Source organism: Enterobacter chuandaensis (assembly GCF_039718975.1).
Lineage (GTDB): Bacteria > Pseudomonadota > Gammaproteobacteria > Enterobacterales > Enterobacteriaceae > Enterobacter > Enterobacter chuandaensis.
Map to the genome: position 1 here is coordinate 2,614,882 of NZ_CP097173.1, position 57,671 is coordinate 2,672,552.

The 57,671-nt window shown below is 55.8% G+C and carries 50 protein-coding genes, 2 tRNA genes and 1 pseudogene (2 of these 53 only partly in view); 18 read left to right on the top strand and 35 right to left on the bottom strand.

Going from position 1 to position 57,671, the window contains the following annotated elements; all coding sequences use genetic code 11:
• On the top strand, positions 1-315 hold the 3' portion of the coding sequence (locus MX657_RS12785) for a septation protein A (RefSeq protein WP_061097985.1). 225 nt of this gene lie to the left of the window's left edge; 315 of the gene's 540 nt are visible here — the last part of the coding sequence; its start codon lies beyond the left edge, outside the window; the stop codon is at positions 313-315.
• Positions 316-419: 104 nt separating this feature from the next.
• The gene (gene yciA, locus MX657_RS12790) at positions 420-815 is read left to right on the top strand and encodes an acyl-CoA thioester hydrolase YciA (RefSeq protein ID WP_080329327.1); all 396 of its coding nucleotides are present in this window, start codon (positions 420-422) and stop codon (positions 813-815) included.
• 37 nt (positions 816-852) lie between these two features.
• On the opposite strand, the gene tonB is transcribed toward yciA, so the two are convergent.
• The gene (gene tonB / locus MX657_RS12795) at positions 853-1,575 is read right to left on the bottom strand and encodes a TonB system transport protein TonB (RefSeq protein ID WP_080329328.1); all 723 of its coding nucleotides are present in this window, start codon (positions 1,573-1,575) and stop codon (positions 853-855) included.
• A 221-nt stretch (positions 1,576-1,796) separates the two neighbouring features.
• Here tonB and MX657_RS12800 point away from each other — a divergent pair, with 221 nt between their 5' ends.
• Complete coding sequence (locus MX657_RS12800) at positions 1,797-2,093, top strand: YciI family protein (RefSeq protein WP_080329329.1); 297 nt, start codon at positions 1,797-1,799, stop codon at positions 2,091-2,093.
• 45 nt (positions 2,094-2,138) lie between these two features.
• Here MX657_RS12800 and MX657_RS12805 read toward each other — a convergent pair whose 3' ends face one another.
• The 3 genes from MX657_RS12805 to MX657_RS12815 all read right to left on the bottom strand — a co-directional run bounded on the left by MX657_RS12805 (position 2,139) and on the right by MX657_RS12815 (position 4,102).
• On the bottom strand, positions 2,139-3,092 hold the full coding sequence (locus MX657_RS12805) for a bifunctional helix-turn-helix transcriptional regulator/GNAT family N-acetyltransferase (RefSeq protein ID WP_119915817.1): 954 nt from the start codon (positions 3,090-3,092) through the stop codon (positions 2,139-2,141).
• Between the two features lie 92 nt (positions 3,093-3,184).
• Positions 3,185-3,820, bottom strand: a complete 636-nt coding sequence (gene leuE, locus MX657_RS12810) for a leucine efflux protein LeuE (RefSeq protein ID WP_252001760.1) — start codon at positions 3,818-3,820, stop codon at positions 3,185-3,187.
• A gap of 108 nt (positions 3,821-3,928) precedes the next feature.
• Positions 3,929-4,102 (bottom strand): YciY family protein, encoded by a 174-nt coding sequence (locus tag MX657_RS12815; RefSeq protein ID WP_086379783.1) that lies wholly within the window; start codon positions 4,100-4,102, stop codon positions 3,929-3,931.
• 143 nt (positions 4,103-4,245) lie between these two features.
• Here MX657_RS12815 and cls point away from each other — a divergent pair, with 143 nt between their 5' ends.
• Both cls and MX657_RS12825 read left to right on the top strand, forming a co-directional pair.
• Positions 4,246-5,706 (top strand): cardiolipin synthase, encoded by a 1,461-nt coding sequence (gene cls, locus MX657_RS12820; RefSeq protein ID WP_119915819.1) that lies wholly within the window; start codon positions 4,246-4,248, stop codon positions 5,704-5,706.
• A 33-nt stretch (positions 5,707-5,739) separates the two neighbouring features.
• Positions 5,740-6,069 carry an HI1450 family dsDNA-mimic protein gene (locus MX657_RS12825; protein WP_006810881.1) on the top strand — a complete coding sequence of 110 codons (330 nt, stop codon included), beginning with the start codon at positions 5,740-5,742 and terminating at the stop codon, positions 6,067-6,069.
• A 31-nt stretch (positions 6,070-6,100) separates the two neighbouring features.
• Here the strand turns inward: MX657_RS12825 and MX657_RS12830 are convergent, their stop codons facing one another.
• From MX657_RS12830 to MX657_RS12860, 7 genes are all read right to left on the bottom strand, one after another.
• Positions 6,101-6,970, bottom strand: a complete 870-nt coding sequence (locus tag MX657_RS12830; protein WP_346805930.1) for an ion transporter — start codon at positions 6,968-6,970, stop codon at positions 6,101-6,103.
• Between the two features lie 14 nt (positions 6,971-6,984).
• The gene (gene oppF, locus MX657_RS12835) at positions 6,985-7,989 is read right to left on the bottom strand and encodes a murein tripeptide/oligopeptide ABC transporter ATP-binding protein OppF (protein ID WP_041909608.1); all 1,005 of its coding nucleotides are present in this window, start codon (positions 7,987-7,989) and stop codon (positions 6,985-6,987) included.
• Positions 7,986-8,999 (bottom strand): ABC transporter ATP-binding protein, encoded by a 1,014-nt coding sequence (locus tag MX657_RS12840; protein ID WP_080329345.1) that lies wholly within the window; start codon positions 8,997-8,999, stop codon positions 7,986-7,988. The genes oppF and MX657_RS12840 overlap by 4 nt, the downstream gene beginning before the upstream one ends.
• An 11-nt stretch (positions 9,000-9,010) precedes the next feature.
• Positions 9,011-9,919 (bottom strand): oligopeptide ABC transporter permease OppC, encoded by a 909-nt coding sequence (gene oppC, locus MX657_RS12845; protein ID WP_080329346.1) that lies wholly within the window; start codon positions 9,917-9,919, stop codon positions 9,011-9,013.
• A 14-nt stretch (positions 9,920-9,933) separates the two neighbouring features.
• Complete coding sequence (gene oppB, locus MX657_RS12850) at positions 9,934-10,854, bottom strand: oligopeptide ABC transporter permease OppB (protein ID WP_028013429.1); 921 nt, start codon at positions 10,852-10,854, stop codon at positions 9,934-9,936.
• Between the two features lie 83 nt (positions 10,855-10,937).
• Complete coding sequence (gene oppA, locus MX657_RS12855; protein ID WP_080329347.1) at positions 10,938-12,569, bottom strand: oligopeptide ABC transporter substrate-binding protein OppA; 1,632 nt, start codon at positions 12,567-12,569, stop codon at positions 10,938-10,940.
• A gap of 773 nt (positions 12,570-13,342) precedes the next feature.
• Positions 13,343-13,990 carry a YchE family NAAT transporter gene (locus MX657_RS12860; protein ID WP_080329348.1) on the bottom strand — a complete coding sequence of 216 codons (648 nt, stop codon included), beginning with the start codon at positions 13,988-13,990 and terminating at the stop codon, positions 13,343-13,345.
• Positions 13,991-14,469: 479 nt separating this feature from the next.
• On the opposite strand from MX657_RS12860, the gene adhE reads away from it, so the two are divergent.
• Positions 14,470-17,148, top strand: coding sequence for a bifunctional acetaldehyde-CoA/alcohol dehydrogenase (gene adhE / locus MX657_RS12865; RefSeq protein WP_346805931.1), 2,679 nt, complete (start codon positions 14,470-14,472; stop codon positions 17,146-17,148).
• A 65-nt stretch (positions 17,149-17,213) separates the two neighbouring features.
• On the opposite strand, the gene tdk is transcribed toward adhE, so the two are convergent.
• Positions 17,214-17,828 (bottom strand): thymidine kinase, encoded by a 615-nt coding sequence (gene tdk / locus MX657_RS12870; protein WP_346805932.1) that lies wholly within the window; start codon positions 17,826-17,828, stop codon positions 17,214-17,216.
• 548 nt (positions 17,829-18,376) lie between these two features.
• On the opposite strand from tdk, the gene hns reads away from it, so the two are divergent.
• Complete coding sequence (gene hns, locus MX657_RS12875) at positions 18,377-18,790, top strand: histone-like nucleoid-structuring protein H-NS (protein WP_008502781.1); 414 nt, start codon at positions 18,377-18,379, stop codon at positions 18,788-18,790.
• Between the two features lie 199 nt (positions 18,791-18,989).
• Here hns and galU read toward each other — a convergent pair whose 3' ends face one another.
• From galU to rssA, 3 genes are all read right to left on the bottom strand, one after another.
• A complete protein-coding gene (galU, locus tag MX657_RS12880) occupies positions 18,990-19,898 on the bottom strand; it encodes a UTP--glucose-1-phosphate uridylyltransferase GalU (RefSeq protein WP_080329350.1) in 909 nt (302 codons plus the stop codon).
• 200 nt (positions 19,899-20,098) lie between these two features.
• Positions 20,099-21,112 (bottom strand): two-component system response regulator RssB, encoded by a 1,014-nt coding sequence (gene rssB, locus MX657_RS12885; RefSeq protein ID WP_346805933.1) that lies wholly within the window; start codon positions 21,110-21,112, stop codon positions 20,099-20,101.
• A 91-nt stretch (positions 21,113-21,203) separates the two neighbouring features.
• Positions 21,204-22,106: a patatin-like phospholipase RssA gene (rssA, locus tag MX657_RS12890; protein ID WP_217478770.1), complete on the bottom strand. Its 903-nt coding sequence runs from the start codon at positions 22,104-22,106 to the stop codon at positions 21,204-21,206.
• A gap of 114 nt (positions 22,107-22,220) precedes the next feature.
• On the opposite strand from rssA, the gene MX657_RS12895 reads away from it, so the two are divergent.
• From MX657_RS12895 to MX657_RS12910, 4 genes are all read left to right on the top strand, one after another.
• Positions 22,221-22,679 carry a YchJ family protein gene (locus MX657_RS12895; protein ID WP_080329353.1) on the top strand — a complete coding sequence of 153 codons (459 nt, stop codon included), beginning with the start codon at positions 22,221-22,223 and terminating at the stop codon, positions 22,677-22,679.
• 46 nt (positions 22,680-22,725) lie between these two features.
• Positions 22,726-23,568 (top strand): formyltetrahydrofolate deformylase, encoded by an 843-nt coding sequence (gene purU, locus MX657_RS12900; protein WP_003856715.1) that lies wholly within the window; start codon positions 22,726-22,728, stop codon positions 23,566-23,568.
• 159 nt (positions 23,569-23,727) lie between these two features.
• Positions 23,728-23,812 (top strand) — tRNA-Tyr (locus tag MX657_RS12905).
• A 35-nt stretch (positions 23,813-23,847) separates the two neighbouring features.
• Positions 23,848-23,932: transfer RNA gene (locus tag MX657_RS12910), tRNA-Tyr, on the top strand.
• 115 nt (positions 23,933-24,047) lie between these two features.
• On the opposite strand, the gene MX657_RS12915 is transcribed toward MX657_RS12910, so the two are convergent.
• Positions 24,048-24,491: an Lrp/AsnC family transcriptional regulator gene (locus MX657_RS12915; protein WP_041909598.1), complete on the bottom strand. Its 444-nt coding sequence runs from the start codon at positions 24,489-24,491 to the stop codon at positions 24,048-24,050.
• A 107-nt stretch (positions 24,492-24,598) separates the two neighbouring features.
• Here MX657_RS12915 and MX657_RS12920 point away from each other — a divergent pair, with 107 nt between their 5' ends.
• Entirely contained in the window at positions 24,599-25,495 is an 897-nt protein-coding gene (locus MX657_RS12920) for a DMT family transporter (protein ID WP_346808555.1), read from the top strand.
• On the opposite strand, the gene narI is transcribed toward MX657_RS12920, so the two are convergent.
• The 5 genes from narI to MX657_RS12945 all read right to left on the bottom strand — a co-directional run bounded on the left by narI (position 25,492) and on the right by MX657_RS12945 (position 33,930).
• On the bottom strand, positions 25,492-26,169 hold the full coding sequence (gene narI, locus MX657_RS12925; RefSeq protein ID WP_021240339.1) for a respiratory nitrate reductase subunit gamma: 678 nt from the start codon (positions 26,167-26,169) through the stop codon (positions 25,492-25,494). The genes MX657_RS12920 and narI overlap by 4 nt on opposite strands.
• Positions 26,169-26,879 (bottom strand): nitrate reductase molybdenum cofactor assembly chaperone, encoded by a 711-nt coding sequence (gene narJ, locus MX657_RS12930; RefSeq protein WP_080329355.1) that lies wholly within the window; start codon positions 26,877-26,879, stop codon positions 26,169-26,171. The genes narI and narJ overlap by 1 nt, the downstream gene beginning before the upstream one ends.
• Positions 26,876-28,411, bottom strand: coding sequence for a nitrate reductase subunit beta (gene narH, locus MX657_RS12935; protein ID WP_119915826.1), 1,536 nt, complete (start codon positions 28,409-28,411; stop codon positions 26,876-26,878). Before narH ends, narJ begins: the two co-directional genes overlap by 4 nt.
• Complete coding sequence (locus tag MX657_RS12940) at positions 28,408-32,151, bottom strand: nitrate reductase subunit alpha (RefSeq protein WP_346805934.1); 3,744 nt, start codon at positions 32,149-32,151, stop codon at positions 28,408-28,410. Before MX657_RS12940 ends, narH begins: the two co-directional genes overlap by 4 nt.
• A gap of 381 nt (positions 32,152-32,532) precedes the next feature.
• Entirely contained in the window at positions 32,533-33,930 is a 1,398-nt protein-coding gene (locus tag MX657_RS12945; protein ID WP_119915827.1) for a NarK family nitrate/nitrite MFS transporter, read from the bottom strand.
• 309 nt (positions 33,931-34,239) lie between these two features.
• Here MX657_RS12945 and narX point away from each other — a divergent pair, with 309 nt between their 5' ends.
• Both narX and narL read left to right on the top strand, forming a co-directional pair.
• Positions 34,240-36,036 carry a nitrate/nitrite two-component system sensor histidine kinase NarX gene (gene narX / locus MX657_RS12950; RefSeq protein ID WP_336238800.1) on the top strand — a complete coding sequence of 599 codons (1,797 nt, stop codon included), beginning with the start codon at positions 34,240-34,242 and terminating at the stop codon, positions 36,034-36,036.
• Positions 36,029-36,679 (top strand): two-component system response regulator NarL, encoded by a 651-nt coding sequence (gene narL, locus MX657_RS12955; protein WP_003856701.1) that lies wholly within the window; start codon positions 36,029-36,031, stop codon positions 36,677-36,679. Before narX ends, narL begins: the two co-directional genes overlap by 8 nt.
• 3 nt (positions 36,680-36,682) lie before the next feature.
• On the opposite strand, the gene MX657_RS12960 is transcribed toward narL, so the two are convergent.
• From MX657_RS12960 to nasR, 7 genes are all read right to left on the bottom strand, one after another.
• Complete coding sequence (locus MX657_RS12960) at positions 36,683-38,089, bottom strand: YchO/YchP family invasin (protein WP_252001765.1); 1,407 nt, start codon at positions 38,087-38,089, stop codon at positions 36,683-36,685.
• Positions 38,090-38,164: 75 nt separating this feature from the next.
• Positions 38,165-40,663 carry a nitrate reductase gene (locus MX657_RS12965; RefSeq protein WP_346805935.1) on the bottom strand — a complete coding sequence of 833 codons (2,499 nt, stop codon included), beginning with the start codon at positions 40,661-40,663 and terminating at the stop codon, positions 38,165-38,167.
• On the bottom strand, positions 40,660-44,646 hold the full coding sequence (gene nirB / locus MX657_RS12970) for a nitrite reductase large subunit NirB (RefSeq protein ID WP_346805936.1): 3,987 nt from the start codon (positions 44,644-44,646) through the stop codon (positions 40,660-40,662). The genes MX657_RS12965 and nirB overlap by 4 nt, the downstream gene beginning before the upstream one ends.
• Before the next feature lie 13 nt (positions 44,647-44,659).
• Positions 44,660-45,448, bottom strand: a complete 789-nt coding sequence (locus MX657_RS12975) for an ABC transporter ATP-binding protein (protein ID WP_006810903.1) — start codon at positions 45,446-45,448, stop codon at positions 44,660-44,662.
• Between the two features lie 9 nt (positions 45,449-45,457).
• Positions 45,458-46,336, bottom strand: a complete 879-nt coding sequence (ntrB, locus tag MX657_RS12980; protein WP_346805937.1) for a nitrate ABC transporter permease — start codon at positions 46,334-46,336, stop codon at positions 45,458-45,460.
• A gap of 2 nt (positions 46,337-46,338) precedes the next feature.
• Positions 46,339-47,586: a CmpA/NrtA family ABC transporter substrate-binding protein gene (locus MX657_RS12985; protein ID WP_346805938.1), complete on the bottom strand. Its 1,248-nt coding sequence runs from the start codon at positions 47,584-47,586 to the stop codon at positions 46,339-46,341.
• 230 nt (positions 47,587-47,816) lie between these two features.
• The gene (nasR, locus tag MX657_RS12990) at positions 47,817-49,001 is read right to left on the bottom strand and encodes a nitrate regulatory protein NasR (RefSeq protein ID WP_346805939.1); all 1,185 of its coding nucleotides are present in this window, start codon (positions 48,999-49,001) and stop codon (positions 47,817-47,819) included.
• Positions 49,002-49,072: 71 nt separating this feature from the next.
• Here nasR and MX657_RS12995 point away from each other — a divergent pair, with 71 nt between their 5' ends.
• The 3 genes from MX657_RS12995 (at position 49,073) to MX657_RS13005 (ending at position 51,752) form a co-directional block, all read left to right on the top strand.
• Positions 49,073-49,426, top strand: coding sequence for a DsrE/DsrF/TusD sulfur relay family protein (locus MX657_RS12995; protein ID WP_080329368.1), 354 nt, complete (start codon positions 49,073-49,075; stop codon positions 49,424-49,426).
• A gap of 106 nt (positions 49,427-49,532) precedes the next feature.
• Entirely contained in the window at positions 49,533-51,317 is a 1,785-nt protein-coding gene (locus MX657_RS13000; protein WP_346805940.1) for a methyl-accepting chemotaxis protein, read from the top strand.
• 195 nt (positions 51,318-51,512) lie between these two features.
• Positions 51,513-51,752: a DUF1883 domain-containing protein gene (locus tag MX657_RS13005; RefSeq protein WP_215229956.1), complete on the top strand. Its 240-nt coding sequence runs from the start codon at positions 51,513-51,515 to the stop codon at positions 51,750-51,752.
• Positions 51,753-51,781: 29 nt separating this feature from the next.
• Here MX657_RS13005 and MX657_RS13010 read toward each other — a convergent pair.
• Positions 51,782-52,477 (bottom strand): annotated as a pseudogene (locus MX657_RS13010) (gamma-glutamylcyclotransferase).
• A gap of 177 nt (positions 52,478-52,654) precedes the next feature.
• The gene (chaB, locus tag MX657_RS13015; protein WP_014884191.1) at positions 52,655-52,885 is read right to left on the bottom strand and encodes a putative cation transport regulator ChaB; all 231 of its coding nucleotides are present in this window, start codon (positions 52,883-52,885) and stop codon (positions 52,655-52,657) included.
• Positions 52,886-53,154: 269 nt separating this feature from the next.
• Between chaB and chaA the strand changes: the two genes are divergently transcribed.
• Positions 53,155-54,255, top strand: a complete 1,101-nt coding sequence (gene chaA, locus MX657_RS13020) for a sodium-potassium/proton antiporter ChaA (RefSeq protein WP_080329370.1) — start codon at positions 53,155-53,157, stop codon at positions 54,253-54,255.
• A gap of 94 nt (positions 54,256-54,349) precedes the next feature.
• Here chaA and kdsA read toward each other — a convergent pair whose 3' ends face one another.
• The 5 genes in view from kdsA to prfA are tightly spaced (at most 36 nt apart) and all read right to left on the bottom strand, a layout consistent with a single transcriptional unit that may run on beyond the window.
• Positions 54,350-55,204 carry a 3-deoxy-8-phosphooctulonate synthase gene (gene kdsA / locus MX657_RS13025; protein ID WP_119915837.1) on the bottom strand — a complete coding sequence of 285 codons (855 nt, stop codon included), beginning with the start codon at positions 55,202-55,204 and terminating at the stop codon, positions 54,350-54,352.
• 36 nt (positions 55,205-55,240) lie between these two features.
• Positions 55,241-56,050, bottom strand: a complete 810-nt coding sequence (sirB1, locus tag MX657_RS13030) for an invasion regulator SirB1 (RefSeq protein ID WP_008499515.1) — start codon at positions 56,048-56,050, stop codon at positions 55,241-55,243.
• Between the two features lie 3 nt (positions 56,051-56,053).
• A complete protein-coding gene (gene sirB2 / locus MX657_RS13035) occupies positions 56,054-56,446 on the bottom strand; it encodes an invasion regulator SirB2 (protein WP_217478781.1) in 393 nt (130 codons plus the stop codon).
• Complete coding sequence (prmC, locus tag MX657_RS13040; RefSeq protein WP_346805941.1) at positions 56,443-57,273, bottom strand: peptide chain release factor N(5)-glutamine methyltransferase; 831 nt, start codon at positions 57,271-57,273, stop codon at positions 56,443-56,445. Before prmC ends, sirB2 begins: the two co-directional genes overlap by 4 nt.
• Positions 57,273-57,671 carry the final stretch of a peptide chain release factor 1 gene (gene prfA, locus MX657_RS13045; RefSeq protein ID WP_021240360.1) on the bottom strand. Its footprint extends 684 nt past the window's final position, so 399 of the gene's 1,083 nt are visible here — the last part of the coding sequence; its start codon lies beyond the right edge, outside the window; the stop codon is at positions 57,273-57,275. The genes prmC and prfA overlap by 1 nt, the downstream gene beginning before the upstream one ends.

Genomic DNA, 57,671 nt, shown 5'->3' on the forward strand with positions numbered 1-57,671 from the left:
TGGAAAGTGACGGTGATCTACGCGCTGTTTGCGGGTGCGCTGCTCATCAGCCAGTGGGTGATGAAAAAGCCGCTGATCCAGCGCATGCTCGGTAAAGAGCTGACGCTGCCTCAGGAAGTCTGGTCGCGCCTGAATATCGCGTGGGCGGTATTCTTTATTCTTTGCGGTCTCGCCAATATCTATATCGCCTTCTGGCTGCCGCAGAATATCTGGGTAAACTTTAAAGTCTTCGGCCTGACGGCCCTGACGCTGATTTTCACCCTGCTAAGCGGCGTTTATATCTATCGCCACATGCCGCAGGACGACAAGCACTGATTGCTGACTGACCAGAACGTGTTCGACAGACGTTCTGGTCTATTCTCTCCGCTGTGAAATCATAGTAGCATCCCGCCTGAAGTCTTCCGTTACGAGTTAAAACAATGACAACAACTAACGCCCCTCAGGGCGAACTGGTTTTACGCACACTGGCAATGCCCGCTGACACCAATGCCAATGGCGATATTTTTGGCGGCTGGCTGATGTCGCAAATGGATATGGGCGGCGCAATTCTGGCGAAAGAGATTGCCCACGGACGCGTGGTGACCGTGCGGGTGGATGGGATGACCTTCCTGCGCCCGGTTGCGGTAGGAGATGTGGTCTGCTGTTACGCCCGCTGCGTAAAGCGAGGTAATACCTCCATCTCTATCAATATTGAAGTCTGGGTGAAGAAAGTCTCTTCTGAACCCATTGGACAGCGCTATAAAGCAACTGAAGCGCTGTTTATCTACGTTGCGGTAGATAGCGAGGGTAAACCTCGTCAGCTTCCGCCAGCCTGAATGACGGGCAAAAAAAGCCTCCATCCGGAGGCTTTTTTTATTCCATCTGCGCCCCGCCATTCAGGCGGAAAACAATGTTCACGATCAGTCCGCTACCGGGCTTACCGGCTTCGTAGCGCCATCTGCGCATGGCGGATTTGACTTCGCGCTCAAACATGTTCGACGGTTGTGCAGACAGTATCTCCACGTTATCAACGCGGCCATCCGCGGTTACGTCAAATTTCACCCGTACACGCCCTTCAATGCGCAAAGCCTGCGCACGAGCCGGATACTGTGGCTGGTTACGGCTCAGTGCTCGCGGGCCCGCCGGTGCGGCAACCGTCGGTTTAGCTGCCGGCGCGCTGTTGTTCATAACCGGACGCGAAGGCGCTGCATTCTCGACCGGCTGGGTAGCGCGCGGTTCAACCGGACGTTCTTCACGTTTCGGACGCTCCTCGACCTTTTTCACCGGTTTTGGCTTCGGCTTGGGTTTAGGCTTCGGCTCAGGTTTGTGGATCACCACCGGTGCCTCCTTCGGTGGCTCCGGAACAGGCTCGGGTTCCGGTTCCGGCTCAGCAACCGGCTGTGGCGGTGGTGGCGCAACCTGCGGCGGTTCGAGATCCGCGGGCGATACCATGGTCACCGAAATCGGCTGCGCGGGCGCGGGCATTTCAATAACCTGATGAACCGAGGTATAGAGCAAACCCGCCACGACGGCACCGTGAATCACGACGGACAGCAGCGTCGGCCAGGGAAAGCGGCGAGGTAAATCAAGGGTCATCGAAGTCATAATCATCAACGTTAAAAAATTGAACCCTGATTTTAAATGCAAATAGCAATCATATTCAATAAGACACTTTATTCTGGCGCAATTTAAGCGGCAAGGTGGTCAAAAAAGGGGCATTTAGATCAGGGTATTTACATTGTTTTTATCTTTACATTGCAGTCAATTGTCCTTTCACATAACGTAACTGACACTTTTAACGGTTAAGGAGCTTCACCGTGTTTTACGTGATTTACTCTGAAGATGTCGCTGATTCCCTCGAAAAACGCCTCTCTGTTCGCCCTGCCCATCTGGCTCGTTTGCAACTGCTGCAGGATGAAGGAAGATTGCTGACCGCGGGCCCAATGCCAGCAGTCGACAGCAATGACCCGGGCGCTGCCGGTTTTTCTGGCTCCACGGTTATTGCGGAGTTTGAATCTCTTGAAGCGGCGCAGGCCTGGGCTGACGCTGACCCTTACGTTGCGGCGGGTGTGTATGCGAAAGTGACGGTGCGGCCGTATAAGAAAGTGTTCTGATGTGAAAAGGCTCCGGGAGGAGCCTTTTTTTGATCGCCAGTCAGGTCAGACATCTTTACGCCAGGTAAATTGCTGTTCTGTAATAAGGCTTCCCCATTGGTCACCTTCCCACTCTTTGGCTAACCTGAAACCAAGCGATTCATACAGACTTCGTGCGGCCGTCAGTTTATTGAATGTCCACAGATGTACGGCAGAAAAGCCTGCGCTATCGCAAAAACGCATCGCTTCGGTCAGAAGTTTTTTACCAACACCATATCCACGACAGCCGTCATCAAGAATAAACCAGCGAAGGTGAGCTTCCCCTGGCTCTAAATCTTCACCATCAATTGCCACCGAGCCGACAATTTTGTCGTTCAGTATTGCCAGCCAGATCTGGTTACAGGGCTTCTCCAGTCGCTCACTAAACTCGGCCAGCCCTGAGGCCACTTTCGCTTCGAAGAAGCGACCGAAATTATGCTCCCGGGAATAATAACTGCCATGCATCTCCACGATTCGACCAATCATTCCAGGCAGATAGCCCGACACAATTTTCAACGCGTCGGGTTGAACATTAACTGGCGTTTCACGGCCAGCAAGCAGCGCTCTGGCATACAGTGAAAGGCCCTGAGAGATCGTTTTCTGTTGCAACGGATCCAGTGTCTTTATGGCATTCAGCACGCGATCGCTGCTGTAGGTATTAATTTGTCTGACAGTTTCCTGACCTTTTGCCGTCAGTCGCAGACGCTTCGTTCTGGCATCTTCACTGGAAATGACTTCTTCAAGTTCACCTGCTGCAATCAGGCGCGCCAGCATCCGGCTGACGCTGGATTTTTCCAGACCTAACAAGTGCACCAGTTGGCCAGCGGTCATTTCTTTCTGCAAATCAAGTTCGACAAGGGTATGAACAGCCGAGGGGGAATAATTCGTTGAGGCCAGCGTCGAGGCCATAAAGCCTAATTCGCGCACCATCAAACGTGAGGCGCTACGGATATCGCTGACAAGAGGGGTTTCGATGGGCATGTTATTATCTCCGCTATTTTGTTGTACTATACAACTAAATGGCGGAGAGTTGTCAAACATTAAAAAGGCTCCCTCAGGAGCCTTTTATCACATCAGTGCAGCGACGCTAATCGAGCCGCAAATCCAACAAACAGCAGCCCTATCAGCCCGTTTCCCAGCTTTGCCAGTTTCTTTTTGGTTTTCAGATAACGCGTGACAAACGCGCCTGAGAAGATCAGGAAGCTCATATACATAAAGCTAATCAGCTCAAGCGTGGTTGCGAGGATCAGGAAAGAAGCGCCGGTGCTCTTCGCATTCACGTCAATAAACTGCACGAAGAACGATACATAGAACAGGATCGCTTTGGGATTCGTCAGGCTTAACACCAGCGAGCGCTTCATGATCGTGCTGGCAGGTTCAGGACCGCTCTCCTGAGCATTTTTTTGACGGTTTACCACTGACCAGAGCATTTTGCCGCCCAGCCACAGCAGATAGAAAGCCCCCAGATAACGCACGATATTAAACAGTACCGGCGTGGTCTGGATTAATGCCGCGACGCCCGCCCAGGCCAGAAACATCAGTACCGCATCACCGATAAACACACCGGTCGCGGCAAGATACCCTTTTTTAACGCCGTGACCGATCCCGGTTTTCAACACAAACAGGGTATTTGGTCCTGGCACCAGTACGATAAAAAATGCACCAACAACATACGTCCAGAAATTCAGTACGCCAAACTCCGCAAACACTTCTCCCTCCTTTTGCTAAACACAACAGGAACAACGCTGCAAATACGCTATTCATAAAAAATCAGACGCTAAAAAATCAGCGGGCACCATTACGGTGCCCTCATGGCTTCAGATATCCTGGACGGCAAACAGCAGCGCGTTGCGATGCCGGGTCAGTCCACATTTTCTGATGGCGTGTATACGCATATTGCGGCGGGATTGTGCTTCCAGCCAACGAGCCTTGCGACGACTCACCTGTCGCAACATGCGCCAGCGCCCTACTTCTGTTCTACTGCGCTTCATGTCTACAACTCTTTCTGTTACAGAGGCGCCATTATAAACCCAACCCGACAGCAAACCAGCGGTTTTACCTGGCGTTTTTATTTGCCAGATGAATCCTGATGCGTACACTCATAACAATACGCTTTCAAAAGGATTTTTTACCTATGACAACCTTCTACACCGTGGTGAGTTGGCTGGTCATTCTGGGATACTGGCTGTTAATCGCGGGTGTGACGTTACGCATCCTGATGAAGCGCAGAGCCGTACCCTCTGCCATGGCCTGGCTTCTGATCATTTACATCCTCCCACTGGTGGGAATTATTGCCTATCTCTCTTTCGGTGAACTTCATCTGGGTAAACGACGCGCCGAACGAGCGCGCGCCATGTGGCCTTCCACCGCGAAGTGGCTTAACGATCTCAAAGCCTGCAAGCACATCTTTGCCGAGGAGAACAGCAGCGTCGCCTCCTCGCTGTTCAAACTCTGCGAGCGCCGTCAGGGGATTGGCGGTGTTAAGGGCAATCAGCTCCAGCTAATGACATCATCCGATGATGTCATGCAGGCGTTAATCCGCGATATTCAGCTGGCCCGTCATAATATAGAGATGGTGTTTTATATCTGGCAGCCTGGCGGCATGGCAGACCAGGTCGCTGAATCTCTGATGGCGGCCGCGCGCCGGGGCATTCATTGTCGCCTGATGCTTGACTCTGCGGGCAGCGTGGCATTTTTCCGTAGCCCCTGGGCGGGCATGATGCGCAATGCTGGTATTGAGGTGGTTGAGGCGCTGAAAGTTAATCTTCTGCGCGTGTTTTTGCGCCGGATGGACCTTCGCCAGCACCGCAAAATGGTCATGATCGATAACTATATTGCCTACACCGGCAGTATGAACATGGTTGACCCGCGCTTCTTTAAACAGGACTCCGGCGTTGGACAATGGGTTGATCTGATGGCACGCATGGAGGGGCCGATTGCCACCTCGATGGGGATTGTCTACTCCTGCGACTGGGAGATAGAGACCGGCAAACGTATTCTTCCGCCACCGCCGGACGGCAATATCATGCCGTTTGAAGAGGCCAGCGGTCATACGATCCACACCATTGCTTCCGGACCGGGCTTCCCGGAGGACTTGATTCACCAGGCGCTGCTGACGGCAACCTACTCCGCGCGTGAATATCTGATCATGACGACGCCCTACTTTGTCCCCAGCGATGATCTGCTGCACGCTATTTGTACCGCAGCGCAGCGCGGCGTCGATGTCAGTATCATCCTGCCACGCAAAAACGACTCACTTCTGGTGGGCTGGGCCAGCCGCGCCTTCTTTAGCGAACTACTGGCCGCCGGGGTGAAAATTTACCAGTTTGAAGGCGGGCTGCTGCACACCAAGAGCGTCCTTGTCGACGGTGAGTTGAGCCTGGTGGGCACGGTTAACCTTGACATGCGCAGCCTATGGCTCAACTTTGAAATCACCCTGGTGATTGACGACGCCGGCTTTGGCGGCGACCTGGCGGCGGTTCAGGATGACTATATCTCCCGCTCGCGCCTGCTGGATACCAGGCTGTGGGTAAAACGTCCGTTATGGCAGCGAATAGCTGAACGACTGTTTTACTTCTTTAGTCCGTTGCTGTAAAACGTGCCCAACGATGTTTAACAGGTAGTCATCATGGAAATGGATCTGAACAATCGCCTGACCGAAGACGAAACACTTGAGCAGGCCTACGACATTTTTCTCGAACTGGCGGTTGATAACCTCGATCCCGCAGACGTAATCCTATTTAATCTGCAGTTCGAAGAGCGTGGCGGTGCCGAATTGTTCGACCCGTCAGAAGACTGGGCTGAGCATGTGGACTTCGACCTTAATCCGGACTTCTTCGCCGAAGTGGTGATTGGCCTGGCTGATGAAGATGGCGGCGAAATTAACGATATTTTCGCGCGCGTTCTGCTCTGTCGCGAGAAAGACCACAAGCTGTGCCATATTCTCTGGCGCGAATAATAAAAAAGGCTGCGATGGCAGCCTTTTTTATTTAATCCGGTAACGCGCTTCCGCAGCGGTTGCAAAACCGTGCGCTGTGTTCATGCTCGCCCTGATGGCAGTTCGGACATTTGCGCTGCAGCTTCCGGCTCTGAAACGCGCTACTCATGTGCGTGGTAATCAGCCCCGTCGGGATGGCAATAACCGAATACCCAATCAGAATCAGCACGGATGCCACTATCCGCCCCAGCGGCGTATGGGGCGTAATATCGCCATACCCCACGGTCGTCACGGTCACTATCGCCCAGTAGACGGACGCGTTGAGCGTCGTGAAACCATATTTCGGCCCTTCTATCAAATACATCAGCGCGCCGAAAACAATCATGACAATGGCAATAAACGAATAGAAGAGAATAAGCTGGTGGCGTGCGCTGACGATCGCGCTCCAGAATACGCACAGCGACGGCATAAAGCGCAGTAATTTCAGGATACGTAATACCCGAATAACGCGCATCGCTCGCCAGGCGAAAACATAGTTAAGGCTTATTTCCGGCCACAGCCACATCACATAGAGCGGCAGGATCGTCGCTAAATCAATAAAGCCCCAGAAGCTAAAGACGTACTTTGCCGGATTGGGCCAGCAAACTACACGCAGAATATACTCAGCGGTAAATACCAGGGTGATGATCAGCTCCAGCCAGACAAACGCATGCCATTCCTCAAATGTCAGGTGATACTGCGTACCAACCCCCGACTCAATAAAGATGACCACTACGCTGAGTAGCGCGAACAGCGCGCAGAGACCTTCAAAACGGCGTCCCGATGCCGTTTCAGGATCGAATAAAAGATGATAGAGCCGCCGACGGGCTGAGGTAAATAAACGCGACACGGTAACCTCGCAAAAAATAAGGGCTGACATCATGTCAGCCCTTGCGATTATAGCGGGTCTACTTTCAGGCAGGAAACCGCATGTCGGAAACTGCCTTCCAGCACCGGTCGCGTTTTCGCGCATTCCGGCCCGGCCATCGGGCATCGCGTACGGAAAACGCAGCCTGACGGCGGATTGATCGGCGACGGCAATTCCCCTTCCAGAAGCTGAATCGTTTTATTCTTCTCCAGGTCCGGATCGGGGATCGGCACCGCCGACATCAGCGCTTTGGTATAGGGGTGCAGCGGGTTGTGGTACACCTCGTCATAGGTTCCCAGTTCCACAGCATGGCCCAGATACATCACAAGCACGCGGTCTGAGATGTGTTTTACCACCGCCAGGTCGTGCGCGATGAAGATCAGCGACAGCCCCATTTCGCGCTGCAGTTTCTGCAGCAGGTTAACCACCTGCGCCTGAATCGACACGTCCAGCGCGGAAACCGGTTCATCACAGATAATCAGTTTCGGCTCAAGAATAAGCGCACGCGCGATGCCAATACGCTGACACTGGCCGCCTGAAAATTCATGCGGGTAACGGTTAATAAGGTTAGGCAGCAGCCCGACTTTCAGCATCATCGCCTTCACGCGGTCGCGCACTTCCTGACGCGGCATCTTAGGATGATAGGTGCGCAGCGGCTCGGCGATAATCTCACCGATGGTCATACGCGGGTTTAATGATGCCAGCGGATCCTGGAAAATCATCTGGATATCGCTGCGCACGTCGCGCCACTCGTCGGGCTTCATGCCCAGCAGATCTTTACCCAGCCAGGCCACTTTGCCGCCGGTGGCTTTCACCAGACCGATAATCGCACGCGCAAAGGTGGATTTACCGCAGCCGGATTCGCCCACTACGCCCAGGGTCTCCCCTTCGTACAGGCGCAGCGTAACGCCATCCACCGCTTTCAGGGTCTTCGGCGGCTGCCAGAACCACTGCTTGCCGTCTTTGATATCGAAATGCACCTTAAGGTCAGCGATTTCGAGTAGCACGTTGCGTTTTTCATCTACTGCGTTCATACCAGCTCCTCCTGCGGCTTAAAGCAGGCGCGCAGACGGCCTGGGGCAAATTCTTCCAGCGGCGGCGCGCTGTTACAGATTTCCATCGCGTGCGGGCAGCGCGGCTGGAACGGACAGCCTTTCGGCAGACGCAGCAGGTTTGGCGGGTTGCCCGGAATGGTGAGCAGGGATTCCCCTTCCGCATCAAGACGCGGTACGGCGTTCAGCAGACCAATCGAGTACGGGTGGGCAGGCTGATAGAACACGTCGCGCGCTTTGCCGTATTCCATGGTACGACCGGCATACATCACCAGCACTTTGTCACAGATACCGGCGACGACGCCCAGATCGTGGGTGATCATAATAATCGCCGTGTTGAATTCGCGCTTAAGCTCGTTCAGCAGGGTCATGATTTGCGCCTGCACGGTGACGTCCAGTGCGGTGGTCGGTTCATCGGCAATCAGCAGCTTTGGCCGACACAGCAGCGCCATCGCAATCATCACGCGCTGACGCATACCGCCAGAGAACTCGTGCGGGAACATTCGCATGCGCTTGCGCGCTTCCGGCATTTTAACCGCATCGAGCATTTTGACCGACTCTTCAAAGGCTTCGGCTTTGCCCAGACCTTTGTGCAGCATCAGGACTTCCATCAGCTGCTCACCGACGCGCATGTACGGGTTCAGCGAGGTCATCGGATCCTGGAAAATCATCGAGATCTGCTCGGCGCGCAGCTTGTTCAGCTCGTGCTCCGGCAGGTTGAGGATTTCACGACCGTTGAATTTCGCGGAACCGCCAATCACACCGTTAGCAGCCAACAAGCCCATTAGCGCAAAGGCGGTCTGGGATTTCCCGGATCCGGATTCACCCACGATGCCGAGCGTTTCGCCCGCGCGCAGGTTAAAGTTGAGATCGTTGACCGCGGTAACATCACCATCCGGGGTTTTAAAGGTCACGCGGAGGTCTTTCACATCCAGCAGAAGATTGCTCTGCTGCTGCGCCTGTGGCGCGGTGGCCGTTTCAATAATTGTCATGACGGCGCTCCTTAACGATCTTTCGGGTCGAGGGCATCACGCAGGCCATCGCCGATAAAGTTAAAACAAAACAGGGTGACGACCAGGAAACCTGCCGGATAGAGCAGCAACCAGGGTGATACTTCCATTGAGTTTGCCCCATCGCTCAGCAGCGCGCCCCAACTGCTGAGTGGCTCCTGCGTGCCGAGCCCCAGGAAGCTCAGGAAGGATTCAAACAGGATCATGCTTGGCACCAGCAGTGAGGCATAAACCACCACCACGCCCAGCACGTTAGGAACGATATGGCGAACCACGATATTACTGGTTGATACACCCCCTACCTGTGCCGCTTCGATAAACTCTTTGCGCTTGAGGCTCAGGGTCTGGCCGCGCACGATACGGGCCATATCCAACCACGACACCATCCCGATTGCCACGAAGATCAACAGGATGTTCTGTCCGAAGAAGGTCACCAGCAGGATGACGAAGAACATAAACGGGAAGGAGTTCAGGATTTCCAGCAGACGCATCATCACCGAGTCAACTTTACCGCCAAGGTAGCCTGAGAGCGCACCGTAGAGCGTCCCCACGATCACCGCCACCAGCGCGGCTGCAATGCCGACCATCAGCGAGATACGACCGCCGATCGCCACGCGCACCAGCAAATCACGGCCGGATGAATCGGTACCGAAATAGTGGCCGGACTCCACATCAGGCGCGCTGGACATCATGCCCCAGTCCGTATCGAAATAGGTAAATTGCGACAGCATTGGCGCCAGGGTAACAAACAGCGCGATGATCACCAGTACAACCAGGCTGGCGACCGCCGCTCGGTTGTGCATAAAGCGGCGGCGCGCGTCCTGCCAGAGGCTACGACCTTCTACTTCCAGTTTTTCACTGAAGTTTTCCAGCGCCTCGCTGTTTTTCTTACTCAACATCATGGCGTGCTCCAGCGTTAGTAACGGATTTTCGGGTCGATAACGGCATACAGCACATCGACAACGGCGTTAAAGAGAATGGTCAGCGCGCCCACGAGGATCGTGAGGCTCAGAACAAGCGAGTAGTCACGGTTAAGCGCCCCGTTAACAAACAGCTGACCAATGCCCGGCAGGCCATATATTGTTTCAATGACCATTGAACCCGTAATGATGCCGACGAATGCCGGTCCCATATAGGAAAGGACAGGCAGCAGCGCTGGCTTGAGCGCGTGGCGGAAGATAATCCGGCGCATCGGCAGCCCTTTCGCGCGCGCGGTACGAATGAAGTTAGAGTGCAGCACTTCGATCATTGAACCACGGGTAATACGCGCAATACTGGCGATGTACGCCAGCGATAATGCCACCATGGGCAAAATCATGAACTTCAATGCCCCGCCGTTCCAGCCGCCGCCGGGCAGCCATTTCAGCGTGATGGCAAATATCATCACCAGTAATGGCGCGACAACGAAGCTGGGTATGACTACCCCGGTCATTGCCACCCCCATTACGGCATAATCCCATTTGGTATTTTGTCTGAGCGCGGCGATAACGCCTGCGGTGACCCCGAGAACGACGGCCAGAATGAATGCCGCAGCACCCAGTTTTGCCGATACCGGGAAGCTGGAGGCCACCAGGTCGTTAACGGAATAGTCTTTATATTTAAATGACGGTCCAAAATCACCGTGCGCCAGCTGCTTCAGATAGTTGAAGTATTGGGTGGTGATGGGATCGTTCAGGTGATACTTCGCTTCGATGTTGGCCATGACTTCTGGCGGCAACGTACGTTCACCGGTAAATGGACTTCCCGGTGCGAGACGCATCATAAAGAAGGAAATCGTAATTAGAATAAATAACGTTGGTATCGCTTCTAGACAGCGACGCAGGATAAATTTCAACATTGCCCGTACCTTCTGGCGTGTGCCTGATGAATGTTACAAAGTAGACACAGTGGGGCAAGCCAGGCCCGCCCCACGTATTGCCATTAATGCTTGATAATATAGAGATTCTTAACGGAAATATTATCCAACGGGTCTTTACCGGTATAACCCCCTACCCACGGTTTCACCAGGCGGGCGTTAACGTAGTAGTAAACCGGTACAATTGCAGAGTCTTTATCGAGCTGTTCTTCTGATTTCGCGTACAGATCTGCGCGCTGCGCATCGTCAGACACTTTCAGCGTTTCAGCGATGATCTTGTCGAACGCCGGGCTCTTATAGTGCGCCGTGTTGTTTGAACTGTCGCTGAGCATGGTGTTCAGGAAGGATGTCGGTTCGTTATAGTCCGCACACCAGCCTGCACGCGCCACGTCGAAGGTTCCCTGATGACGCGTATCGAGGAAGGTTTTCCATTCCTGGTTTTCCAGCTTAACGTTCACGCCCAGGTTTTTCTTCCAGATAGACGCGACGGCAATCGCCAGTTTTTTATGCAGATCTGACGTATTGTAAAGCAGGTTGAAGGTCAGAGGCTTGTCTGCGGTATACCCTGCTTCAGCCAGCAGTTTTTTCGCTTCTTCGTTGCGTTTTTCCTGAGACCATTTGAACCATTCAGGCTCAACCAGTTTCATTCCATCGGTATAAGGAGGCGTATAGCTGTACGCCGGCAGATCGCCCTGGTTTTTCACTTTGTTCACGATGATATCGCGATCCAGTGCCAGCTTCAGCGCAGTACGAACGCGTACGTCGGTGAACGGTGCTTTCTGGTTGTTGATTTCGTAGTAATAGGTACACAGGTACGGATCGACGTGAACTTCTTTCGGGATCTCTTTTTTCAGCTTCTGGAACAGTTCAATCGGCATGTTGTTATAAGTCATGTCGATTTCACCGCTGCGGTAGCGGTTAACGTCGGTCACTTCGGAAGAAATTGGCAGGTAGGTGACCTGATTAATCACGGTCTTCGCGTTATCCCAGTACTGCGGGTTACGCTCCAGCACCATACGTTCGTTGACCACCCAGTCTTTCAGCTTATAGGCGCCGTTGGTCACGATATTGGCAGGCTGCGTCCATTTTTCACCAAATTTTTCTACAGCGGATTTTGGTACCGGGGAGACGGACGGGTGAACCAGCAGCTTATAGAAGTACGGAACAGGTTCGCTCAACGTCACTTCAAAGGTATTGGCATCGATTGCCTTCACGCCCAGGTCGGTGACCGGTTTTTTACCGGCGATGATGTCATCGATATTGGCGATGTGGCCATACTGCAGATAGCTCGCATAAGGAGAGGCGGTATTTGGATTCGCCAGGCGCTGCCAGCTATACACGAAATCTTCGGCGGTAACCGGTGTTCCGTCGGACCATTTGGCATCTTTACGCAGATGGAAGGTCCAGACTTTGAAATCTTTATTTTCCCACTTTTCTGCCACACCCGGTGCCGGGTGGCCGTCTACGTCAGTGACCAGCAGACCTTCGAACAGATCGCGGTTAACGTTCGACTCAGGAACACCTTCAATTTTATGCGGGTCAAGAGACTGAACTTCCGCACCGTTGTTACGCACCAGCGTCTGCTTCTCAGCCAGTTGCACACCTGCAGGCACGTCCGCAGCCATTGCAGCGTTGCCCGCGATTAGCGCAGTTAAAATCCCCGCCGCTACCAGATTTTTTTTTGTGATGATGGACATTGTGTTGGTACTCCACTCATTATAATTACTGGCTTTCGCCAGCTGTCTAATCCCCTGTTGGGGCCTGTACAGCGCAGGAGTTTTTTTTGCTGCTGTCAGGTTCTTTTTTTACTTCTTGCTATCACCGACTTTTTTTATTACTGACCGCTCGTATGGCCGTCTTGCGTCGATTCTTTACAGGCCTCCCCTGTTTGAGACCTGTGCTGGATATCTGAGAAGAGGACTATATGAAAATAATTCTCATCTAATTGTTTTATGCTGCAAAATAGTAGGCCGGAAAGTATCAAATGGCGTAATCACGCGCCAATACATTTTGCAAATTTGTTAAGCAATTCTCTTTTACAGTGAGTGCTGTAGCATTGGTGGCAGCCCTGCCAGACGTTGAATATCACTAAAAAGACATGATATTCAATAAGATAGAGAAAATCATCTCTACAAGCGCGTCGCTGCGCTATCATCGAGTGGTTTTGTACAATAATTTAACAATTGATTATTATTTAGCACATTCGTCTAACGGAATGTTGAAATTACTAATATCATTTCGGTTATCTCTCAGCAAGCCCCAGAGTATCATGTGAGTAAAATAACAGATCGTTCGAAGATTTTATGTGCAGGCGGGCCGTAGCGAAATGCATAACTCTATGAAATATATGAGATGAACATTATTAGTAGAATTTATTATGATATGTGAGCATTTCAACTTTAGTTATATGATTTGCTGATAATTACGTAAAAAAAAACGGCGCCGCAGCGCCGTTCTTTCATATGAAATATTAGTGTAACAAGCCGGGGAAAATGCTTTTAATACCCGTGACGATAAACTCAATCCCTAATGCCATCAGCAACAGACCCATGATACGCGTAATAACGTTAATGCCGGTCTGCCCCAGCCAGCGCACCAGCCACGGCGCCATTCGGAATACGCCCCAGCAACAGAGCGCGAAAACGGCAATGGCAACCGAAAAACCAATCAGGTGCATGAGGCTATGGTAGCGCGTGCCCCAGACAATGGTAGAACTGATGGCACCTGGCCCCGCCATCAGAGGTAGCGCCAGCGGAACCACGCCGATACTTTCGCGGATAGCGGTCTCCGACTTCTCCTGCTTATTCTGTTTGTCCTCACCCAGCTTACCGCTGATCATGGACATCGCAATGGTCACCACCAGGATGCCGCCGGCAATACGGAAGGAATCGATCGAGATGCCGAAGAGCTGAAGAATAGCGTCACCGAGAAACAACGAAGTGAGCAAAATGATCGCCACAGACAGGTTAGCGGTAAGATTGGTTTTGTTCCGGGCCGCCGCCGTCTGGTAACTGGTCATACTAATGAAGACAGGGATGATCCCCACCGGATTGACCAGGGCAAACAAACCGATAAAAAATTTGAAATACGTTGGAAAATCAAAGAGCGATTGGATCACGTTTTGCTCCGCTATTGCGCATGCCCGGGACTGACTACGTTGTCATGAAAAATCGCGCTGAAGATACGCTTTTTATTAGCATACTTCACCAGAAATCTGTGCCAAAACGTTAGCAATTCAGAATGTTAAACATATGTTGAGTCAATGATAGCGCCACTTCCAATAGTTACTTAATTAATTAACAGTGGAAAAATATCCATTAAATAACCCTGCTGAAAGGTATCAGCTTGGTAGAAAATTGACGCAGATCATGATTTTCGTACTCAGAAGTGAGTAATCTTGATTACGCCCCCAGGGAGGTCACCTGACAAAAAGGGATGATGCTAAGGTAAGGCTCTTTTAGTAAATTAGTGTACTGGAGCATAAAGTAACTCTTTGTTTTACTTTATGTAACGCAAGTCGTATTGGCACTGTCTATACTGTCTGACGTATCGAGCGCTGGTTTACTAAAAGAGTTTAAACATTATCAGGAGAGCATTATGGCTGTTACTAATATCGCTGAACTGAACGCCCTCGTCGAGCGCGTTAAAAAAGCCCAGCGTGAATATGCCAATTTCACCCAAGAACAGGTTGATAAAATCTTCCGCGCGGCCGCTCTGGCTGCTGCAGATGCTCGAATCCCTCTCGCTAAAATGGCCGTTGCCGAATCTGGCATGGGTATCGTTGAAGATAAAGTGATCAAAAACCACTTTGCTTCAGAGTATATCTACAACGCCTATAAAGATGAGAAAACCTGTGGCGTTCTGTCTGAAGACGACACCTTCGGGACTATCACTATCGCCGAACCTATCGGCATCATTTGCGGTATTGTTCCAACCACTAACCCAACTTCAACGGCTATCTTCAAATCACTGATCAGCCTGAAGACCCGTAACGCAATCATCTTCTCTCCACATCCACGTGCGAAAGACGCGACAAATAAAGCCGCAGACATCGTTCTGCAGGCAGCAATTGCTGCGGGCGCGCCAAAAGATCTGATTGGCTGGATCGACCAACCTTCTGTTGAGCTGTCCAACGCGCTGATGCATCACCCGGACATTAACCTGATTCTGGCGACCGGTGGTCCTGGTATGGTTAAAGCAGCATACAGCTCCGGTAAACCAGCAATCGGTGTAGGCGCCGGTAACACCCCAGTTGTTATCGATGAAACCGCTGACATCAAACGTGCTGTTGCATCTGTTCTGATGTCTAAAACCTTCGATAACGGCGTTATCTGTGCATCTGAACAGTCTGTTGTTGTTGTTGATTCCGTGTACGATGCAGTACGCGAACGTTTCGCGAGCCACGGCGGCTACCTGCTGCAAGGCAAAGAGCTGAAAGCGGTTCAGGACATCATCCTGAAAAATGGCGCGCTCAACGCCGCTATCGTGGGTCAGCCGGCCTATAAGATCGCTGAACTCGCAGGCTTTACCGTTCCGGCAACCACCAAGATCCTGATCGGTGAAGTTAAAGTTGTCGACGAAAGCGAGCCGTTTGCTCACGAAAAACTGTCTCCAACGCTTGCTATGTACCGTGCGAAAGACTTCGAAGACGCGGTAGAGAAAGCCGAGAAGCTGGTTGCCATGGGCGGTATCGGTCACACTTCATGTCTGTATACCGACCAGGATAACCAGCCTGAGCGTGTTGCCCACTTCGGCCAGATGATGAAAACTGCCCGTATTCTGATTAACACCCCTGCTTCTCAGGGTGGTATCGGCGACCTGTATAACTTCAAACTCGCACCTTCCCTGACTCTGGGTTGTGGTTCCTGGGGTGGTAACTCCATCTCTGAAAACGTTGGTCCTAAACACCTGATCAACAAGAAAACCGTTGCTAAGCGAGCTGAAAACATGTTGTGGCACAAACTTCCGAAATCTATCTACTTCCGCCGTGGCTCTCTGCCAATCGCGCTGGATGAAGTGATTACTGATGGCCACAAACGTGCGCTCATCGTGACTGACCGTTTCCTGTTCAACAACGGCTACGCTGACCAGATCACCTCAGTACTGAAAGCGGCTGGCGTTGAAACTGAAGTGTTCTTTGAAGTTGAAGCTGACCCTACCCTGAGCGTTGTGCGCAAAGGCGCTGAGCTGGCTAACTCCTTCAAACCAGATGTGATTATCGCACTGGGTGGTGGTTCCCCAATGGACGCCGCGAAAATCATGTGGGTTATGTACGAACATCCGGAAACCCACTTCGAAGAGCTGGCGCTGCGCTTTATGGACATCCGTAAACGTATCTACAAGTTCCCGAAAATGGGCGTGAAAGCGAAACTGATCGCAGTCACCACCACTTCCGGTACCGGTTCTGAAGTGACGCCATTCGCGGTAGTAACAGATGATGCAACCGGTCAGAAATACCCACTGGCTGACTACGCGCTGACGCCAGATATGGCTATCGTTGATGCCAACCTGGTCATGGAAATGCCGAAATCACTGTGTGCGTTCGGTGGTCTGGATGCGGTGACTCACGCGCTGGAAGCTTACGTTTCTGTGCTGGCGTCTGAGTTCTCTGACGGTCAGGCTCTGCAGGCTCTGAAACTGCTGAAAGAAAACCTGCCAGCGTCCTACAACGAAGGTTCTAAAAACCCTGTAGCACGTGAACGCGTCCACAGTGCAGCAACCATCGCCGGTATCGCGTTTGCTAACGCCTTCCTGGGTGTTTGCCACTCTATGGCACACAAACTGGGTTCTCAGTTCCACATTCCTCACGGTCTGGCGAACGCCCTGTTGATCAGCAACGTTATCCGCTATAACGCTAACGACAACCCAACCAAGCAGACTGCGTTCAGCCAGTACGACCGTCCGCAAGCGCGTCGTCGTTATGCTGAAATCGCTGACCACCTTGGTCTGAGCGCACCGGGCGACCGTACTGCTGCGAAGATTGAGAAACTGCTGGCATGGCTGGAAAGCCTGAAAGCTGAACTGGGTATTCCTAAATCTATCCGTGAAGCAGGCGTTCAGGAAGCTGACTTCCTTGCTCACGTAGACAAGCTGTCTGAAGATGCATTCGATGACCAGTGTACAGGTGCTAACCCGCGCTACCCACTGATCTCCGAGCTGAAACAGATTCTGCTGGATACCTACTACGGTCGTGAGTTCAAAGAAGGTGACGTTGCAGCTGTTAAAACAGAAGCTCCAGTCATTAAAGCTGATAAGAAAGCGAAGAAAAGCGCTTAACTGACAGCCTGATGAAAAAACCCGCCTGAATGGCGGGTTTTTTTATGTCTGAATAACAGCAGATATTATTTTCGGTTATCGTGCTGAATCGCCGTCAGCGAGCCTACGGACAACGCTTCCTTATAATGCTTATGGCAGACCGACACATAACGCTCATTACCGCCTATCACCACCTGCTCACCATCCGCATAAGGTTTTCCGGCCTGGTCGAGACGCAGCACCATGCTGGCTTTGCGGCCGCAGAAGCAGATAGTCTTCAGTTCAACCAGTTTATCCGACCAGGCGAGCAAATACTGGCTTCCTGCAAACAGCTCCCCGCGGAAGTCCGTACGCAAGCCATAGCAAAGGACGGGGATATCAAGCTCATCGACTACTTCTGAGAGCGCATGAACCTGTTCTCGCGTCAGGAACTGACTCTCATCAACCAGAACGCAATGAATGGGCTCTGAAGTATGCGCAGTCCGGATGTCCTCCAGCAGGTCAGTTTGCGGGTTAAATAGCCTGGCAGGCGACGAGAGGCCTATTCTGGAACTCACCTTCCCTGCACCGAAGCGATCGTCGATTTCAGCCGTATATACAACGGTACGCATCCCCCGCTCCTGGTAATTGTAGGAGGATTGCAGCAGTGCGGTGGATTTCCCTGCATTCATTGCCGAATAGTAGAAATAAAGTTGTGCCATTGGCCGTAAAACCCTAATCAATGTGTAATATTCCCGATGAGTCATTGTACCATATTTTGTCTGGTCATCAGTGACAGGCCGCACAGACGATGCCGCACAGAGCGAGACAACACGCCCTCTTTTAACGAAAATAATCCGTTAAAACAGAGAGTAAAGTCAGTTCCGCTGGGGAATATGTTATATGGTTAGCCAAACATAACACTTCTTTTTATAGTGGAATCCGCGTTCATTAAAATTCACTATTTATTAACTATTCCAGCCTTAACGCTGCTGCCTGGAACTAATACAAAAGGCTGATATTTATCCGCCGCAACTATAATTCCTGCGGTAAATGTCACAAAAAAAAGATGCAAGCGGCCGGGTTAAGCAGGTTTACGTGATAACAAGCGAGACTGGCGAAGAGGAAATTTAAGTTAGCGTAATTAATAATAGCGGCTTTATTTAGTATTTTTTGAATTCCTTACATTGCTGGCTATTGCACAACTGAATTTATGGCTCTATTATTAGGTCAACAAACCACCCCCCATTATAAGTTTGAGATTACTACAATGAGCGAAGCACTTAAAATTCTGAACAACATCCGTACTCTTCGTGCGCAGGCAAGAGAATGTACCCTTGAAACGCTCGAAGAAATGCTGGAAAAATTAGAAGTTGTAGTTAATGAACGCCGTGAAGAAGAAAGCGCTGCTGCTGCTGAAATCGAAGAGCGTACACGTAAACTGCAGCAATATCGTGAAATGCTGATTGCTGATGGTATCGATCCAAATGAATTGCTGAACAGCATGGCTGCAGCTAAAACCGGCACCAAAGCAAAACGCGCTGCCCGTCCTGCTAAATATAGCTACGTTGACGAGAACGGCGAAACTAAAACCTGGACTGGCCAGGGCCGCACTCCTGCTGTAATCAAGAAAGCCATGGATGAGCAAGGTAAACAGCTGGATGACTTCCTGATCAAGGATTAATCTTGTCGAATTCAGAAAAATCCCGCTTTATGCGGGATTTTTTTTAACCACAATTTATCGCAAACATCCTCTTACACTCCGTCATAAAGCGTTATTCGGCTATTTAGCTTTGCTTACAATCAGGCATCTCCTGGCGTCTTACGGGCATAAAAAAACCGGCGGGGAGTGCCACACCGGTTTCAGACATTTACACCCAGGGTTATTTCTTAATACCCATACTCTCTTTGAGCCAGGCTTTAAATTCTTCACCCAGCGTGTTGTGGCGAATGCCATATTCAACGAATGCCTGCATATAACCGAGCTTATTACCGCAGTCATGGCTCTTACCTTTCATATGGTAAGCCTCAACGGTCTCTTTCTCGATCAGCATATCAATGGCATCCGTCAGCTGGATTTCATCACCCGCTCCTGGAGGCGTTTTCGCCAGCAGAGGCCAGATTTCAGCACTCAGGACATAGCGACCCACTACCGCCAGATTAGACGGCGCCACGGCAGCTTTAGGCTTCTCTACAACACCAACCATTGGCACGCTTTCGCCTGGCTCAAGGTTCACGCCTTTGCAGTCAACCACACCGTAAGCTGTCACGTCTTCAACAGGTTCAACCATGATCTGGCTGCAGCCCGTTTCGTCGAAGCGATGGATCATCTCAGCCAGGTTATCCTGAGAAAGATCGGATTCGTATTCATCCAGAATAACGTCAGGCAGAATGACCGCGACAGGCTCATCACCCACAACAGGATGTGCGCACATAACCGCGTGGCCCAGACCTTTCGCCAGCCCCTGACGAACCTGCATAATAGTAACGTGTGGAGGGCAAATAGACTGAACTTCTTCTAACAGCTGACGCTTAACGCGTTTTTCCAGCATGGCTTCGAGTTCAAAACTTGTATCGAAGTGGTTTTCGATAGAGTTTTTTGATGAATGCGTAACCAGCACAATTTCAGTAATGCCAGCCGCGATACATTCGTTAACGACATACTGGATTAATGGCTTATCAACCAGAGGCAGCATCTCTTTAGGGATCGCCTTAGTTGCTGGTAACATCCTGGTCCCCAATCCCGCTACCGGGATGACGGCCTTTCTGACTTTCGAATTTAGGGCAGCCATTCAAATTCTCCTGAGCTGTTCAAGTTTTGAACTTTTATGCAATAAATAACGCGTTGAGTATATCAGCCTCGCCCCGCAATCCGGGTCTGAAAAGAACGCGTTGCCGATCAATTAGGACAAATACGCATGAATCTGGGCAGCGATAGTAGCACTCCCGAGAAAACACAGGTAAAGCAATCTTAAAATTAAGATCCAATTGCTTATTCCGTGGACAACATTAAGCGTAGCCGTCCTCCGGCGCCCCAAATTTGGCACTGCCAGGAGGAACAGCGATGGCTAATTTGATTAAGATACGCCGTTCCCAGTGTCCCAAGCGGCACGCCGTTACTTACCTGAATATGATGTTCGCCGGTATTCAGTGACGCGTTGAGACCTGCTGAAACGAGGATAAGATTCTTTAAGCCACTGTGGTAATAACCGACCAACAGTGGAAACTGTCCGGGCAAATTAGCCTGGCGAAAAAGCTGGTTTACCTGTTTGAGTAAACTGCCTAACTCAGGAAGCCGTTGCCCCTGATGCGATAACTGTTCTTGCAATAAACCATTAAATAGCGCACGAAGTAACAATGCGGCTAATACGCCATTATCCCCTGCACGTGTGACATCCAGAGAATAAAATGCGAGATCAGAATCCGACAGCGGCGCGATATCCAGCACCAGCCCGGGCTGGTCAGCTGCCACCAGCTGACGATAATTTACGCGGCAGTGGGAAATAGTTTGCTGCACGGGAGGTTGAAGTTCTTGCAACAGTTTCGCCGCGGCAGGTGGATTACTCACCAGCGCATCCCAGTCCTGAAAAAGACGTTCCTCTTCCTCAACCCGGGAATTAAACATATTTGGATAAAGACAGGCTAATACCGTTTCACGCAGCCGGTTGAGATCCTTAACGGGTTTAAGCAGGATATCCTGAACGCCCAGCCGCAAAGCTTTAGCAATATCCGCCATATTCTCTGTCGCCGAGATCACCAGAATGGGCATCTGATCGCCCTCATTGCGAAGATGCTCAACCAGCTTGACTCCATTCATTCGCGGCATCGCGATGTCGCAAATCATCAGGTCGGGCGTGATGCGAGTCATTTTTTCCAGCGCATCGATGCCATCTTCAGCCAGAGAAGTGTTTGCTCCCAGTGATGATAACCACGAATCCAGTAGCGATCGGAAAACGGGCTCGTCTTCAACAATCAAAATGTGTTTTCCGGCCAATGGCTGCGTCATGGTTCCTCCCCTGGCTGACAGTTACTAAATAGTGGCATGCTATCGGCACTATCGCCTGTCAGATTTTGCTGAAGTAGTCAAAAAAAGGTGCTTAACGTGCGGTTCGCACAAAAGGCAGCAACTCATCTATTTTCTTTTCGACGGCTAGCGAGCCCGCTGCGATGGCGGCCTCAGCCCGATGGAAATCAAGGGTAGAGATTTGCGGACAGTATGGCTGAATAAGAATATCCGGAGGATCGCCTGCCATACGGTTACGCTTAAGGCGATTCTCAAGAACCTGAATTGAGGTGGTCATAATTTCCATCGCCGTCGGTGCAGCTATTGAGCGTCGTGCGGCGAGGCGGCCAATTCTTCCGCGCAAACGTTCGTGCCAGGCAAGCTTCTCGACTTCGGCATCTTCGTTCTGGAGGTTGACCGGCATAAGGTCTTGCTGCATCAGGTGAGCGTCGTGCTGTAAATCCACGGCGATAACGATGTCGGCCCCCATGGCACGCGTCAGAGAGATGGGGACCGGGTTAACGACGCCACCATCGACAAGCCAGTAACCGTTATGGGGTACAGGAGCCATTAATCCAGGGATACTGCACGAAGCACGCACGGCAAGGTGAATATCCCCTTCGGTGAGCCAGAGTTCACGGCCTGTGCTGAGATTGGTTGCGACGGCGCCGAATGGCATCTGACAATCAGTGAAGTCTTCGAGAGGCATAACCTGGCGGAACTGGTTAAAGACGCGTTCACCGCGCAACAGTCCACCGCGCTGCCAGGAGAGGTCCATCAGACGCAGCACGTCCCAATAGCTGAAGGAGCGCACCCAGCTTTCAAGTTCCGGGAGCTTGCCGCACGCGTAGGCAGAGCCGACAAGCGATCCGATTGAACACCCTGCAACGATATCAACGTCAACGCCCATCTTGTTTAAGGCATTAATAACGCCGATATGAGACCATCCCCGGGCTGCACCTGAGCCCAGCGCCAGTCCAATTTTAACCTTTCTCATTAGCCCTGTTTTACTTCCCCTGGATTCCTGACATAGCGTCAACGCAACTGCTCAGTTAACATAGCGCTACCCGAAGCGTTTTACGCCCTTATTTTTTGTTCCAGGAAGAGAATCGTGTCTCAACTCTGCCCCTGTGGTAGCGCTCTGGAGTATAGCCTATGTTGCCAGCGATATCTTTCTGGCGATCAGGTTGCACCGGACCCGTCACACCTCATGCGTTCACGGTATACTGCTTTTGTGATCAAAGACGCAGACTACCTGATAAAAACGTGGCATCCGTCCTGCCACGCCGCCGATTTCAGACAGGAGATCGAAGCCGGGTTCGCCAACACCCATTGGCTTGGGCTTACCGTCTTTGAATCGTCCCCCGGCAGCCATGACGACGAAGGCTTTGTCAGCTTTGTTGCCCGTTTCACCGAGAACAATAAGCCCGGCGCCATTATCGAGCGTTCCCGGTTCTTAAAGGAAAGCGGGCAGTGGTATTATATTGACGGTACGCGCCCACAGTTTGGTCGTAACGATCCCTGCCCTTGTGGTTCAGGTAAAAAATTTAAAAAGTGTTGCGGGCAGTAACGCCTGACAACCCAGACTTCGCAAATACAAACAGGATTTCCCGGCGATGCAATCATTACAACGTAAAGTTCTGCGCACTATCTGCCCCGATCAAAAAGGGCTTATCGCACGAATTACCAACATTTGTTACAAGCATGAACTGAATATCGTGCAGAACAACGAGTTCGTTGACCACCGTACCGGTCGTTTCTTCATGCGTACCGAGCTGGAAGGCATTTTCAACGACACCACCCTGCTGGCCGATCTGGACAGCGCGCTGCCGGAGGGCTCCGTGCGTGAGCTGAATCCTGCGGGCCGCCGTCGCATTGTGATTCTGGTGACGAAGGAGGCTCACTGCCTGGGCGATCTGCTGATGAAAGCCAACTACGGTGGCCTTGATGTGGAAATTGCTGCCGTAATCGGCAACCATGAGACCCTGCGTACGCTGGTTGAACGGTTTGATATCCCGTTTGAACTGGTGAGCCATGAGGGCCACACCCGTGAAGAGCACGACAACCTGATGGCTGCTGCCATTGAAGCGCATAACCCGGACTACGTGGTGCTGGCAAAATACATGCGCGTGTTGACGCCTTCCTTCGTGGCCCGCTTCCCGAACAAGATCATCAATATCCACCACTCATTCCTGCCGGCCTTTATTGGCGCGCGTCCTTATCACCAGGCGTACGAGCGCGGCGTGAAGATCATTGGCGCTACCGCACACTACGTAAATGACAATCTGGACGAAGGCCCAATCATCATGCAGGACGTGATTCACGTGGATCACACCTACACCGCAGAAGATATGATGCGCGCCGGACGTGACGTTGAGAAGAATGTACTGAGCCGCGCGCTGTATCAGGTGCTGGCGCAGCGTGTCTTTGTCTACGGTAACAGAACCATCATTCTTTAATCTTTCGGAAAATGAATTGATTAGCTTTGCGCCTTTGCGGATAAAAAGCAGGCAAACAACTTCATTTCCCTAAAGGAATGCTTTACAGGGGCGTCTCATTTGATATGATGCGCCCCGCTTCCAGCAGGAAGCAGGCCAGTAAAAAAAGCATTACCCCGTGGTGGGGTTCCCGAGCGGCCAAAGGGAGCAGACTGTAAATCTGCCGTCATCGACTTCGAAGGTTCGAATCCTTCCCCCACCACCATCTCTCAGCACGACCTCAAAATTTGAATTACCCCTGGTGGGGTTCCCGAGCGGCCAAAGGGAGCAGACTGTAAATCTGCCGTCATCGACTTCGAAGGTTCGAATCCTTCCCCCACCACCATCACTTCCAAATGACGCTAAACTTTCCGTTCGCACTGAACATCATATGTTCCCGTAACGGGGAAGGAATTATCCGTAGGCCGGGTAAGGCGCAGCCGCCACCGGGCGACAGACGACTACATTGGCGGCAAACGACGCTTCACCGGCGAACTTTTCACAATCGACGTATTACACTGGGCATGCTCCGCCAGCCCGTCCAGCAACGCATCCAGTTGTTCTATCGAGCGCACCACCAGCCTAATCACAAAGCAGTCTTCTCCGGTCACCTTGTCACTCTCAATACACTCCGGCATCGCCTGAATGTATTTATCCACCTTATGCAACAGCCCCGGCAAAGGCCGCACGCGCACCAGCGCCTGCAGCGTATACCCCAGCGCCGCGAGATTCACCCGTGCGCCATACCCCTGAATCACACCGCGCTCTTCCAGCCTTTTCAGGCGTTCTGCCGTGCTGGGTGAGGTCAGGCCGATGCGGCCGCTGAGCACCTTCAAAGACATGCGCGCATCTTCTACCAGGCAGGCTAAAATTTGCCGATCGATATCATCAATAAGGTATTCCACTCGTTTCACCTAATTTAAAAAAGCAGTTAACACCTTCAACCTTATCTCACCCCTGTTAAACCCGACAGCGATTTTCGACAATAGCGTTATTAATCAGGAGGTGAATGATGCGTGATTTACATAAAGGCGTCTGGCAGATGAGCCTGGCGATGTTAATTTCCGGCTCTATCGGCGCGTTTGTTTTGCTCAGCGGTCTGCCGGTGACGGAAGTGGTGTTCTGGCGCTGTCTTATTGGGGCAATAGCGCTTTTTATTTTTATCCGGATAAGTCAAAAGCCCTTTAGCCCCCTCACCCGCACCACGCTGCTGCTGGCGATTCTCGGCGGCGTGGCTTTAGTGGTGAACTGGCTGCTGCTCTTCGCGGCCTATGAACGTATCTCTATTGGCCTCTCAACCGTGGTCTATAACACCCAGCCGTTTATGCTGGTCCTGATGGGGATGTTTTTAGGTGAACGCGTCAGCCTGGTCAAATGGGGCTGGCTATTCCTCGCCTTTGGTGGCGTGGTGGTATTGCTCTCCAGTGAGCTAACCGGCGCGCATGGCGGTGAATGGCTCACCGGAATCGGTCTGGCGCTGTCAGCGGCTTTCTTCTACGCGCTGACGGCAATCATTGCGCGGAAACTGAAATCCATCGCACCGCAGAATATCGCCTTTATCCAGGTACTGACGGGCGTGGTGATGCTTCTGCCGTTTGCCAGCATGCCGTCATTTTCCGGTGATTTTCCCTGGCCGATCCTGCTGACGCTCGGCATCGTCCATACCGGCATTATGTACCAGCTCTTGTATAGCGCGATCCAGAAGCTGCCCACGCCTGTTACCGGCTCGCTGTCGTTTATTTATCCCGTGGTCGCCATTGTTGTCGATAATGTGGTGTTCGGACACTCGCTGAACCTGACGCAGCTTGCGGGCGGCGCATTGATCCTGTTTGCAGCAGCGGGCAACAACCTGGGCTGGGGCGAAAAAAAACCCCGCGAGTGCGGGGTGAGTATCAAAACGACGAATTAGCGACGGGCGCGTACAATCTGGTATTTGCGCGTCAGGTACTCCACCGGCGCGCTCCAGATGTGCACCAGACGGGAGAACGGGAACAGCACAAACAGCGTCATGCCCAGCACAAGGTGAACGCGGAAAATAAACGCCACACCGTCCAGGTGCTCAGACGCGCCACCGTGGAAGGTCACCACGGACTGCGCCCAGCCCACCAGCTTCATCATCTCACTTCCGTCCATATGCTGCGCCGAGAACGGAATGGTCAGCAGGCCCAGCGCACACTGCACCATCAGCAGGGAGAGGATCAGGATGTCCGCTGCGGTGGTGGTAGCCCGCACGCGCGGGCTGAACAGACGACGTTTCAGCAGCAGCAGGCCGCCCACCAGAGTCATCACGCCGCAGGCACCGCCTGCGATCATCGCCATCTTCTGCTTCACTTCAATCGGCAGCCACGCTTCGTACATCCAGTGCGGCGTCAGCATCCCGAGGAAGTGGCCGGCGAAAATCCCCAGAATCCCGATGTGGAACAGGTTAGACGCGACGTGCATCCCTTTGCGGTCCAGCATCTGGCTGGAGGCGGCACGCCAGGTGTACTGGCCGTAATCGTAACGCAGCCAGCTTCCCACCAGGAACACGGTGCCCGCGATATACGGGTAAATGTCAAAGAAGAACATATTCAGGAAGTGCATTAGTGCCGTCCTCCGTTAGAGATATTCAAATATTGCGGGGCAACCGCGCCGGCAAAACGACGCTGGTGAGCGGAGATTTCAGACTCGCCGCAGTTCTGGTCAGCAAAGAATTTCACCTGCTCTTCTTCCCAGACCGCATCCAGCGCTTGTGGGGTGTCGTCGCGGGCTTCGTCCGCGATTTTCTGCGCCACTTTTTCACTGTCAACCGCGGCGTTTGCCAGCTTCACCAGCAGATCGAACAGCACCGCATAGCGGCTCTCGCGCTGCTGAAGACGCGCGCCGAGCAGCGCCAGTATCGGCGCGATGTCCTGCAGACCGCCCAGCGCCTCTTCTTTTGGCAACTGCGCAAGGTACTCCAGATACAGCGGCAGATGATCCGGCAGCTCGCGGCTGTCCAGTTGCAAGCCGTGCTGTTCGTACTGAGCCATTAAATCCACCATCGCCTGGCCGCGGTCGCGGGATTCCCCGTGAACATGTTCAAACAACAGCAGCGACGTCGCGCGGCCACGATCGAACAGCTGGCTGTAGTCCGCCTGGGCATCGAGCAGATCGCGCGCCAGCAGATCCCGGAGGAAAACGCCCAGCGCCTGGGCATCCTCTTTATCCAGATTTTCAGATGACGCGAGTGCATCAAAGAGTTCCTGCTGATGCTGCGCAAGCGCAGCATCCGGATACTCGAGCAGACGCGAAACAATGACGAGTTCAATCATTGGTGCGGCTCCGTTTTGCTGGTCACATCCATGGCGTCGATGCGGCGGCTGTTGAACAGGTTGAATTTGCTGTCTGACCCGTGGCAACCGTCGCCAAAGGTAAAGCCACAGCCATTTTTTTCCGGGAAGGCTTCGCGGGCCAGCTCACGGTGGCTGCTCGGCACCACGAAACGGTCTTCGTAGTTAGCAATCGCCAGGTAGCGGTACATCTCCTGCGCCTGCGCTTCGGTCAGGCCGACCTCTTCCAGCGCGCGGGTGTCGTTCACACCGTCAACGGTTTCCGCACGTTTGAAGTGACGCATCGCCAGCATACGTTTCAGCGCGAGCAGAACCGGCTGGGTATCGCCTGCGGTCAGCAGGTTAGCCAGGTACTGAACCGGGATACGCAGACTTTCCACGTCCGGCAGAATGCCGTTGCTGCCCAGCTCGCCCGCGTCCGCCGCAGACTGAATCGGCGACAGCGGCGGCACGTACCAGACCATCGGCAAGGTGCGGTATTCCGGATGCAGCGGCAGAGCCAGCTTCCAGTCCATCGCCATTTTGTACACGGGAGACTGCTGCGCCGCGTCAATCACGCTCTGCGGAATGCCGTCTTTCAGCGCCTGCTCAATCACCTTCGGATCGTTCGGATCGAGGAACACGTCCAGCTGACGCTGATACAGATCTTTCTCGTTCTCGGTGCTCGCCGCATTTTCAATCGCGTCTGCGTCATACAGCAGCACGCCAAGGTAGCGAATACGGCCTACGCAGCTCTCGGAGCAGACGGTCGGCATACCGGCTTCGATACGCGGGTAGCAGAAGATGCACTTCTCAGACTTACCGCTCTTCCAGTTGAAGTAGATTTTTTTGTACGGGCAGCCGGTGATGCACATGCGCCAGCCGCGGCACTTGTCCTGGTCGATCAGCACGATGCCGTCTTCTTCACGCTTGTAGATGGCGCCGCTCGGGCAGGTCGCCACGCACGCCGGGTTGAGGCAGTGCTCGCACAGGCGCGGCAGATACATCATGAAGGTGTTTTCGAACTGGCCGTACATCGCCTTCTGCATGTTCTCGAAGTTCTGGTCTTTGGCGCGCTTTTCGAACTCGCCGCCCAGAATTTCTTCCCAGTTTGGACCGCTGGTAATTTTGTCCATGCGCTGACCGGTGATCAGCGAGCGAGGACGAGCGATCGGCTGGTGTTTGCTTTCCGGCGCGTTGTGCAGGTTCTGGTAGTCGTAGTCAAACGGCTCGTAGTAATCCTCAATGCCCGGCAGGTGCGGGTTAGCGAAGATTTTACCCAGCAGCATCGCGCGGTTACCCATGCGCGGCTGCAGCTTGCCGTTGATTTTACGGATCCAGCCGCCCTTCCACTTCTCCTGGTTTTCCCAGTCGGTCGGGAAGCCGGTGCCCGGCTTGCTTTCCACGTTGTTGAACCAGGCGTACTCCATACCTTCGCGGCTGGTCCAGACGTTTTTACAGGTGACCGAGCAGGTATGACAGCCGATGCATTTATCCAGATTCAGCACCATGCCGACTTGTGAACGAATTTTCATTTTACGCTCTCCTGTACCTGGTCATTACCTTCGCCGTCTAACCAGTTAATATTCTTCATCTTACGTACCACCACGAACTCATCGCGGTTCGATCCTACGGTGCCGTAGTAGTTAAAGCCGTAGGCCAGCTGTGCATAGCCACCGATCATGTGGGTCGGTTTCGGTGTAATGCGGGTCACGGAGTTGTGGATCCCGCCGCGCTGCTCGGTAATTTCTGAACCCGGCAGGTTCACGATACGTTCCTGCGCGTGGTACATCATGGTCATCCCGGCCGGTACGCGTTGGCTCACCACCGCACGCGCCGTCAGGGCACCGTTGCTGTTGAACACTTCGATCCAGTCGTTATCTTCGATACCCAGATCTTTAGCGTCCGTTTCGCTCATCCAGACAATCGGACCGCCGCGTGACAACGTCAGCATCAGCAGGTTGTCGCTGTAGGTGGAGTGGATACCCCACTTCTGGTGCGGCGTCAGGAAGTTCAGCGCCTTCTCCGGGTTACCGTTCGATTTCGCGCCCATTACCGCTTTCACGGAGCGGGTGTCGATTGGCGGACGATACACCAGCAGGCTTTCACCGAAGTCGCGCATCCACTGGTGATCCTGATACAGCGACTGACGACCAGAAAGCGTGCGCCAAGGGATCAGTTCGTGAACGTTGGTATAACCGGCGTTATAGGACACGTGCTCATCTTCAAGGCCTGACCAGGTCGGGCTGGAGATAATCTTGCGCGGCTGAGCCTGGATATCGCGGAAGCGGATTTTCTCTTCCTCTTTATTCGTCGCTAGGTGCGTATGGTCGCGACCGGTAAACTCACTCAGCGCCGCCCAGGCTTTTACGGCAACGTGGCCGTTGGTTTCCGGTGCCAGGGTCAGGATCATCTCTGCTGCATCAATCGCCGTGTTCAGCATTGGCTGGCCTTTCGCCGGACCGTCCGCTTTGGTGTAGTTGAGCTTGCGCAGCAGATCCATTTCGCTCTGGGTGTTCCACGCGATCCCTTTTCCGCCGTTACCGATTTTCTCCATCAGCGGGCCGATAGAGGTAAAGCGCTCGTAGGTCGCCGGGTAGTCACGTTCAACCGGAAAGATGTGCGGTGCGGTGACGCCCGGGATCAGGTCGCATTCGCCTTTTTTCCAGTCCTTCACGTCCAGTGGCTGCGCCAGTTCGGCGGCGGAGTCGTGCTGGATTGGCAGCGTCACCACGTCGGTCTCTTTGCCCAGGTGGCCTACGCAAACTTCAGAGAATTTCTTCGCGATGTCTTTGTAGATATCCCAGTCGCTTTTTGATTCCCACGCCGGGTCAACGGCCGCAGACAGCGGATGAATAAACGGATGCATATCCGAGGTATTCATGTCGTCTTTTTCGTACCAGGTGGCGGTCGGCAGCACGATGTCGGAGTACAGGCAGGTGCTGGACAGACGGAAGTCCAGCGTCACCACCAGATCCAGCTTGCCGTCGAGACCGTTGTCTTTCCACTCCACCTCTTCTGGCTTCACGCCGCCCTGCTTGCCGAGATCTTTACCCTGAATACCGTTTTCGGTACCGAGCAGGTATTTCAGCATGTACTCGTGGCCTTTACCGGACGAGCCCAGCAGGTTGGAGCGCCAGATGAACAGGTTACGCGGATGGTTTTTACCGTTCTCAGGCTGTTCTGCCGCGAAACGAATTGAGCCATCCTTCAGGGATTTCACGGTGTAATCCACCGGTGACATGCCCGCTTGCTTCGCCGCTTCCGCAATGCGCAGCGGGTTAGTACCCAGCTGCGGCGCAGACGGCAGCCAGCCCATGCGTTCAGCACGCACGTTGAAGTCAATCAGGTGGCCACTGTAGCGGGATTTATCCGCCATCGGCGACAGCAGCTCCTGGGCAGTCACCGTCTCGTAGCGCCACTGGCTGGAGTGGTTATAGAAGTACGAAGTGCTGTTCATGTGACGAGCCGGACGCTGCCAGTCAAGGGCAAACGCCAGCGGCTGCCAGCCGGTCTGCGGTCGCAGTTTTTCCTGGCCCACGTAGTGCGCCCAGCCGCCGCCGCTCTGACCGACGCAGCCGCAGAAGATCAGCATGTTGATTAGACCGCGATAGTTCATATCGAGGTGATACCAGTGGTTCAGACCAGCACCGACGATGATCATGGAGCGACCGTGGGTCTTGTCGGCGTTTTCCGCAAACTCGCGGGCGATACGAACGATCTGCGCGCGCGGTACGCCGGTGATCTGCTCCGCCCAGGCCGGGGTGTAGGCCTTCACGTCGTCATAGCCGGTTGCGCAGTTTTCGTCGTTCAGACCGCGCTCCAGGCCATAGTTCGCCATGGTCAGGTCATAAACGGTGGTGACCAGCGCGGTAGAACCGTCGGCCAGCTGCAGGCGCTTAACCGGCAGCTTATGCATCAGAACGTTTTTCAGTTCAACCTTGTTGAAGTGCTCTGAACCTTCACCGCCAAAGTACGGGAAGCCGACCTCAGCGATCTCGTCCTGGCTGCCCAGCATGCTGAGACGCAGTTCGGTCTCTTCACCTGTGGTGCCGTTGCGTTGCTCAAGGTTCCACTTGCCCTTCTCGCCCCAGCGGAAGCCGATTGAGCCATTAGGCGCCACCAGCTCGCCGTTGCTGTTATAGGCAACGGTTTTCCACTCAGGGTTATTTTCCTGGCCCAGCGCATCCACCAGATCGGCAGCGCGCAGCGTGCGGCCAGCGGCATAGTAGCCGTCACGCTCTTCGAGCATCACCAGCATTGGCATGTCGGTGTAGCGACGCACGTAGTCGGTGAAGTACTGGCTTGGCTTATCAAGGTGGAACTCACGCAGCATGACGTGGCCCATCGCCATTGCCATCGCGGCATCGGTACCCTGTTTCGGCGCCAGCCACAGGTCGCAGAGCTTGGCGATTTCCGCGTAGTCCGGGGTTACCGCCACGGTTTTGGTGCCTTTGTAACGGACTTCAGTAAAGAAGTGCGCGTCCGGGGTACGGGTCTGCGGAACGTTTGAGCCCCAGGCGATGATGTAGCTGGAGTTGTACCAGTCGGCGGATTCCGGCACGTCGGTCTGCTCGCCCCAGGTCTGCGGAGAGGCAGGCGGAAGGTCACAGTACCAGTCGTAGAAGCTCAGGCAGGTACCGCCGATAAGAGACAGGTAACGCGCGCCGGAGGCGTAAGAAACCATCGACATCGCCGGGATGGGCGAGAAGCCCGCCACCCGGTCAGGACCGTAGGTTTTGACGGTGTAGACGTTGGAGGCGGCAATCAGCTCGTTCACCTCTTTCCAGGATGAGCGAACGAAGCCACCGCGACCGCGAGCCTGCTTGAAGCTTTTTGCTTTGTCGGCATCTTCAATAATGGACGCCCAGGCATCAACCGGATCGCTGTGCTGAACTTTCGCTTCACGCCACATCTTCATCAGGCGTTTGCGCATCAGCGGGTATTTCAGGCGGTTGGCGCTGTAGAGATACCAGGAGTAGCTGGCGCCACGCGGGCAGCCGCGCGGTTCGTGGTTCGGCATATCCGGACGGGTGCGCGGATAGTCGGTCTGCTGCATTTCCCAGGTCACCAGACCGTTTTTAACGAAAATCTTCCAGCTACATGAGCCAGTGCAGTTTACGCCGTGGGTAGAACGGACGACTTTGTCATGCTGCCAGCGCTGGCGGTAACCGTCTTCCCAGTCCCGGTTGGTATCCAGAACCTGGCCGTGCCCATCGGCAAAAGTTTCACCCTTCTGTTTGAAGTAGCGAAACCGGTCCAAAAATTTGCTCATCGGGTATCTCCTGTATGGAGCCTGTGGCTCTCTAAATCGACATTGCTGATTTGCAGCGAAGGTAACGCCCTGAAAGAGGAGGAGAATTGATAACGATCAAGACGAAGAGGGACTTTAAAAAGAGGGGTTAGGCTAAATACCACCAAAGCGGTATACTTTTAATGTGAATAAACAAATGATTTATAGGGAGATTTACGATTCATCGTACAATAACCCCGGCAAAATTTAACATCTCTGGTATTAAGGGGTAGACCCACCTGTAAAGCGATGGCGATCACAGTGTTACCTGCAGGCGTCTGCTGTGAAAAGCATCAGTATGTTGTAACTATAATGCGGATTAAAAAAACGCGGCCCGAAGGCCGCGTAAACGGATAATCAAACTTACTTATTTTTTTTGGTATTACGGCCATATACCAGCCACGTAATCACAACGCAGGCGATATAGAAGACGAGGAAGACTTTCATGGCGCCAGCCGGAGAGCCGGTCAGATCCAGAGAGATACCAAACGCTTTCGGGATAAAGAAGCCGCCAATTGCACCAATGGCAGAGATAAAGCCCAGGGCCGCAGCCGTATCCGTCGCCGCCTCACGCATGGCCTGCTCGTCGCTTCCCCCCTGCGCCTTAACGCGATCCATCGTCAGCTTGCGGAAGATCACAGAGATCATTTGGAAGGTGGACGCGCTCCCCAGCCCGGCCGTCAGGAACAGCACCATAAACACGCCGAAGAAAGCAATGAAGTTACCGCCCTGCCCGTCAGCAGGCAACGTCAGGAACAGCAGCGCGCAGAAGACCGCCATCACAACGAAGTTCACCAGCGTTACGCGGGTACCGCCCAGGCGGTCAGACACCATGCCGCCCAGCGAACGAGCCAGCGCGCCAATAAACGGACCGAAGAAGGCGAATTGCAGGATCTGCACGTCGGGGAACTGGGTTTTCGACAGCATGGCGAAGCCCGCAGAGAAGCCGATGAACGAACCGAAGGTAGCCAGATAAAGCAGCGCCATTACCCAGAGGTGACCACGTTTCAGCACCGGAAGCTGTTCGCTCAGGGATGCCTTCGACGCGGTCAGATCGTTCATAAAGAACCATGCCGCGAGGGTGAAGACCACCAGGAACGGAACCCAAATCCAGGCCGCGTTCTGCAGATAGAGGGAAGAACCATCCGCCTGCTCAACGCCACCGCCGCCAAAGGCCGCAAAAATAGAAACTGAAATCGCCAGCGGCGCAATCAGCTGCATCACGCTCACGCCCATGTTACCCAGGCCGCCGTTAATACCCAGCGCGCCGCCCTGCTTCGCTTTCGGGAAGAAGAAGCTGATGTTTGCCATGCTGGAGGCGAAGTTAGCCCCAGCGAAACCGCACAGCAGGGAGATAATCACGAACACGCTGAACGGCGTGGAGGTGTCCTGCACCGCAAAGCCCAGCCACACGCAAGGGACGATCATGATACCCGTACTGAACGCCGTCCAGCGACGACCGCCGAATACCGGGACCATAAACGCATAAGGTACACGCAGCAGCGCGCCCGAAAGCGACGGCAGCGCGGTCAGCATAAACAGCTGATCGGTGGTAAACGTAAACCCTACTTTCGGCAGGTTTACCGCGACCGCGCTAAACAACATCCATACGCAAAACGCTAAAAGCAGACACGGAACGGAAATCCACAGATTTCGGCTTGCTACACGATGGCCGCGCTGTTGCCAGAACGCCGGATCCTCTGGACGCCATTCAGTAATAACGGCACCATTATCCCTTTCGGGAGCGGATGAGTGACTCATAGACACCTCTGATTCTCGAATGATGCTGCAAACATTAGGGTTTTAGAGCGGCGGTAAGTTGATATAAATCAAAGGAAAAGTGGAAGGATTTGCGGCCTGAAAAAAGCCCTCATCCTTAGTGAGTAGGATATATCGGTAAAAAAGACGTGGTTTTTCACGGTGCTGTCGATTCCCTGCTCCTTCCTCCCCCTTCCCCTTACTCCTTTGGCAATTTAGGAGTAATCCTTTATTGGTATGGGTATACTCCAGGGTATGCACCAGAATAGCGCCATTCCTGCAAGCAGGCCACGTCAGGAGCCCGGCAACTCTATGTTAAAAAGATGTTTATCACCGCTGACTCTCGTGAATCAGGTTGCCCTGATTGTTTTGCTGTCCACCGCCCTCGGCGTGACCGGTATGGCGATTTCTGGCTGGCTGGTACAAGGGGTACAGGGTAATGCGCATGCCATCAACGAGGCAGGCTCGCTACGCATGCAGAGTTACCGTCTGCTGGCGTCGGTTCCCCTGACGCAGGACGATCGGCCATTAATTGATGAGATGGAGCGCACGGCCTTCAGCCCCGAGCTGGAAAACGCCGCCATTCGCGCCGGTCAGGAATCCCAGCTTAAAGCGCTTCAGGGCTACTGGCACACCCAGCTGGAGCCCGGTCTGAAACAGGCGCGTACCACGGAGACCGTTGCGCAGGACGTGGCGGGTTTTGTCTCCCGCATCGATTCGCTGGTCTCCGCTTTTGACCAAACCACCGAACTCCGCATCGACCGGGTGGTGATGGTACATCGCGCTATGGCCCTCTTTATGGGCCTGCTGCTGATCTTCACCATCGTCTGGCTCCGGGCGCGGCTGCTGAACCCATGGAAACAGCTGCTGGCAATGGCGCGCGCCGTCACGAACAGAGATTTTACCCAGCGCACGCACATCAGCGGGCGCAACGAGATGGCCATGCTTGGCCAGGCACTGAATACCATGTCGGCTGAGCTGTCCGAAAGCTACGCGGTGCTGGAGCAACGCGTGCAGGAAAAAACGGCCGGGCTGGAGCAGAAAAACGAAATCCTCTCCTTCCTGTGGCAGGCTAATCGTCGTCTGCACATGCAGGTCCCGTTATGCGAACGCCTCTCGCCGGTGCTCAACGGCCTGCAAAATCTGACCCTGCTGCACGATCTGGAGCTGCGGGTTTACGATGTGGAAGATGAAGAGAACCACCAGGAATTCACCTGTCAGTCGGACATGTCCTGCGATGACAAAGGCTGTCATCTTTGCCCGCGCGGCCTGCCGCCGCTGACGTCTGGCGGCACCACGCTGAAATGGCGCCTGACGGACAGCCACACCCAGTACGGCATTCTGCTGGCCACCCTGCCTACGGGGCGTCACCTGAGCCACGACCAGCAGCAGCTGGTAGATACGCTGGTTGAACAGCTAACGGCCACGCTGGCGCTCGACAGGCATCAGGAAAAACAGCAGCAGCTGATCGTGATGGAAGAGCGTGCCACCATCGCCCGCGAGCTTCACGACTCTATCGCTCAGTCGCTCTCCTGTATGAAAATGCAGGTGAGCTGCCTGCAGATGCAGGACGCGGAAATGCCGGAAAGCAACAAACAGCTGCTGAGCCAGATCCGCAACGAGCTGAATACCTCCTGGGTACAGCTGCGCGAACTGCTGACCACCTTCCGCCTGCAACTGACCGAGCCGGGCCTGCGCCCGGCACTGGAATCCAGCTGCCAGGAATTTAGCGCCCGTCTGGGGTTCCCGGTGAAGCTGGATTACCAACTGCCACCGCGGTTTGTTCCCTCGCATCAGGCGATTCATCTGCTGCAGATCGCCCGCGAAGCGCTGAGCAACGTGCTTAAACACGCTGAAGCGACGGCGGTTACGGTCACCGTTAGCCAGCACGACAATCAGGTCAGGCTGACGGTTCACGACAACGGCCGCGGCGTGCCGGAAAATGCCGAACGCACTAACCACTATGGTTTAATTATCATGCGAGACCGCGCCCAAAGCCTGCGCGGTGATTGCCAGGTTCGCCGGAGAGAGACGGGTGGCACGGAAGTTGTGGTCACCTTTATTCCCGAAAAACCGCTTACAACTGCTCAAGGAGAAACCCATGACTAATCAGGAACCGGCATCCATCCTGTTGATCGACGACCATCCGATGCTGCGTACTGGCGTAAAACAGCTGGTCAGCATGGCACCCGACATTACCGTCGTTGGCGAGGCCAGCAACGGTGAACAGGGTATTGAGCTTGCCGAATCCCTCGATCCGGACCTGATCCTGCTCGATCTCAACATGCCCGGCATGAACGGGCTGGAAACCCTCGACAAGCTGCGCGAGAAATCCCTTTCCGGTCGCGTGGTGGTGTTTAGCGTCTCCAACCACGAAGAGGACGTCGTCACGGCGCTGAAGCGCGGCGCGGATGGCTATCTGCTGAAGGATATGGAGCCGGAAGACTTGCTTAAGGCACTGCAGCAGGCTGCCGCAGGCGAGATGGTGCTGAGCGAAGCCCTGACGCCGGTGCTGGCCGCCAGCCTGCGGGCGAACCGCGCCACGTCTGACCGCGACGTCAGCCAGTTAACGCCGCGCGAACGCGATATTCTTAAACTTATCGCCCAGGGCCTGCCGAACAAAATGATCGCCCGCCGTCTGGATATCACCGAAAGTACGGTCAAAGTGCACGTGAAGCATATGCTGAAGAAAATGAAGTTAAAATCGCGCGTTGAAGCCGCGGTGTGGGTCCATCAGGAACGTATTTTTTAAGCATTACTCATCCGGCAGCAGCTTCCAGCGCGGGTCGTCGTCAGGTAATGCGACCAGCGGCTGCGCCACGCTAAGCGTGATCTCATTGGACGAGACGCGCTGGCCCTTCGCATCTTCCACCACCGCCGAGAGGTGCCAGCGGTTTGTCGCCCCTTCAGCGTCATTCCAGGCAGGCATAATTACGCTCCAGCCGTCGGTACTGTCACTTTTCCCGGGTGACGTCAGGCTCAATGCCTGGGTATCACCCTGCCAGTGGATCTGACGAATGCCGTGGGTGCTGCGAACCTGCAGCTTCAGCATGACGGTCTCGCCCCCTTTCAGATCCCACGGCGGGGTCGCCAGCCAGACGGACAGCGTTTTACGCTGACGGAACTCCATGATCGGCAAACCACTGCGCTCCGGCGAGTCATAGCGGCTTCCGCGCAGGGAGCGCGTGGCCGCGACCTCCCCGGCGGAGAGCTGCTTAACCAGCGGCACGCCGAAGCGATAGTTAAGCTTCAGTCCGAGGTTATTCTGACTCTCGCCGCTTTCGCCCTGCTTATGCCCGGCGGTCAGCGTCACCAGCGGTACGGGGGTATAGTTAAGCCCGAGATTGACCGCCACCGGGTTGTGATACCCGGTTCCGCTGTTGAAGAGGTCGACGTTATCACCAAAATATTGCTCAAAGCTGACGCTGGTATTCAGGTGATGAAACCACGGCAGCCACGCTTTGGCGGTAACGTCATATCCCCGCGCCATGCGCTGCTCCTGGACATCAGAGCGCTCGCGCCAGCCGGCAAAAGGCTGATAATAGTTGGCTGACAGGCGCAGATTCTCCCCCCACACCTCGGCGCCCAGTCCTGCACGCTGCAGGTTTTCGTCCAGCAGGTTGTCGTAAAAGGTGTTGTAGCCCAGCAGCCATTTTCCGGCGACCCAGCGCTGGCCGATTCCGGCGTTACTGACCAGACCATCCGTCTGCTGCGTCAGGCCGAGCTGGCTCCAGCTCAGGTAACGGTTGTTATCGTTCCAGGGAATAAACCAGTTGCCGCTGCTGCCGTTAAATTTACCCTCGTTATCCACCAGTACGTTGACGCTGGCGTTACCCCAGGGCGACAGCCAGGATTCGATCTGCTGGTTCACCTCGCCGCTCACCGCGTCTCGCACCTGACCAAAGGCAAACTGCCGAGCCTGCTCGCCCGTAGTCAGGCCGTTGTCGGTCATACTGGCCTCACCAAAGGCTTTCGCCATTTCGGCGAGATGCTTTTCCCCCTCGCCGGTGGGGGCAGCCATACCGAGATCGGGCAGATTATCTCCGTTATTATCAAAGGGATTTTGTGCCTGCTGGATAAAGGAATTCGGCGCACCGTGAACGGCTCCGGCAGTAACAAGGGAGAGTAAAACAAGCGTTCGGAAAGGGGGAGAAACAGTCATCAATGTCGTAAGAATTACCCGGTGCTTACGTAAGAACACCCGTTACCTTAACGCGATTTCTCCCCCTTTGCAGCTTTAAGGAGAATTTTCCGGAATTTCCTGAAACATTGTTTTGAGCTCAGGCACGCACGAACCGCAGTTCGTTCCGCAGCGTAACCGCCCGCCCAGCATGGTTACGGAATCACACCCTCCTGCAATCGCTTCCCGTATCGCGTTTTCTCCTACGCTGAAACAGCTGCAGATGATGCGCCCCGGATCTATAACTCTCCCCGCGCCCTGCCCGTTCAGCAGCGCATGGCGCTCGGCGGGCGTCGAGGGCGGCGACTGAAAAGCAGCTTCAATCACCGGGTGCGCCAGCACCGGTAATGCGGTGCCTTCCCAGAAGCCGAGCATCAGTTCGCCGTTATGCCAGGCCAGCACGCTGCTGCGTTCTCCGGTTTGCGCAACCTGCAGCTGCCAGCCCCGGCCGCTGGCATACTCCATGACCCACGACAGCAGCGGCTTATCACCCGCTACCGACAGGCGAGAAGCTTTACGCCACCAGTAAACCGAGGGTGGCATTTCCGGCCATTCCCGGGCATAGAGTTCCCCCTGCCAGGCAGGTTGCCAGGGCATGATTCTGACGGCGGTTTGTTTACTCTCCGGCTGGCCCGAAGCCGGATCGACGCGCCCTTCCACCAGCGCATTGACCTTTCCCTGGCGGGCAAACTCAGCGTTCCAGTGCATCGGGGCAAACGCTTCGCCTTTCCGTATTCCGTCGTTGATTCGTACTCTGGCCACCATCACCCCGCGCGGCGAGCTGATGCGCGCCAGCTGGCCGTCATACAACGAAAACCGGATGGCGTCTGCGGCGCAAACCTCAACAAACGGCTCCGCGATATGCTGCATCAGCCGGGGCACGTATCCCGTACGGGTCATGGTGTGCCACTGGTCGCGGATACGGCCAGAATTGAGGATCACCGGGTATAGCGCGGTAGTCACCGCGCCGTGCGGCAGCGGATCGACAGGCACTATGTTTCGGCGCGGAAAATTCCCCGTCGGCCACTGGTACGGCTCAAGCCGATCCCACGCTTCACGGGTTAGCCCAGCCAGTTCATGCAGGTTCAATGCCCGCGCGCCGTCATTTTCAAAGGCCGTCAGCGCCGCATGCTCGCAAAAAATCTCCTGCGGATGTTGCCAGGCAAAGGCCTCGCCGTAGCCCAGCTGTTTTGCCACCTGCGCCACGATCCACCAGTCCGGCTTCGCCTCGCCCGGCGCGGGTAGAAACGCGCGCTGGCGCGAAATGCGCCGCTCAGAATTGGTCACCGTGCCGTTTTTTTCTCCCCAGCCCAGTGCCGGAAAACGGATATGGGCGAACCGGCTGGTGTCGGTATCTTTCGTCACCTCAGAGACAATCACCAGCGGACAGGCCGCCAGCGCCTGACACACCGCGTGGCTGTCCGGCAGCGATACGGCAGGGTTAGTGCCCATGATCCACACCGCCTTCACTTCGCCGCGGGCGATGGCGTCAAACAGCTCCACTGCCATCAGGCCCGGCGTCTGCGCCAGCCGCTCGGTTCCCCAGAAACGCGCCACCCGCGAGAGATCGTCCGGCTCGAAGCTCATATGCGCCGCTAACTGGTTCGCCAGCCCGCCCACTTCCCGTCCGCCCATGGCGTTTGGCTGTCCGGTCAGCGAAAACGGACCGCAGCCCGGACGGTTGAACTTCCCGCTGGCAAGATGCACGTTAATGATGGCATTACACTTGTCGCTGCCGCTGGAGGACTGGTTGATCCCCATGGTGTAGAGCGTAATGGCGCGAGGCGCGGTGACAAACCAGTCGTAAAAAGTACCAATGTCCTCTGATGGAAGGTCACAAAACGCCGCCACGCGGGCAATCGGCCACTCATCGGCGCCCTGGATCAGATTGAGCAACCCCACAAACAGCCCGGCATCGCTGCCGGGCCTGAGCGCCAGGTGAAGATCGGCGATATCGCAGGTGGCGGTGTTGCGCGGGTCAATCACCACCACCTTCATCTGCGGATTGTTGTGCTTTGCCTGCACCAGCCGCTGATAGAGCACCGGATGCGTCCACGCCGCGTTCGATCCCACCAGCACCACCAGGTCGCTGTTTTCCACATCCTCGTAGCTGCACGGCACCACGTCTTCACCGAAGGCACGCTTGTAGCCCACCACTGCCGAGGACATGCAGAGCCGCGAGTTGGTATCAATGTTTGCCGCGCCAATAAACCCTTTCATCAGCTTATTGGCGGCATAGTAATCCTCGGTTAACAGCTGGCCGGAGGCGTAAAACGCCACCGCCTGCGGCCCCCATGTGTCGATAATCTCCCTCAGCCTCTCACCCGCCGCGCCGAGCGCCTGCGTCCAGTCCACCTCAAGGCCGTCAACAACGGGGCGCAGCAAGCGCCCCTGTAACCCCGTCGTTTCGCCCAGGGCTGACCCTTTCACGCACAGGCGGCCAAAATTCGCTGGATGGGTTTCGTCCCCCCGAACGCTGACCGCTCCATCTTCCAGGCTTGCGACCACGCCGCAGCCCACCCCGCAGTAGGGGCACGTTGTCCGGGTTTCCGTCATGAGGCCTCCGCACGCATCACCAGCTCTTCGTTGCCGACCCATACCTTGCCATTTTCAATTTTGACCGGCCAGGCGCGCACCGCGGGCTCCCCGCTTTCGGCCTCACGCCCGTCGCGCAGGCGAATGCGCTGCTTGTAGAGCGGAGAGATAACGACCGGCTCGCCCGCCGCATCGCCGAGGATGCCGCGTGAAAGCACGTTCGCGCTGCTGCCCGGCTCCAGATCGTCAAGGGCGTAGACGGTTTTGCCAAAGCGGAACAGCGCGATCGGTTTGCGGCCAAGACGCGCGCCAATACCCGCCTGTTCAGGGATATCCTCAATGCCGCAGATTTCCTGCCAGCGCTTGCTTTCGTCCGACGGCGCGACGTTCACCGCCGTGCGGAACAGTGCCAGGCGGTCAGGATCGTTGAGCGTGGTTTGCCATTCGCACTGGTACGTCTCTACTACCCGGGCCATCTCCTGCTCCAGCTCGTGGGCGATGCCGAGACTGTCGTTGAGGATCACCTCCCGCAGATAGTCGAGGCCGCCCTCCAGGTTGTCCATCCAGGTGCTGGTACGCTGCAGGCGATCCGCCGTGCGAATGTAAAACATCAGGAAACGGTCGACGGTGCGGATCAGAGTTTCGTCATCGAGATCGCTGGCAAAGAGATCCGCATGACGCGGCTTCATGCCGCCGTTACCGCACAGGTACAGGTTCCAGCCCTTGTCGGTGGCAATCACCCCGACGTCTTTACTCTGCGCCTCGGCGCATTCGCGGGTACAGCCGGAGACCGCCATTTTGATTTTGTGCGGCGCGCGCAGACCCTTGTAACGGTGCTCCAGCCTGACCGCGAGGCCGGTAGAGTCCTGCACGCCGTAGCGGCACCAGGTCGACCCGACGCAGGATTTCACCGTGCGCAAGGATTTCCCGTAAGCGTGCCCGGTTTCAAACCCGGCCTCCACCAGCGCCAGCCAGATCTCCGGCAGCTGTTCCAGGGTGGCGCCGAAAAGATCGATACGCTGCCCGCCGGTGATTTTGCTGTACAGGCCGTAGCGTTTCGCAATCTGCCCGATGGCGATCAGCCCGTCGGCGGTCACTTCCCCTGCGGGCATGCGCGGCACGATGGAATACGTCCCGTCCTTCTGAATATTGGCGAAGTAGCGGTCGTTGGTGTCCTGCAACGGCAGGTGCGCCGGCTTTAACAGGTATTCGTTCCAGCAGGAGGCCAGCACTGACCCCACCAGCGGCTTACAGATTTCGCACCCGTGCCCCTGACCGTAGCGGCTGATGAGCTGGTCAAAGGTGCGGATATGGTTGACGCGCACCAGGTGGTAAATCTCCTGACGCGAGTACGGGAAGTGTTCGCAGATGTCCTTTTTCACCTCCACGCCCTGCTCGGCAAGCTGGTACTCCATGACCTGCTTCACCAGCGCGCTGCAGCCCCCGCAGCCGGTCGCCGCTTTGGTGCACTGCTTAACAGCGCCGATATCCGCTGCACCCGCGCTCACCGCCCGGCAGATATCGCCTTTGCTGACGTTATGACACGAACAGATCTGCGCGCTCTCCGGCAGCGCCGCCACGCCCAGCGCTTTCGGCGCGCTGCCTGAAAACGCGGGTAAGATCAGCGTTTCCGGCTCTTTCGGCAGGCTGATGCCGTTAAGCATCATCTGCACCAGCGTGGCGTATTCGCTGGCGTCCCCCACCAGCACGCCGCCGAGCAGCGTTTTGCCGTCGTGGCTGACCACGATTTTCTTGTAGATTTGCTGCGGGCCGTGCGTCCACTGATAGCTCAGCGCGCCCGGCGTGCGCCCGTGAGCATCGCCGAACGAGGCTACGTCGACGCCGAGCAGCTTGAGCTTTGTGCTCATATCCGCGCCGGTGAAGATTTTATCTTCGCTCGCCAGCGCGGCGGCGGCCACGCGCGCCATCTGGTAGCCCGGCGCCACCAGGCCAAAGATTTTCCCCTCCCACAGGGCGCATTCACCGATGGCAAGCACGTCCGGATCGGAGGTCCGGCAGCCGTCGTCAATGCAGATCCCGCCGCGTTCGCCGACAGACAGCCCGCTGCTACGCGCCAATGCGTCCTGCGGACGTATGCCCGCAGAGAAGACCACCATGTCCGTTTCGAGCTGTTCGCCGTCGGCGAAGCGCAGCACCAGCCCGCCGTCCGTCGAAGCAATTTCCGTGGTGGCTTTACTGGTGTGAACGCCGACGCCCAGCGCCTCGATTTTTCTGCGCAGCATCGCCGCGCCGTCGTTGTCGAGCTGCACCGCCATCAGATTGGGCGCAAACTCCACCACGTGGGTTTCCAGCCCGAGCTGTTTCAGGGCATTCGCTGCCTCCAGCCCGAGCAGGCCGCCGCCAATCACCACGCCGCGGCGTGAGCCCGCCGCGTGCGCCGCAATGTTGTCCAGATCGTCAAGGGTGCGGTAGACAAAGCAGCCCGGCAGATCGTTGCCCGGTACCGGCGGCACAAACGGATAGGAGCCGGTCGCCAGTACCAGCTTGTCCCAGTGGGTCTCATGCCCGCTGGCGGTACGCACCACGCGTGCATCGCGATCGATAGCGACGATCTGCTGCGAGAGCCGCAGCTCAATGCCGTTATCGACAAAGAACTCCCCCTCCACCAGCGAGAGCGACGCCGCGCTGCGGCCGCCAAAATATTCTGACAGATGCACGCGGTCATAAGCGGCATAACGCTCCTCGCCAAAAACGACGATCTGATACTGTTGATGCAGATTGCGGTTAACGCAGTCTTCGAGGAAATGATGGCCGACCATACCGTGTCCAACCACCACCAGAGTAGGTTTTGTCATAGCGTTCTGTCCTGCAACCTGCGGTTGCGTAGTGAAACGATCGAACAGCCAGTCCGCGCGTGCGGGCGCAGCCGTTGCCACTAAATCGGTAAATGTAGCCGCGCTGCGGCAGTCGCCCATCAGCAGCACGCCTGCCAGCGCCCCCTGATGGATCAGTAAACGTCGATAGTGACGAGTCAGCGGATCCCATGAACTCCAGACCACGTCGCCCTCCTGCACCGCCGCGCGCCCGAGGCTGAACAGCTCCACGCCGGTTACCTTGAGGCGCACGCCGTTGTCGGCAAGGACAAACGGCGCGGTGACGTCCCCGGCCAGCCTCGCGGCGAGGATATCCGCCTGCGCCAGGCAGGGGGCGACCAGGCCAAACGTCTGGCCGTCAATTTCACAGCACTCGCCAATGGCGTAGACGTTCGGTGCGGAGGTCCGCATCTGGCTATCAACCACGATGCCGCGCGCGCAGCAAATGCCGCTGGCCTGCGCCAGCGCGACGTTCGGCTGCACGCCGGTCGCCAGCACCACGCGCGCGGCGGCGATGCTGCGTCCGCTGAGCAGCATCACGCTCTTGCCCTTAATCGCCGCGATGCCGGAGGCGAGTTCACAGCTAACGCCCCGTGCCGCCAGCACCTCTTCCAGCAGCACGCCCGCCTGCTGGTCCAGCTGCTGCTCCATCAGCCACGGGCCGCGATGGATAATGGTGACGTTGTCACCTTTGCGCGCCAGCGCTGCCGCCGTCTCAACGCCGAGCACGCCGCCGCCCAGCACCACCGCCGGACCAGTGATGGCCTGAATGGCGCGGGTATCCTCCAGGGTACGGAACGTGAACACGTGCGGCGCATCGCCGCCGGGGATCTGCGGAACAAAAGGCGTTGACCCGGTGGCAAACACCAGCGCATCCCAGACCAACGTGCGGGCGGTGGTGTGCACTTCCCGCGCGTCCACGTTCACGGCGAGCGCCCTTTCGCCCCGCAGCACCGTCACGCCCCGCTCCAGGTACCAGCCCTCATCCTGAAGGCTGATACCCGCAGCCGTTTTTTCGCCGCCCAGCACCGGCGAAAGCTGGATGCGGTTGTAAGCATGCTCCGGCTCGTCACCGATAACGGTGATAGCGAAACGACCAGAAGCACGCCCGGTGAGCGAGGCAATCAGCCGGGTTGCCGCCATGCCATTGCCGATAATGACCAGTCGCATCAACGCCACCTCGTTATGCCGCTTTCGGCTGTTTTTCATAGAGGAAATGAAGGATCTGCTGGCGCATGTGGTGATAGCGGCTATCGTCCGCCAGCTGCACCCGGTTGCGCGGGCGCGGCAGGTCAACGCGCAGGATCTCCCCGACGGTGGCCGCCGGGCCGTTGGTCATCATCAACACGCGATCGGAGAGCAGCACCGCCTCGTCCACGTCGTGGGTAATGAGCACGATGGTGGTGTTCAGCGCCTGCTGGATCTGCATCACCGAGTCCTGAAGATGGGCGCGCGTCAGCGCATCCAGCGCGCCGAACGGTTCATCCATCAGCAGCACTTTCGGCTTCATCGCCAGCGCGCGGGCAATCCCGACGCGCTGCTTCATACCGCCGGAGATCTCCCCCGGACGCTTGTGCAGCGCGTGGCCCATCTGCACGCGGTCGAGGTTGTGCTCGATCCACTCTTTGCGCTCGGCCTTGCTCATGGTGTGACGGAACACCTGATCCACCGCCAGCGCCACGTTGTCGAAGCAGGTCAGCCACGGCAGGAGCGAATGGTTCTGGAACACCACCGCGCGCTCCGGTCCCGGCCCGGCGATTTCGCGGTTGTCGCAAATCAGCCCGCCTTCCGTCGGCAGCGTAATCCCGGCGATGAGGTTGAGCAGCGTCGATTTTCCGCAGCCGGAATGGCCAATCAGGCTGACGGTTTCACCCTCGTGGATATCAAAAGAGACGTTTTGCAGCGCCAGAAACTCGCCGCTGGCGGTGGAAAAACGCTGGCTCACGGCCTGGACCTGAATTAATGGTTTCATGTTCGCTCCTTATTTTTCCTGCCAGCTAAAGCGACGGGCGATCAACATCAGCCCCTGCTCCAGCAGCAGCCCGACCACGCCAATGATGACGATGGCGATGAGAATGTTTTCGACGTTGAGGTTGTTCCACTCGTTCCAGATCCAGAAGCCGATGCCCAGGCCCCCGGTGAGCATCTCGGCGGCGACAATCACCAGCCAGGCGATGCCGATGGAGAGGCGCACCCCGGTCAGCACCGCGGGCAGCACCGCCGGGAAGAGAATGCGGCGCATGATGGTCCACTCGGAAAGCTGCAATACGCGGGCGACGTTGAGGTAGTCCTGCGGAATGCGGCGCACCCCTTCGGCGGTGTTAATCACCATCGGCCAGATAGAGCAGATGAAAATGGTCCAGCTGGAAGCCGGTTCCGCTTTCTGGAACAGCAGCAGGCCGATGGGCAGCCAGGCCAGCGGGCTGACCGGGCGCAGAAGCGCAATCAGCGGGTTGAACATGCGCGCGAAAAAGGTGAAGCGGCCAATCAAAAAGCCCAGCGGAATGCCCGCCAGCGCCGCGAGGCCAAAGCCGATGGCAACGCGCTGCAGTGAAGCAAGCACGTTCCAGCCAATGCCCATATCGTTTGGCCCGTCGCGATAAAACGGGTCGGCGAACAGGGTAATGGCGGAATCGAACGTGCTGAGCGGCGTCGGGAAGCCTTTGCTGTTTATCGCCGCCAGCTGCCAGAGCACCACCAGCAGCCCGAGACCGAGCAGCGCCGGAATAACGCGCTGTAAAAAGTCGTTCATCCGACGCGCAAACGCAGGCGTGCGGCGGCGAACCTGTACCGGAGGCAGGACAATCACTTCCCCGCTCTCTGACGTCTCTTGTGGTTTCGTGTTTTGCAGATGCGGCATAATCAGGCCCCCTTACGGTGAATGGCGAAACGGCTGGCGTACCCTTCCGGATCGGTGCCGTTCCAGACGGTGCCGTCCATCAGCGTGCTGCTGCGGTACGGTGATGACGGCGTGGACATGCCGCCGACGGCGGTGGCGGCATCCTGCCAGACCGTGGTCTGGTTAATGCGCTGCGCGATGCCCGCGTAGTCCGGCGCGGCTTTGAGCAAGCCCCAGCGGCGGAACTGGGTTAAGAACCACATGCCGTCGGAGAGATACGGGTAGCTCACGGCCCCCTCGTTGAAGAAGCGGATCGGGTGCGCGTCCTGCCAGCGCTGGCCCAGGCCGTTGTCGTACTCGCCGAGCATGCGTCCGGTGAGATACTGTTCCTTGCAGTTGAGCCACGCCCGGCGGGAGAGGATCTGCGCGGTTTCTCGTTTGTTTTCCGGGGACGCCTCGATCCAGCGCGCGGCCTCCATCACGGCGCTCACCAGCGCCCGGGCGGTATGCGGGTTTTTCTCCACCCAGTCGCGGCGCGTGCCGAGGATCTTTTCCGGATGGTTGGCCCAGATGGACTGCGACGTGGCGGCGGTAAAGCCGATACGGTCGTTAATCGCCCGCGCGTTCCACGGCTCGCCGACGCAAAAGCCGACCATGTTGCCGATGCGCATGTTCATCACCATCTGCGGCGGCGGCACCACCACCGTGCGCACGTCGTCAAAGGGATTAATGCCCGCGCTGGCCAGCCAGTAATAGAGCCACATGGCGTGCGTCCCGGTCGGGAAGGTGTGCGCGAAGGTGTAGGTTCCCGGCGCCTGCTGCCCGATCAGCCTTTTCAGCCCGTCGAGATCGCGAACGCCCTTCTCTGCCAGATCGCTGGAGAGCGTAATGGCCTGACCGTTCTGGTTGAGCGTCATCAGGTTCGCCATCTGCTGCGGCTTGCCCGCGATGCCCAACTCCAGCCCATACAGCAGGCCGTAAAGAATGTGTGCGGCGTCCAGTTCACCCGCCACCAGCTTGTCGCGCACCGCCGCCCAGCTCGCCTCTTTGGTAGGAACGATGGTGATACCGTATTTTTTATCAAAACCTTTTAAGGCTGCGATAACCACCGGGGCACAGTCGGTCAGCGGGATAAACCCGATGCGTACCGTCTCCTGCTCTGGTTTATCCGAGCCCGCCGCCCATGCGGCCTGCATGACACCCGGTAACAGCATTGCGCCACTCGCCAGCATGCTGGCCTGCAAAAATCGCCGTCTCGACAAATCCGCCATAACCGCTCCCGAAAAAAAAAAGCCAAAAAAAAGCGCCCGCCGTGCCGAAGCACCGCTGGACGCCTTTATCCCGAAGACTGATGCACCGCCGTTGGCGCACCGTCAAAAATGGTTAATTGTTAGATGCAAACGCAATGCCAGGTTTTAAGGCCTTGTTTCCGGAGCGATAGCCCATAATTACTCGCATTCTCGCACCTCAATCAGGCACTCAATGCCCACTGATTGTGCAGCTACTCCTTTGGTATTACCTGCCACACGCTCTTCACCGTAAGCAGCGCGCGGGCGATATCCACCATGCGCTGGTTCTTGTCCATTGCCATTTTGCGCAGCGTCGTCCAGGCCTGTTCTTCGCTCATGTTCTGGTGGGTCATCAGCACGCTTTTGGCTTTATCAATGGTTTTGCGCTCCTCAAGCGTATCGCGCAGCGACGCGAGCTGACGGGAAAGCTGCTCTATCTCGCGCGCCTGCTGGCGAACCAGAGTCAGCAGCGGTTTATCCGGGTAGTGCGCCAGCGGATCGTCCTGCTCATCCGCAGGACGCGGGTATGCCTCGTCGCGCTGAATGCGCTCATCCACCGCAACCATCAGATCGGCGATGATCGTCTCTTCCAGCGCGCGCAGATGCTCCAGCCGCGCCGTTTGCAGCGCAAACCAGGTCAGCGCGGTATGACCATTGTCCGCGGCAGGCTGGCGGGTACAGGCCACGCGCCGGAGTTGCTCTGTTTCGCGGTCGGGCTGGCAGTTGAGGGAAAAGGTCGCCTGCAGGTCAGCCTCGCTGTGGGAGAGAAAGATCTCAAAGCAGGCCTGCTGACCGTCAATGCGGTCAACCAGCCGCTGGCGGGTAACATCATCGAAAAAGCCCTGCGTGAAGCCAATCGCCCCCAGCGCCCGCTCTTGTCCCGCCAGCTCTTTGCCCTGCATCAGGCTATAAAGGGCGACAAAACGGCCTGCGATTTGCGGATCGTCAATGCTGTCATTAAGCTGCGGCACAATACCGATCAGGTGGCGTAGCATACGGGAGTAGTGTTCCATCGCCTGCGGCGCCGTCAGCGTCTGCCGACTTACACCGTCGCGCAGGGCGGGAAGCGTCTCCAGCGTGAGCAGCGCGCTGCCGATACGTTCGCAAACGGCGCTTCCAGGGATGGGGGACTGCTTACCAAGAACGTCATAAAGCGCTGCGAGGTTTTCGTCCACCAGCGCCCGGCTGGCTTTGCATTCAGGCGCATAGAGCTTACCCTGTGAACAGAGCCAGACGTTGGATGCCCCGCGCTCGCACTGTAGCATATGCATCAGCTGGCTAATGCCACGCACCAGCGCGCCAAGCTGCGCCAGCCTGCTGAGCTGCTCCCGGCGCATCAGTCTTGCGCGCTGGAGCCATTCGGTTGCGCCTGGCGAAATGCCGGCCTTTAATATCATGCTCACTCTCCCGGATAGCGAAACTTCCGGAAGTGAAGCAATATTCGTGCCTTAAAAGAACAGGAGTCAACATGCAGAAGATTGTGATCGTCGCCAACGGTGCGGCCTACGGCAGTGAATCCCTTTTTAACAGCCTGCGCCTGGCGATCGCGCTACGCGAGAAAGAGAGCGACCTGGCATTGCGGATATTTTTAATGTCCGACGCCGTGACCGCCGGGCTGAAGGGTCAAAAACCGGCGGAAGGCTACAACATTCAGCAGATGCTCGAGATCCTGACCGCGCAGGACGTGCCGGTAAAACTTTGTAAGACCTGCACCGACGGACGCGGCATTACCGCGCTGCCGCTGATTGATGGCGTGGAAATCGGTACGCTGGTCGAACTGGCGGAGTGGACCCTGACCGCCGATAAAGTATTAACTTTTTAATAATAAACCCGTAAAAATATTATTTTCTTATGGACGCGGTTTCAGCATCAAGTTTACCTGCGGGGTTGCCGATAGGCATGGAAACAACACAGCAGGTATTTCACTTATGTTCAGATCGATTCGCGCACGCATCATCGCCGCGACGACAGGCTGCCTCGTCGTCGCCCTTCTCCTCAACACCGTTATAAACTTCCAGGTCACTCGTCAGGATAACCAGCAGTCGCAGCGCGATATCCTGACCAGCACCAGCGCCAGCCACAACATGGCGATTGCCGACTGGGTGAAAAGCAAAATGACGGTGATTGCCTCCGCGCAGAGCGTTGCGCTGGCTGACGATCCGGTGCCGGTGTTTAAGCAGCTTGCCCAGGCAGGCGGCTTCACCAACGTCTACGTGGGCTATGCCAGCAAGACGGCGAAATTCTCCGATCCAACGGGCGTCCCGGCGGATTATGACCCGACCATTCGCCCGTGGTATCAGCAGGTAGTCAGCACCGATGGTCCGGTGGTGACGGCACCCTATGTTGACGCAGGAACCGGGAAGCTGGTAGTGACCTTTGCCGTGCCGGTGAAGGAGAAGGGCGCTCTAAAAGCGGTGGTGGCAGGCGATGTCGCCATGGATAGCGTGGTGGCGAACGTGCGCGGGATCCACCCCACGCCAGCGAGCAGCGGATTGCTCCTGAACAGCGACGGCACGGTGATTGCCGCCAACGAGCCGGCCCTGACGCTGAAGCCGTTTGCCGAGACGATTAAAGGCATTGACTTTGCGGCGCTGAAAAGCGGCAATCCGGTCGACGGCACGCTGAATGACGAGGAAAAAACCTTCATCGCCTCAGCCGTACCGGGCACGAACTGGCTGCTGGTGGTCGCCCTCGACAGCAGCGACGCCACCTCCGGCATGCGTTCCCTGCTGAAAGCGTCGGCGATTTCGCTGGTGATCCTGGCACTCCTGAGCGGCGCTATTGTTCACATTCTGATCGCCCGCCTGCTGAAGCGCCTGTCCGACATTCGCGACGCAATGCACAACATTGCCAACGGCACTAACGATCTGTCCCAGCGCCTGCCGGACAGCGGCGATGACGAAGTGGCGCAAATTGCGCAGGCGTTTAACGCCTTCAGCGATAAGCTCTCAGTGGTGATGGTCCAACTCCGCGATGCCAGCGCCTCGGTGAAAAACGCCGCGCAGGAGATTGCGGCAGGTAACCAGGATCTTTCAGGCCGTACCGAGCAGGCGGCGTCCAGCCTTCGCGAAACCGCCAGCGCCGTGGAGGAGATCACCGCCTCTGTGACGCAGTCGAATGAATCGGCAGCAGAAGCCAACGACCAGGCGAGCAAGGCCTCTGCGGCCGCAGCGCGCGGCGGTGAAGTGGTTTCTCAGGCCATCAGCACCATGCAGTCTATCGAAGTGGCGTCCGCTAAGATTGGTGATATCACCAGCGTGATTGACGGCATTGCCTTCCAGACCAACATTCTGGCGCTGAACGCCTCGGTTGAGGCGGCGCGTGCCGGTGAGCAGGGGCGCGGGTTTGCCGTGGTCGCGGGCGAGGTGCGTAACCTGGCGAGCCGCAGCGCTCAGGCGGCGAAAGAGATTAAATCGCTGATTGATTCCACCACCGACAGCGTGGCAACCGGCTCGCGTTACGTGCATCTGGCCGGGGAAAGCATGGATGAGATCCGCTCCAGTATCGGCAGCGTCTCTGGCATCATGCGCGAAATTTCCATCGCTACCAGCGAGCAGATGAAAGGCATTCACGAGATCAACCACGCGGTGACCCATCTCGACAGAATGGTGCAGCAGAACGCCGAACTGGTGGTACAGTCCGCCGCAGCGGCCAGCGCGTTGCAGAGCCAGGCGGGCGACCTTGCTGAAACCGCCGGTCATTTCCGCATTTAATTTTCTCCCGGCGCGGGTTTACCGGGTAAAACCCGCGCCAGCTGAATGCTTTCAGGCATTTTGTCATTTTTGTTTAAACGTTATGCCATTTTTTGATCAAAATCATTATCCCATGCCCCCCACTTTGGTGTTATGCAATGAGTAATTTGTGAACAATATCACGCTCGGGATGGGCAAAATCGACGGGGTAAATAAATGGCACTGGTGAAAACAAGTTTGAAACTGTTTGGCGGGGATACGGTGGTGGTGCGTTGCTCAGAGCGCTGTCGCATTCATCTCATGAGTTCAAAAACGCAAAAGCAATCGCAGGCAGATATTTTGACGGTGCAGGATGACAAGGCGTGGCTGACCGTGCCGTATACCGGTACGTGGGATGTCCTGATCGACAGCCACAGCCAGTCGCTGGAGCATTCGGTCAGTTACGTAGCAGCGTAATTTAAACGCCCGGCGAGCCGGGCGTATTCTCAGGCAAAACCCGGTCGCAGCGTGCCGTTAAGCGGGTTCCCTTCCAGTAGCGCCTTCACCTTCACCACCAGCTCATTCAGACAGTCGTCCTTCATGCCGAGGCGGGTCAGCTCCTGATCGAGAGAGAAGAGATACTGCGCGTTGGTGCCCAGCGGCCCGCTGGCGGCGGCAATTAACGGGGCAATTACCTGCGTGCGGGTGTCCGCTTCATACAGCGGGTGGCGCGGGTCCATAATAAACACCAGCGCGTTAACGGTGCGTCCGTCGTCAAGCTCCAGCTTGCACCAGCTCGGCATATAGCAGCCGGTGATCATCTCGCGCTTCCAGAGCAGCGTCAGCTCCTCTTCAAGCGTGGCATCCGGGAGACGATACGCCACGCCCGTGGTGCGTCCGCCCTCTTTCAGTGCAAGCATGCGTCCTGGCTGACACGCGCTGCCGCGTCCTGCCGTCAGGCGCAGGCAAAATGCGCGGTGCCAGCCGGGCAGCGTTCCCGTTGCCGATTCGACAAATTCCAGAGCCGGGTTCCACATCAGAGAACCGTAGCCAAAAATCCATACCGGGCCATCATCCGGGCGGCAGGCAAGCGTGGCAGCGATCGACGCCGCACGTTATTCAGCTGACCAGAGAAGCGATTCCTCAATAGCACCAAATGCCGTCTTACAATCTGCCTTCATTAAGAAATCACGCGTTAACACTTTACACCTCCGCCACTGCATGCTTCCTTGCGACATCTGTAATTCGCCTTCCCGGCATTCTGTGCTGGTCATTTTGCCAGCAGTTGAATTACGATAAGCAATTAGCGGACCAGTTGCAATACAACGGCAGTTCAACCGCCTGAAAAGTCAAAATGAAGGCAGCGAATAATTTCACGGCTATTTCTTTTTATGCCATTTATCATCGTCTCCTTTCTCGTAGTCATGTTTTACTGCGGCCCAGGCGACTTTATGCGCCGTCTCTTCCCGGCTGGCATCATCCCGGCGATCGTCCTTATCTTTGTATTGATCCCAGGCGCTGTTAAATGCCTCTTTGTAGATATCCTGGGCGTGTTCAGGCAGGACGTTTTTTACGTTATCGGGTAATTCGCGTTTCGTTTTATAGGGCATCGCTAACCTCTCTTTTGGTTAAAAAGATAAGTGTGGACGACGATGCGCAAGGCTGCCACCCGGCTATAAACAATGAACACGAACAAACAGCAACCGATTGTTATTTAACATTTATTTATTGAAAATAGCGCATTATACGCATCAAGCAATAAAATCATGAAAAAGGGTAAAATTAAGTAAAAAATAAAGGGTAGTTAACAGATTTCTGTTAATTTAATGCCCTCAAAATCTATCTATAATTACAAGCACCTGCATTGATGGAGAAGCACATGACAGCAACACATGAGGCGGTAAAGACCCGCCACAAGGAGACGTCTCTCATTTTCCCGGTTCTGGCACTGGCTGTGCTGCTCTTCTGGGGAAGCAGTCAGTCACTGCCAGTGGTGGTTGGTATCAATATTCTTGCCCTGGTGGGCATTTTAACCAGCGCCTTTAGCGTCGTTCGCCATGCGGACGTATTAGCCCACCGTCTGGGCGAACCTTACGGCTCGTTAATTCTCAGCCTTTCCGTTGTTATTCTCGAAGTCAGCCTGATTTCCGCGCTCATGGCAACCGGCGATGCCGCTCCGACGCTGATGCGCGATACGCTCTATTCCATCATTATGATTGTGACGGGCGGCCTGGTGGGCTTCTCTCTGCTGCTGGGCGGACGCAAATTTGCGACCCAGTATATGAACCTGTTTGGCATTAAACAGTATCTGATTGCCCTTTTCCCGCTGGCGATTATTGTGCTGGTCTTCCCGATGGCGCTGCCGGGTGCAAACTTCTCCACCGGCCAGGCCCTGCTGGTCGCGCTGATTTCCGCAGCCATGTACGGCGTGTTCCTGCTCATTCAGACCAAAACGCACCAGAGCCTGTTTGTTTACGAACATGAAGATGACAGCGACGACGATGACCCGCACCACGGCAAGCCATCGGCCCACAGCAGCGCGTGGCACACGGTTTGGCTGATCGTGCATCTGATTGCGGTTATCGCGGTCACCAAGATGAACGCCAACCCGCTGGAGACGCTGTTAACTGAGATGAACGCCCCGGTGGCCTTTACCGGTTTCCTGGTGGCGCTGCTGATTCTCTCCCCTGAAGGGCTGGGCGCGCTGAAAGCGGTGTTGAACAATCAGGTGCAGCGCGCAATGAACCTGTTTTTCGGCTCCGTGCTGGCGACCATTTCCCTCACCGTACCGGTGGTGACGCTGATTGCCTTTATGACCGGGAATGAATTGCAGTTTGCGCTGGGCGCGCCGGAGATGATTGTGATGGTGGCGTCGCTGCTGCTGTGCCAGATTTCGTTCTCTACCGGCCGCACCAACGTTCTCAACGGCGCGGCGCATATGGCGCTGTTTATTGCGTATTTGATGACGATCTTTGCGTGAGATTGATCCGGTGCGGCCTGATGCCCTCACCCCAACCCTCTCCCACAGGGAGAGGGAGAAAATATAAAAAAACCCGCCGAAGCGGGTTTTTTTATTAGTTGCTGGTATCCAGCTCGTCGAAGCTCTTCACCAGATCGTCGATCGCTTTGATCTGTTTCAGGAACGGCTCCAGCTTATCCAGCGGCAGCGCGGAAGGACCATCGCATTTCGCGTTAGCCGGATCCGGGTGCGCTTCAATGAACAGACCTGCCAGGCCGGTCGCCATACCAGCGCGCGCCAGCTCGGTCACCTGAGCACGACGGCCGCCCGATGCTGCACCAAACGGGTCGCGGCACTGCAGCGCATGGGTCACGTCGAAAATCACCGGAGACTGGCCAGAGACGTTCTTCATTACGCTGAAGCCCAGCATGTCCACAACCAGGTTGTCATAACCGAAGTTAGCGCCACGGTCGCACAGAATAATCTTGTCGTTACCGCCTTCGATAAACTTATCAACGATGTTACCCATCTGGCCAGGGCTCACGAACTGCGGTTTTTTCACGTTGATCACGGCACCGGTTTTCGCCATCGCGGCAACCAGGTCGGTCTGGCGAGCCAGGAACGCCGGAAGCTGGATCACGTCTACCACGTCTGCCACAGGCTGCGCCTGCCAGGACTCATGCACGTCGGTGATCACTTTCACGCCAAAGGTCTGCTTCAGCTCCTGGAAAATTTTCATCCCCTCTTCCAGGCCCGGGCCACGGTAAGAGTTGATGGAGGAGCGGTTGGCTTTGTCAAAAGAGGCCTTAAACACGTACGGGATGCCCAGCTTCTGGGTCACGGTCACGTAGTGCTCGCAGATACGCATGGCGAGGTCGCGGGATTCCAGCACGTTCATACCGCCAAACAGCACGAACGGCAGGTCGTTTGCTACCTTGATATCACCAATGCTAACCACTTTTTGTTTCATAGGATCGCCTTATTCAGGTGTGAATCGGAATTAAGATTAATGCAGTGTAATTTGTTTGTGCGAGATCGCGTTGATCTGCGCGCGAATCATTTCGCTAATCGGATCTTCCGGGCACTGCTCAACGAAATAGCTCAGATCGTTCAGCGCCACGTGTTCACAATCGAGCTGGGCATAAATGAGCCCGCGGTCGCGAATTTCGTACGGATCTTCCGGATTAAACTGCAGCAGCACTTCACTGGCTCGCAGAGCCAGCTCCATCTGACGCTCTTCCATCAGCGCTGACTTCAGCGTATCCAGCAGCTTGCGGATGACTTCGGCGTTGTCGGCTTCGTCGAGATCTTCATTAAAGAGCTCGGCCACCGGGCTGATGTTGCCCTTCAGCCAGACGTCCAGCGTATGCTCATCCAGCGTGTCGCCGTTAAACGGATTAATGAGCCACATCTCACCGTCCAGCCACTCCGCACGCAGGATCATCTGCGTCGGGAAAATGACCGGCACCAGTGGAATATCCAGACGGTGCGCAACCCACAGCAAAATAGAGCCCAGCGCAACGGCGCTGCCCTGACGATTTTTTAAAACCTGGTCCAGCCATAATGCGTCAGACAGGCGATACACGCCACGCGTGTCGCAGAAACCCCATTCGCCGTAGAAAAGCTCCAGAAGCTTCTCTAATTGCCAGTCCTGCGGGCGCGCCTGATTAATCTCTTCACGCGCCAGGCTGACCAGATTCTCCAGCTCATCGTAGACGTACTGCGACGTAAAATCGTCGCGTATCATCTCCGAAATCAGGATCATGCCATCGCAAAGCGGCACTTTATTAAATTCGAAATCGGCTAAGGACTTCATGACTTACCCCAGTAACGGTATTCTTGTGGTGGCGAGTTTAATGATGATGTACAGCACCACCAGACCCAGCAGAAAGGCGATAAACCCGGCCTGCTGGCTGCGCGGACGACGACGCCCAAGCGCGATAAAACCCAAAACGATATAGATGATAACGCCAAACAGCTTTTCAGTCAGCCATGCGCCTTTATCAGTAAAAGGCAGATAGCCCGTCTTCCACATTAGCCCGGCCCCTGTCAGAAACAGCACCGTATCAATGCAGTGTGGTGCAATGCGCACCCAGCGTGCCTCAATCAACGGATTGTTGCTGTAGCGCCACCAGTAGCGGACGATGAAAAACCCTATGGTCAGCGCCACGGAAATCAGGTGAGCTGTTATCAGCACGCTAAACAGGCTCATCGCCACTGCCCCAGCGTCAGGCGCTCATTACCGCCGTAGTCGCGGCAGGTTTCCACGGCGGTATATCCCGCTTGCGTAAACAGCGCCCGAACGGCTTCGCCCTGTGTCCAGCCATGTTCCACCAGCAGCCAGCCGCCGGAAAGCAAATGCTGTCGTGACGTTGTCACAATGTGATCGAGATCGGCTAACCCTTCCCTGGCGGCGACCAGCGCCGTTAAGGGCTCGAAGCGAACATCGCCCTGGGCGAGGTGCGGGTCTTGTTCGTCGATGTAGGGGGGATTACTGACGATCATCGCAAATGAACGGTTCTCCAGCGCGGTAAACCAGCTGCTTTGCAGCACCGTAACGTTGCGCGAACCAAGACGCTCAACGTTACGCTGCGCCAGCGCCACCGCGTCGGGCATCACATCCACTGCCGTCACATCGCAGTCTGGCCGCTCGCTGGCAAGCGCCAGCGCGATAGCCCCTGTCCCCGTTCCGAGATCGAGAATGCTGCAGGATGTAGCGGGTAAACGCGCCAGCGCCTGCTCTACCAGACACTCGGTGTCCGGACGCGGGATCAGCGTCGCCGCCGAGACGTAAAGCGGTAGCGACCAGAACTCGCGCTCACCGACAAGGTGCGCCACCGGCTCGCCCGTTTTACGGCGGGCAAGCAGCGCGGCGAGCCGAGCTTCCTGCTCAGCGGTCAGCTCAGTTTCGCCGAATGCCAGCAGGTACGTGCGGGCTTTACCCGTCACATGTTCAAGCAAAATTTCGGCATCGCGCTTCGGGCTTTCGCTTTCGGAAAGCTCACCGGCCGCCTCACGTAACCAGCGCTGAAAATCCATTATTCCTGCTCAGACAGCGCCGCCAGCTGGTCGGCCTGGTATTCCTGCACGATAGGCTCAATCAGCATATCCAGCTTCCCTTCCATCACCTCGTCCAGACGGTACAGCGTCAGGTTGATGCGGTGGTCGGTCACGCGGCCCTGCGGGAAGTTGTAGGTACGGTTACGATCGCTGCGATCGCCGCTGCCCAGCAGGTTACGACGGGTAGAGGCTTCCGCCTGCTGACGCTTCGCCATCTCCGCCGCGTGGATGCGCGCACCCAGCACGGAAAGCGCTTTGGCTTTATTTTTGTGCTGAGAACGTTCGTCCTGACACTCCACCACAATGCCGGTTGGCAGGTGGGTAATACGGATGGCGGAGTCGGTGGTGTTAACGTGCTGACCGCCCGCCCCGGAGGA

Coding starts and splice junctions, on each gene's coding strand:
- MX657_RS12920 (WP_346808555.1), top strand. CDS start 24,599: ATGCGTGATTTACATAAAGGCGTCTGGCAGATGAGCCTGGCGATGTTA.
- MX657_RS12830 (WP_346805930.1), bottom strand. CDS start 6,970: ATGATGTCAGCCCTTATTTTTTGCGAGGTTACCGTGTCGCGTTTATTT.
- oppC (WP_080329346.1), bottom strand. CDS start 9,919: ATGATGTTGAGTAAGAAAAACAGCGAGGCGCTGGAAAACTTCAGTGAA.
- MX657_RS12985 (WP_346805938.1), bottom strand. CDS start 47,586: ATGGCGGATTTGTCGAGACGGCGATTTTTGCAGGCCAGCATGCTGGCG.
- hns (WP_008502781.1), top strand. CDS start 18,377: ATGAGCGAAGCACTTAAAATTCTGAACAACATCCGTACTCTTCGTGCG.
- kdsA (WP_119915837.1), bottom strand. CDS start 55,204: ATGAAACAAAAAGTGGTTAGCATTGGTGATATCAAGGTAGCAAACGAC.
- yciA (WP_080329327.1), top strand. CDS start 420: ATGACAACAACTAACGCCCCTCAGGGCGAACTGGTTTTACGCACACTG.
- MX657_RS12940 (WP_346805934.1), bottom strand. CDS start 32,151: ATGAGCAAATTTTTGGACCGGTTTCGCTACTTCAAACAGAAGGGTGAA.
- ntrB (WP_346805937.1), bottom strand. CDS start 46,336: ATGCCGCATCTGCAAAACACGAAACCACAAGAGACGTCAGAGAGCGGG.
- rssA (WP_217478770.1), bottom strand. CDS start 22,106: ATGAGAAAGGTTAAAATTGGACTGGCGCTGGGCTCAGGTGCAGCCCGG.
- MX657_RS13000 (WP_346805940.1), top strand. CDS start 49,533: ATGTTCAGATCGATTCGCGCACGCATCATCGCCGCGACGACAGGCTGC.
- sirB1 (WP_008499515.1), bottom strand. CDS start 56,050: ATGAAGTCCTTAGCCGATTTCGAATTTAATAAAGTGCCGCTTTGCGAT.
- MX657_RS12995 (WP_080329368.1), top strand. CDS start 49,073: ATGCAGAAGATTGTGATCGTCGCCAACGGTGCGGCCTACGGCAGTGAA.
- tonB (WP_080329328.1), bottom strand. CDS start 1,575: ATGACCCTTGATTTACCTCGCCGCTTTCCCTGGCCGACGCTGCTGTCC.
- oppA (WP_080329347.1), bottom strand. CDS start 12,569: ATGTCCATCATCACAAAAAAAAATCTGGTAGCGGCGGGGATTTTAACT.
- narL (WP_003856701.1), top strand. CDS start 36,029: ATGACTAATCAGGAACCGGCATCCATCCTGTTGATCGACGACCATCCG.
- oppB (WP_028013429.1), bottom strand. CDS start 10,854: ATGTTGAAATTTATCCTGCGTCGCTGTCTAGAAGCGATACCAACGTTA.
- nasR (WP_346805939.1), bottom strand. CDS start 49,001: ATGATATTAAAGGCCGGCATTTCGCCAGGCGCAACCGAATGGCTCCAG.
- tdk (WP_346805932.1), bottom strand. CDS start 17,828: ATGGCACAACTTTATTTCTACTATTCGGCAATGAATGCAGGGAAATCC.
- MX657_RS12825 (WP_006810881.1), top strand. CDS start 5,740: ATGGAAATGGATCTGAACAATCGCCTGACCGAAGACGAAACACTTGAG.
- narI (WP_021240339.1), bottom strand. CDS start 26,169: ATGCACTTCCTGAATATGTTCTTCTTTGACATTTACCCGTATATCGCG.
- MX657_RS12975 (WP_006810903.1), bottom strand. CDS start 45,448: ATGAAACCATTAATTCAGGTCCAGGCCGTGAGCCAGCGTTTTTCCACC.
- narJ (WP_080329355.1), bottom strand. CDS start 26,879: ATGATTGAACTCGTCATTGTTTCGCGTCTGCTCGAGTATCCGGATGCT.
- narX (WP_336238800.1), top strand. CDS start 34,240: ATGTTAAAAAGATGTTTATCACCGCTGACTCTCGTGAATCAGGTTGCC.
- MX657_RS12960 (WP_252001765.1), bottom strand. CDS start 38,089: ATGACTGTTTCTCCCCCTTTCCGAACGCTTGTTTTACTCTCCCTTGTT.
- chaB (WP_014884191.1), bottom strand. CDS start 52,885: ATGCCCTATAAAACGAAACGCGAATTACCCGATAACGTAAAAAACGTC.
- narH (WP_119915826.1), bottom strand. CDS start 28,411: ATGAAAATTCGTTCACAAGTCGGCATGGTGCTGAATCTGGATAAATGC.
- sirB2 (WP_217478781.1), bottom strand. CDS start 56,446: ATGAGCCTGTTTAGCGTGCTGATAACAGCTCACCTGATTTCCGTGGCG.
- adhE (WP_346805931.1), top strand. CDS start 14,470: ATGGCTGTTACTAATATCGCTGAACTGAACGCCCTCGTCGAGCGCGTT.
- oppF (WP_041909608.1), bottom strand. CDS start 7,989: ATGAACGCAGTAGATGAAAAACGCAACGTGCTACTCGAAATCGCTGAC.
- MX657_RS12840 (WP_080329345.1), bottom strand. CDS start 8,999: ATGACAATTATTGAAACGGCCACCGCGCCACAGGCGCAGCAGCAGAGC.
- prmC (WP_346805941.1), bottom strand. CDS start 57,273: ATGGATTTTCAGCGCTGGTTACGTGAGGCGGCCGGTGAGCTTTCCGAA.
- rssB (WP_346805933.1), bottom strand. CDS start 21,112: ATGACGCAGCCATTGGCCGGAAAACACATTTTGATTGTTGAAGACGAG.
- nirB (WP_346805936.1), bottom strand. CDS start 44,646: ATGCGACTGGTCATTATCGGCAATGGCATGGCGGCAACCCGGCTGATT.
- MX657_RS13005 (WP_215229956.1), top strand. CDS start 51,513: ATGGCACTGGTGAAAACAAGTTTGAAACTGTTTGGCGGGGATACGGTG.
- galU (WP_080329350.1), bottom strand. CDS start 19,898: ATGGCTGCCCTAAATTCGAAAGTCAGAAAGGCCGTCATCCCGGTAGCG.
- cls (WP_119915819.1), top strand. CDS start 4,246: ATGACAACCTTCTACACCGTGGTGAGTTGGCTGGTCATTCTGGGATAC.
- purU (WP_003856715.1), top strand. CDS start 22,726: ATGCAATCATTACAACGTAAAGTTCTGCGCACTATCTGCCCCGATCAA.
- MX657_RS12965 (WP_346805935.1), bottom strand. CDS start 40,663: ATGACGGAAACCCGGACAACGTGCCCCTACTGCGGGGTGGGCTGCGGC.
- chaA (WP_080329370.1), top strand. CDS start 53,155: ATGACAGCAACACATGAGGCGGTAAAGACCCGCCACAAGGAGACGTCT.
- MX657_RS12805 (WP_119915817.1), bottom strand. CDS start 3,092: ATGCCCATCGAAACCCCTCTTGTCAGCGATATCCGTAGCGCCTCACGT.
- MX657_RS12815 (WP_086379783.1), bottom strand. CDS start 4,102: ATGAAGCGCAGTAGAACAGAAGTAGGGCGCTGGCGCATGTTGCGACAG.
- MX657_RS12945 (WP_119915827.1), bottom strand. CDS start 33,930: ATGAGTCACTCATCCGCTCCCGAAAGGGATAATGGTGCCGTTATTACT.